We start from the raw sequence: 57540 nt of genomic DNA, 5'->3' as shown, positions 1-57540 counted from the left end.
AAGTTGCCGAACAGGAACGCCGAGGTGCTGCTGAGGAATCCGCCGTAGAGGTCGAGGAACACCGCGCCGAGCGCCAGCGAGAACGCCTGCACGACGGCGATCAGCGCGGACGAGTGCGCGCGCTCACCCACGCCGGTGCCGCCGCCTCGGGAGAGCAGCGCGATCACCAGCGCCGAACCGACGCAGAAGCCGAAGTAGCCGAGCGTCGCGCTCAGTCCCAGGTACACGGCCGCCGCCGCGCCCGGGAAGCCGGTCACCGCGATGGAGTGTCCGGCGAAGCTCTGCCGGCGCAGCACCATGAACCAGCCGATCACGCCGGCCAGCAGCGCGACGGCGAATCCGGCGCGGAAGCCGTTGACCATCGACGGCAGCGACCACATCCACCGCACATCGTTGATGATGTTCCACGTGAATCCAGGGTTCACCGGAGTGCCTCATGGTGCTCATGCCGATCGGTGTGCAGCGCGGGGGCCTCGGGGCCGCCGACCACGACGAGCCGTCCGTCCGCCGCGCGCAGCACCTCGACCGGCGTGCCGTACAGCCTGGTCAGCGTCTCGGTGGTGATCACCTCGGCGGCCGGTCCGGAAGCCGCGCCGCCGCTGACGATGTAGACGACCCGGTCCAGGTAGCTGAGGATCGGGTTCACGTCGTGCGCCACCATGACCACGGCCACGTTCTCCTGCCGGCAGATCCGGTGGATCAGCGCCGCGATCCCGGCCTGGTTCGGCAGGTCCAGCGAGTCCAGCGGCTCGTCGAGCAGCAGCAGCCGCGGCTTGCGCACGAGGGCCTGCGCGATCAGCAGGCGCTGCTGCTCGCCGCCCGAGCACTCGCCGATCGGCCGATGCGCGTACGCGGAGGCGCCGACGAGTTCGATCACCTCGCGCACCCGCTCGTCGGCCGCTCGACGCGCGGCGCTGAACCGGCGCGAGAACGGCAGCGGCACACCCCAGCGGTCGCCGTCCAGGCCGAGCCGCACCACGTCCACGCCGCGGATCCGCAGCGAGCCGTCGAAGTTCCGCCGCTGCGGCAGGTAGCCGATCTGCTCGCCCGCCGCGCCCGGCCGCTGCCCGAGCACGCTCACGCTGCCCGCGGCGGCCGGAAGCGTGCCCAGCAGGACCTTGATCATCGTCGATTTGCCGACGCCGTTCGGCCCGAGCACGGCCACGAACTCGCCCGGGCGCACGGTCAGCTCGACGCCGCTCCACAGCAGGCGTCCGCCCACCGACACGGCCGCGTCGTGCAGGGAGAGAACAGCGTCGTCAGTCATTTCAGTGCCCTGTCGCCTCGGCCAGCGCCTTCTGGAGGTTCTGCAGTTCGCCGACCATCCACTGCTGGAAGCTGTCGCCCGCCGGAGAAAGCGTCTCGGTCACCGTCGTCACCGGGATGCCCTCCTGCTGGGCGAGCTTGAGCTGCGCCTGGATGTCGGGCGTGGAGTTCTGCGAGTTGTAGACGTAGACCTTGATCTGCTTGCCCTGGATCTGCTGATCGATGGTCGCCTTGTCCGCCGACGTCGGGTCGGTGCCCTCGCTGATGTCCTTGAGGAAGGAGTACGGCGTCAGCATGTCAAGGCCGAGGCTGTCGGCGAGCGGCGAGACGATCGACTCGGAGGCGCCGATCGGGGTGCCGGCGTACTTCGACTTGATCGTGGTCTCCAGCTGGTTGTACTCGGCCAGCGTGCTGTCCTCGAAGGTCGTCTTCTGGCTCGCGAAGTACGACGCGTCGGCCGGGTCGATCTTCTGGTACGCGGCCGTGACCGCGTCGATGACCTTGTACACGCTGGCGTGCGAGTACCACTGGTGCGGATTGTCGCCGTCCTTGAGCCCGAGCACGTCGCCGACGGTCAGCACCGTGCGCGCGGAGTTCGGGTTCGCCGAGACCAGGCCGGGTGCCCAGGACGAGTCGTAGCCGATCCCGTTCTGCACGAACAACTGCGCGCCCGCGATCGTCCGGGCGTCTGACGCGGTCGCCTCGTAGGAGTGCGGGTCGGTGTCCGGGTTGGTGATGATCGCGCTCTCGGTCACCTTCGATCCCCCGAGCTGCGCGGCGATCGAACCCCAGAAGTTCTCGGCGGCGACCACGACGATCTTGCCGCCGCCGGACGCGGAGACCGACGCGCCGCCGGGAGCGGTCGTCGTGCAGGCCGAGGCGGCCAGCGCGGTCACCGCGCCGAGGGCGGTGAGGCCGGCCACGATGCGTCTGCGCGGCCGCGACGCGGTGGGGTTGGACACGGAAGGCCCCCAAAGGCTGAGAATGAACATCATTTTAACCGGTGGACGGCGTTAAGGCTAGTGAAAATCGTTTTCATGTGCAAGGGGCGGATAACCTGAGGCGGCGCGCCCCGCGCGCCGCCTATGCTGGATCCGTCATGTGCGCTCATGGACCCACCAACACCCTGGACGACCTGCGTTCCCGGCTGCCGGAACTGGCCCCGCGCGACGCGGCCCGGCTGCGCCGGCGGATCGACGGGGCGCGCCGGGTGCGCAAGCCGGAGGCCGCCGCGGCGATCGCGACCGAGATCGCCGGGCAGATCGACGCCGCCATAGCCCGGCTCGAGGCCCGGCGGGCGGCCGTGCCCGCGCTCGAGTATCCGGAGAACCTGCCGGTCAGCGCCAAGCGCGCGGAGATCCTCGCGGCGATCCGGGACAACCAGGTCGTGATCGTCGCGGGTGAGACGGGCTCCGGGAAGACGACGCAGATCCCGAAGATCTGCCTGGAACTCGGCCGCGGGCTCCGCGGCGTCATCGGGCACACGCAGCCGCGCCGGCTCGCCGCGCGCACGGTGGCCGAACGCATCGCGCACGAGCTGAAGACCGAGATCGGCGCCGTCGTCGGCTACAAGGTCCGGTTCACCGACAAGGGCGGCTCGGACACCCTGGTCAAGCTGATGACCGACGGCATTCTGCTCGCCGAGCTCCAGCACGACCGCGACCTGCTGCAGTACGACACGCTCATCATCGACGAGGCGCACGAGCGCAGCCTCAACATCGACTTCATCCTCGGCTATCTCAGGCAACTGCTTCCGCGCCGACCCGACCTCAAGGTCATCATCACCTCGGCGACGATCGACCCCGAGCGCTTCGCCGCGCATTTCGCCTCCCCGAGCGGAGAGCCCGCGCCGATCGTCGAGGTCTCCGGCCGCACGTATCCCGTCGAGGTGCGCTACCGGCCCATCATCGACCTCGACGATCCGGACGGCGACCCGGACCGCGACCAGGTGCAGGCGATCAGCGACGCGGTCGGCGAGCTCCAGGCCGAGGGCGACGGCGACATCCTCGTGTTCCTGAGCGGCGAGCGGGAGATCCGCGACACGGCCGACGCACTGAACAAGCTGCAGCTGCGACGCACCGAGGTCATCCCGCTCTACGCGCGACTGTCCAGCGCCGAGCAGCACCGCGTCTTCCAGCCGCACAGCGAGCGACGCGTCGTGCTGGCCACGAACGTCGCCGAGACCTCGCTGACCGTGCCCGGCATCAAGTACGTCATCGACCCGGGCACGGCGCGCATCTCCCGCTACAGCCATCGGCTCAAGGTGCAGCGGCTGCCGATCGAGCCCGTATCGCAGGCCTCGGCGAACCAGCGCAAGGGACGTTGCGGACGTACGTCGGACGGCGTGTGCATCCGGCTCTACGCCGAGGCCGATTTCACCTCCCGGCCCGAGTTCACCGAGCCGGAGATCCTGCGCACGAACCTGGCCTCGGTCATCCTGCAGATGACGAACATCGGGCTCGGCGACATCGCCGGATTCCCGTTCCTCGAGCCGCCGGACCGGCGCAACATCAAGGACGGCCTCGACCTGCTGCACGAGCTCGGCGCGGTCGAGCCCACGTCCCCCGACGCGAGGCCCAATCTCACTCCCGTCGGCCGCAAGCTCGCCCGCCTCCCGGTCGATCCGCGGCTCGCGCGCATGGTCATCGAGGCCGATCGCGGCGGCTGCCTCAACGAAGTCCTGGTCATCGCGTCCGCGCTGTCCATCCAGGACCCGCGCGAGCGTCCTGTGGACAAGCAGACACAGGCCTCGCAGAGCCATGCCCGCTTCATCGACAAGGAAGCGCAGTCGGACTTCCTGACGTACCTCAAGCTCTGGGACTACATCAAGGAGAAGCAGCACGAGCTGTCCTCGAACCAGTTCCGCAAGCTGTGCAAGAACGAGTTCCTGCACTACCTGCGCATCCGCGAGTGGCAGGACCTGCATGCGCAACTGCGGCAGTCGATCCGCGACCTCGACGTCGTCCCCAACTCTGTTGTAGCGCATCCACAGGCTGTGCACAGAGCTCTGCTATCAGGGCTGCTCTCGCACCTCGGCATGTACGACTCGGAGAAGCGCGAATACCTCGGCGCCCGCAACGCGCGGTTCGCCATCTTCCCCGGCTCATCGCTGTTCAAGAAGTCACCGCGCTGGGTCATGGCCGCCGAGCTGGTGGAGACGTCGCGGCTGTGGGGGCGCGTCGCGGCACGCATCGAGCCGGAGTGGATCGAGGAGCTCGCCGAGCACCTCGTGAAGCGCAGCTACAGCGAACCGCACTGGTCAAAGGCTGAAGAATCCGTGCTGGCCTACGAAAAGGTCACGCTGTACGGCATCCCGATCGTCTCGCAACGCAAGATCCACTACGGCAAGATCGATCTCGAGCTCAGCCGCGAACTGTTCATCCGGCACGCGCTGGTCTACGGCGAGTGGACGACGCGGCACCAGTTCTTCCACGACAACCGCAAGCTGCTCAAGGAGGTCGAGGAGCTCGAGAACCGCGCCCGGCGGCGCGGCATCGTCGTGGACGACGAGACGCTGTTCGACTTCTACGATCAGCGCGTCGGAGCCGAATGCACCTCGGCGCGGCACTTCGATACGTGGTGGAAGAAGGCTCGGCAGGAGGCGCCGGACCTGCTCTCCTTCGAGCGTTCCATGCTCGTGAACGAGAACGCGGCGGCCGTCACCGAGGAGCAGTACCCGAACGTCTGGCGGCAGGGCAAGCTGCGCTTCAAGCTGACGTACCAGTTCGAGCCGGGAGCCGACGCGGACGGCGTGACCGTGCACATCCCGTTGGCCGTGCTCAACCAGGTCGAGCCGGAGGGCTTCGACTGGCAGATCCCCGGCCTGCGCGAGGAACTCGTCACCGAGCTGATCCGCTCACTCCCCAAGCCGATCCGCCGCAGCTTCGTCCCCGCGCCGAACTACGCGAAGGCACTGCTCGAGAAACTCCCGGCCCGCGAGGGATCGTTGCTGGACGGCCTGGAACGCGAGATGCGCCGCATGGGCGCGCGCGATCTCGACCGTTCCGACTGGGACCTCGACCGGCTGCCCGAGCACCTGACGATGACCTTCCGCATCATCGACGAGCGCAATCGAGCGGTCGCCGAGGGCAAGGACCTCGTCGCGCTCAAGGAGCGCCTCAAGCCTCAGCTGCGCGAATCCCTGTCCTCCGCCGCGGACGACCTCGAACGCACCGGCCTGAAGACCTGGGACTTCGGCCCCGTCGCGCATGTGTACGAGCAGCACCAGCGCGGCGTCGCGATGAAGGCGTATCCGGCGTTGGTCGACGAGGGCCAGTCCGTGGCGCTCAAGCTGTTGGACACGCCGGAGGAGCAGTCGGACGCGATGCGTCTCGGCGTACGCCGCCTGCTGCTGCTCAACATCCCCTCGCCAGTGAAGGCGATGCTGGCCGCGCTCGACAACAAGCAGAAGCTGGCTCTCGGCACGAACCCCTACGGTCCGGTTCCGCTGCTGTTCGAGGACTGCGTCGCCTGCGCCGCCGACTACCTGATGGACGAGAACGGCGGCCCGGTCTGGGACCAGGCCGACTTCGCCGTGCTGCGTGAGAAGGTGCGCAACGACCTCGCCGAGACCGCGGAAAACGCTCTCGTCATCGTCGCCGACATCCTCGCCGCCGCCCACGAACTCGACCGCCGGCTCAAGGGCAGGGCCAGCCTCGCGCTGCTCCCCTCGCTCACCGACGTGAAGACGCAGCTCGCGAACCTGCTGCCCAAGGGCTTCATCTCCGCGACCGGCTACGAGCAGCTACGCCACCTGCCGCGCTACCTGCGCGCGATCGCGTACCGCCTCGACAAGATGAACGACGACCCCTACCGCGACCAGACGAACCTGGCCAAGGTCGCCCAGCTGCAGCGCGAATACGAGGACGCCCTCGCCCGCGTCCCCCGGGGCCGTCGCCCCGGCGCCGAACTGCGCCAGGCGCGCTGGCTGATCGAGGAGTTCCGCGTCAGCCTCTTCGCCCAGCAGATCGGCACCGCCACGACGGTCTCCGAGAAGCGCATCAGGAAACTGCTGGCCTGATTCCGCTGGTTCCCTAGTCCACTCGGTAGCCGGCCACCGCATCCTCGTCGAGCTCGATACCGAGGCCCGGCGTCTGGGGCACGGTCAGAAACCCATCGGGGTCGATATCCAGCGGCTCGGCGAGCATGAAGTCGCGGCGCCGCGGGGTCCAGGTCGGCGGGTCGTAGGGGAACTCGAAGTAGGGGCCGCCGCCGATTCCCGCGGCGACGTGCAGGTTCGCCAGCAGGGCGATGCCGTCGGACCAGGTGTGCGGGGTGTAGTGACGGTGCTTGAGCAGCGCGAGTTCGGCGAGGGTGCGAGCACGCAGCATGCCGACGGCCTGCACCACGTCCATCTGGTAGACGTCGAGGGCGTCCAGCTCCAGCGAGCGCAGCAGCTCCGGGACGGAGCGGTGCAGCCCGCCCGCCGCGATGCGCACGTGCGGGATGTCGGCGCGCAGTCGCTTGTAGCCGGGGAGATCCGGATAGGGCAACGGATTCTCGACCCAGAACACGCCCAGCTCGCCGAGCTCCGCGACGAGCTTTCTGGTGCGCACGAGGTCCGTCGTGCGCTCTCCGCCGCCGGAGCCGGCGACCGAGCCGGCGACCTGCCAGGACTGGTCGAGGTCCACCATGATCTCGAACTCGTCGCCCACCGCCTCGCGCGTGCGCCGCACTGCTTCGATGCCCTCGCGCAGCCGCGTCCGGTCCATCCGGATCTTCATCGCGCGGAAGCCGCGTTCCTTCAGCGCCGACGCGGATTCGGCGCGGTCCGCCGGGGATCGCAGCTCGCCGGTCGACGCATACGCGGGCAGCCGCTTGGCCGCGTTGCCGAAGAGCACCGAGACCGGCTGGCCGGTCACCTGGCCGATGATGTCCCAGCACGCCGCCTCGAGCGACCAGTACGCGGCGCCGCGCAGGCCGATCGCCTCGATCGTGCGGACCTGGGCGACGATGTCGAGGGGGTCGGTGCCGAGGAACAGCTGCCGGTGGGTGTCGAAGCCGTCCAGCGTGTCACCGGCCGTGGCCACGCCGGTGATGCCCTCGTCCGTGTGCACGCGCACCAGCGTGGTCTCGAATCCCTGCCACGGCTCCGGCTCCCAGGCGGCCTGGAACGGCGGGTCCAGGGGCAGCCGCAGCCGCTCCAGCGCTATGTGGGTGATCTTCATCTGCCGTCGGGATCCTTCCGGCCGCGGGCGTGCTGCTCGAGATCGGTCTTCGAGGCCTCATTCGCCCCTCACCTCGATGTTAGCCGCGATTCGCCCGTTTCGCCCGGGTGCTGCGCGACAGGCCCGGAAAGCACGTGACGGCCCGCCCCCGGCGAGGGGCGGGCCGTGCTTGGGTCCAGATGGCGTCGGTGCGGCGACGCGTCGCGGCCGCCGGGTCCGAACCGGTGACCGTCGTGGGTAGTGCGGTTTTCCGATACTTCCGGGTACTGCCTGGTCCTGCGGGTACTGCTGGTCTCGCTGCCGTGTCCGTCCGGGTGCGCCGGAGCGGATCAGGCCTCCCGCTGCGCCGGGATGCCGGCGAGCAGGGCCCGCACCTCGGCCTCCCGGTACCGGCGGTGCCCGCCCAGAGTGCGGATAGACGTGAGCTTGCCGGCCTTGGCCCACCGGGTGACCGTCTTCGGGTCCACTCGGAACATCGTGGCCACCTCGGCCGGGGTCAGCAGCGGCTCAGCGTCGGGCGTGCGCGCGGTCATGAGCGGCTTCCTCCATCTCCATGGTGCCCGGCCCGGCTGCGGGCCGGATCGACTGGATCCTCCCCGATGGTCCGTCATGCCGTCAGGTACAAGGTCGGGCGTGCCGGTAATCGGACGAACGGCTTGTCGTTCAAGAACTAGAAGTACACCATCCGGAGCCGCTTGGCCGCGAACTCTATGAAATCGATACATAGAAGAGGCAAATCGCTGGAAGCGGACGATCCGCGCGAGCCGCCCATTTGCGGACAGTGGCGGCATGGTGACTTTTCGTCATGCGCCCGGTCCTAACCGGGCGCGGCGGGCGGTGCGGCGCTAAGCAGACAGGTCCACTGTACCCACGTGAAACCGAACCATATTGGATCTTGGCGGAGAACGGAAGACCTGTGAATGAACCCGCCGCGGCCGCGGCCGCTCCGAGGATCTACCCTTTACCCAGGGACGATCGGGAGACCCCCGACCCCCTGAATCCGAAGCAACGAGCATCGGCACGTCTCGATGAGGAGACCCCTTCAGACATGAGCACCGACTCCCACTTCGCGCCCGGCGGACCCGAGCAGATCGTCTACTGCCACGACGAGCCCAGCGGCCTGCGCGCGATCATCGCCATCCACTCCACCGCACTCGGCCCCTCCCTCGGCGGCACCCGCTTCTACCCCTACGCGTCCGAGGCCGCGGCCCTCGAGGACGTGCTGAACCTGGCCCGCGGGATGGCCTACAAGAACGCGCTCGCCGGCCTCGACCTCGGCGGTGGCAAGGCCGTGATCATCGGCGATCCGGCGAAGGACAAGAGCGAGGCGCTGCTGCGCGCCTACGGCCGCTTCGTCCAGTCGCTGCACGGGCGCTATCTGACCGCGTGCGACGTCGGCACCTACGTCGCCGACATGGACGTGGTGGCCCGCGAGTGCGCGTACGTGACCGGGCGCTCCCCGGAGAACGGCGGCGCCGGCGACTCCTCGATCCTCACCGCGTTCGGCGTCTACCAGGCGATGCGTGCCTGCGCCCGCGACCGCTGGGGCGCGGACGAGCTGACCGGGCGCCGGGTGGGCATCGCCGGGATCGGCAAGGTCGGCCGGCACCTGATCGGGCACCTGACCGAGGAACGGGCCGAGATCGTGGTGACGGACGTCAACGCCGGCGCGCTCGACTGGGTGCGCGCGCATCACCCCGAGGTGCGCGTCGTCGGCTCCACCGAGGAACTGCTCGCCGTCGACCTGGACGTCTACGCGCCGTGCGCGCTCGGCGGCGCGCTGGACGACGCGGTCGTCGAGACGCTCCGCGCGGCCGTGGTCTGCGGCGCGGCCAACAACCAGTTGGCACATCCCGGCCTGGACAAGATCCTGGCCGAGCGCGGCGTGCTCTACGCCCCGGACTACCTGGTGAACGCGGGCGGCGTGATCCAGGTGGGCGACGAGGCCGCGCACCTGGGCGACGGCGGATTCAGCTTCGAGCGGGCCAAGGCGCGCGCCGCCCGGATCTACGACACCACGCTCGAGATCCTGCGCCGCTCGAAGTCCGACGGCGTGCCCCCGGCGGCCACCGCCGACCGACTCGCCGAGGAGCGGATGCGCGACGTCTCCCGGCTGCGCGGCATCCTGCTTCCTGGCTAGCCCCCGGCGGCCTGAACGCGCAGATTGCGCGCCGAAGCGGGCGGCACGCGGGCGTCGGAATCGACCATCCGCGCGATGGGGATGTATCCTCAACCGAGGTATCGAGTCCCCGCGGTGGAGAGGTTTTCGGCCCCCTGCCGTACCGCTTCGGCGCGGAACCAGGTACCTTTAGCTGTGTGACCGGTCCAGCGATCCCCACGTGAGGCATCGGTCACGTCAGTGACTGTGTCGTTGATCGTTGTCGAGACCCGGGGTTGTGCGAACGCCCCGTCGTTGAGGGGGTCGAGCCATGGGGCGCGGCCGGGCCAAGGCCAAGCAGACCAAGGTCGCTCGCCAGCTGAAGTACCAGCCGGCCGGTGATCTTGACCGTCTGCGGTCGGAGCTGGGCGTCAGTGATCCGCCATCGAGGAGCAATGGTTCCAGCGACCATGACCTCGATGACCGCTATGCGGACTACGCGGATTATGCCGAGGACGCCGAAGAGGATGAGGACGAAGAGGATGACGAGGACGACTCGTTTCCTCATCGTTGACCCAAGCTGAGTAAGGGCAGGTAGGAGGGCTGACAGCCGCTCCGCCTGCCCTTCCTTGGCTTGCGTACGGGCGTGCCCGGACCCGCCTGGATCGGTCGTCGGGCTTCCGCGGGCCGTTGTCCGGCACAAGCCGCGATGGCCGCGGGGCTCTCCGGCGGCGTCGGCGCTCAGCCGGCGTAGTCGCCGACCAGGGCCGCCGAGCCGGGTGCCTTCGGGTCGGTCGCCGCTGCCACACTGCCCAGCGACCAGGCCCGCAGGCCGAGCTCGTCCAGCGCGCGCAGTGCCGACTCCGCCTGCTCCGCCGGGAGCACGGCGACCATGCCGACACCCATGTTCAGCGTGCGCTCCAGTTCGCCGCGCTCGATCGAACCGACCTCGCCGACGGTCTGGAACACGGCGGGCGGCGTCCAGGTCGAGCGCTCGAGCCGTGCGTGCAGACCGGCCGGGATCACCCGCGCCAGGTTCGCCGCCAGGCCGCCACCCGTGACGTGCGCGTACGTGTGGATCTCGACTCGGCGCGCGAGCTCCAGGCAGGCCTTCGCGTAGACCTTCGTCGGCTCCAGCAACTCCTCGCCGAGCGTCCGGCCGAACTCCGGCACCTGCCGGCCGAGTTCCCAGCCGGCCTGCTTCAGCAGCACGTGCCGGACGAGCGAGTATCCGTTCGAGTGCAGGCCCGAGGAGGCGATGGCCAGCACCGCGTCACCGGCCCGGACCCGGTCAGGACCGAGCAGTTCGTCCGCCTCGACGACGCCGGTGGCCGCGCCGGCCACGTCGTACTCGCCCGGCGCGAGCAGCCCCGGGTGCTCGGCCGTCTCGCCGCCGATCAGCGCGCAGCCCGCCTCGGCGCACGCCTCCGCGATGCCCCGGACGATCGCCGCGACCGTCTCCGGCACGACCTTGCCGATGCACACGTAGTCCGTCATGAACAGCGGCTCGGCCCCGCAGACCACGAGGTCGTCGACGACCATGCCGACGAGGTCGAAGCCGATGGTGTGATGTACGTCCAGCTTCTGCGCCAGCGCGACCTTCGTGCCGACGCCGTCGGTCGAGGTGGCCAGCAGCGGCCTGCGGTAGCGGGTCAGCGCACTTGCGTCGAACAGCCCGGCGAAGCCGCCGAGCCCGCCGAGCACCTCGGGCCGGGAGGCCTTCGCCACCCACTGCTTCATGAGCTCGACCGCGCGGTCACCGGCTTCGATATCAACGCCAGCGGCAGCGTACGTGTTCACAGACAAGCCTTTCAGGGGTGGCTGAGCGACGCGGCCACGTCGGTCGGGATCTCCAGCAGATGCTTGCCCAGCCGCTCCGGGTCGGGCAGCTCGACCGGGTAGACCCCGTCAAAGCACGCCCGGCACAGCCGGTCCGCCGGAATCGTGGTCGCCTCGATCATGCCGTCGATCGAGATGTAGCCGAGCGAGTCGGCGCCGAGCGAGTGCGCGATCTCCTCGACCGAGAGGCCGTTGGCGATCAGCTCGGCCCGGGTGGCGAAGTCGATGCCGTAGAAGCACGGCCACTTCACCGGCGGCGAGGAGATCCGCACGTGCACCTCGCGCGCTCCGGCCTCGCGCAGCATCCGGACCAGCGCCCGCTGCGTGTTGCCGCGCACGATGGAGTCGTCGACCACGATCAGCCGCTTGCCCTCGATGACCTCGCGCAGCGGGTTCAGCTTGAGCCGGATGCCGAGCTGCCGGATCGTCTGGCTGGGCTGGATGAAGGTGCGGCCGACGTACGCGTTCTTGACCAGGCCGTGCCCGAACGCTATGCCGGACTGCTCCGCGTAGCCGATCGCCGCGGGGGTGCCGGACTCCGGCGTCGGGATGACGAGGTCGGCCTCGACCGGGTGCTCGATCGCCAGGCGGCGGCCCATCGCCAGCCGCGAGGCGTTGACCGAGCGTCCGGCGATGCTGGTGTCCGGGCGGGCCAGGTAGACGTACTCGAAGATGCAGCCCTTGGGCTCGGCCGGGGCCCAGCGCTGCGAGCGCAGGCCGTCCTCGTCGATGACGACGAGCTCGCCCGGCTCGATCTCCCGGATGAACGAGGCGCCGACGATGTCCAGCGCGGCGCTCTCGCTCGCGACGACCCAGCCGCGGTCCAGGCGGCCGAGCACGAGCGGCCGGATGCCCTGCGGATCGCGCGCGGCGTAGAGCGTGGTCTCGTCCATGAACACGAGCGAGAAGGCGCCGCGCAGTCGGGGCAGCACCTGCAGCGCCGCGTCCTCGAGGCTGAGCTCGGAGCGGCTGGCCAGCAGGTCGGTCATCATGTCGCTGTCGGAGCTGGCGCCGCGGTCCTTGCCCAGCACCTCGCCGTTCGCCCGGGCGGCGCCGACCAGCTCGACCAGCTCGGCCGTGTTGGTCAGGTTTCCGTTGTGCCCCAGCGCTATCGCCCCGTGCGACGTGGCCCGGAAGGTGGGCTGCGCGTTCTCCCAGACGGAGGACCCGGTGGTCGAGTAGCGGGTGTGCCCGACGGCCAGATGCCCGCGCAGCGTGCCGAGCGTCTCCTCGTCGAAGACCTGCGAGACCAGACCCATGTCCTTGTACACCAGGATCTGCGAGCCGTTCGAGGCCGCGATCCCCGCCGACTCCTGCCCCCGGTGCTGCAGCGCGTAGAGCCCGAAGTAGGCCAGCTTGGCGACCTCTTCCCCGGGAGCCCAAACGCCGAACACTCCACAGGCGTCCTGCGGGTGCTTTTCTTCGTCGGGGAGTATGTCGTCGGTCAGTCGTCCGTCTGGGCGCTTCACGCGTCCAGTCTACGTCATGGCCGACGGCCCCCGATCAGCCGTTGAGACAGATCGGGGGCCGTAGCCTTCACCTGACCGAGATGAACTCGGATCTCGGCTCAGTAGCTCGTGTAGTACCCGAAGATGTCCGCGATCATCTGGACGGTGCCGGCGGACTCCTGGTTGTAGAGGGTGAAATCGCCGGAACCATCGGCGGGGACCTGGGACAGGCCGGCGATGGTCTGGCCCTTGGAGTAGTTGAGGTTGGACGTGGCCGGCCTCGTCGAGCCGGTCGGGTAGGCGATGATCAGACCGCTGCCGGTCGGGGCGGTGATGGTCAGGTTCGCCGCGTACGCGCTGGCCGTCGACGGAATGGCGCCGTTGCCCGCGATCTTCAGCGAGACGGGCACGCCGGATCTGAGCGGGCCGACAGCGCCGAGCCCCTTGCGCGTGTCGAGGATGCGAGTCGGTCCGTAGGCGGTGTAGTCGGATCCGGCGGTGGAGAAATAAACCGTCCTGGTGGCGCTGCTGCCCTCGCTGTCGATGGCCGTCGTGGTGATCGTGTACAACGTTCCGGGCTTCAGGTACGTGTGCGGCACCGGGACGCCCGCGGCGGCGGAGGCCACCGGGCTCCCGTCACCGAAGTTGTCCTTCACGGTGAGAGCATGACCCCTCTCAGGAGAGGCAATACTCGACTATAGAGGCAGATACGCACTTAGGTCGCTGCGCGGCCCCGAGGCGGAGATCCGGCCGTCGGCGATGGCGTCGGCCCACGCCAACGAACCGTCGGCGAGGGCGAGCCAGGTGGCGGCGTCGGTCTCGACGATGTTGGGCGGGGTGCCGCGGGTGTGGCGGGGGCCCTCGACGCACTGCACGGCGACGAAGGGCGGGACGCGGAGCTCGACGCTGCGGCCGGGAACCTTCTGCGCGAATGCGCGTACTGATTCCTTGACCGCGGCGGCGAGCTCCTTGCGATCCATCCGGCTTCCGCTTCCGGTCAGCCGAACAGCTTCGGGAAGGTGCCGGTCCACGCCTCGCGCAGCTCGCCGAGCGGGATGGCGAACTGGTCCTGCACGTCGAGCTCGTCGCCGTCCACGACGCCGATGCGCACCACCGGGACGTTCCGGAAGTTGCACATGTCGGTGAACCGCTTCTCCTCGCTGCGCGGCACCGCGACGACGGCGCGCCCGGCCGACTCGGAGAACAGCGCGACGAAGGGGTCGAGCTCGCTCGGCAGCACGACGCGGGCGCCGTGCCCGCCGCGCAGGCAGGACTCCGCGATCGCCTGGATCAGGCCGCCGTCGGACAGGTCGTGCGCGGCCGAGAGCATGCCGTCCCGGGAGCCCGCGATCAGGATCTCGGCCAGCTGCCGCTCGCGCTCCAGGTCCAGCTTCGGCGGGAGGCCGCCGAGGTGGCCGTGCACCACGTGCGCCCACTCGCTGCCGCCGAACTCGTCGCGCGTCTCGCCGACCAGCAGCAGGATCTCGCCCTCGGTCTCGAAGGCGCTCCTGGTGCGCCGGGCCACGTCGTCGATCACGCCGAGCACGCCCACGATCGGGGTCGGGTGGATCGCCTCCGCGCCGGTCTGGTTGTAGAAGGAGACGTTGCCTCCGGTCACCGGAGTGCCCAGCTCCAGGCACGCGTCCGCGAGACCACGGCAGGCCTCGGCGAACTGCCACATCACCTCGGGGTCCTCGGGGGAGCCGAAGTTCAGGCAGTCGGTGACCGCGAGCGGATTCGCGCCGGTCGCGGCGACGTTCCGGTACGCCTCGGCGAGCGCGAGCTGCGCGCCGGTGTACGGGTCGAGCTTGGTGTAGCGGCCGTTTCCGTCCGTGGACAGCGCGATGCCGAGACCACCGGTCTCCGAGTCGCCGCCCTCGGACAGCCGCAGCATCCCGGAGTCCTCGCCGTGCGCCAGGATCGTGTTGCCGCGCACGCGGTGGTCGTACTGTTCAAGCACCCAGGTCTTGTCCGCGAGGTTGGGGCTGGCGATCATCCGCAGCACCGTCTCGCGAAGCTGCTCGCCGCTCTTCGGACGCTCGAGCCGCGCCGAGTCCGGCACGTCGGCCTGCAGCGAGTCCTGCCAGGACGGCCGGTGGTACGGACGCTCGTAGACAGGGCCCTGATGAGCGAGCGTGCGCGGGTCGACATCGACGATCGTCTCGCCGTGCCAGGTCATCCGGAGCCGGCCGGTGTCGGTGACCGTGCCGATGACCGTCGCGATCACGTCCCACTTCTCGCAGATCGCGAAGAACCGCGGCAGCTTCTCCGGCGTCACCACCGCCATCATGCGTTCCTGCGACTCGCTCATGAGGATCTCCTCGGGAACGAGCGTCGCGTCACGCAGCGGGGCCAGGTCCAGCTGCACGTCCATGCCGCCGGTGCCCGCGGCCGCGAGCTCGGTGGTCGCGCAGGACAGGCCGGCCGCGCCGAGGTCCTGGATGCCGGTGACCAGGTCCTCGGCGTAGATCTCCAGGCAGCACTCGATGAGCACCTTCTCCATGAACGGGTCGCCCACCTGGACGCTCGGCCGCTTGGAGGGCTTGTCCTCGTCGAAGGTCGCGCTCGCCAGCACCGAGGCGCCGCCGATGCCGTCGCCGCCGGTGCGCGCGCCGAACAGCACGACCCGGTTGCCCGGGCCGTCGGCCTTCGCCAGCTTGATCTCGCTCTTCTTGAGCACGCCCACGGACAGCGCGTTCACCAGCGGGTTGCCGGAGTAGCAGGCATCGAAGACGACCTCGCCACCGATGTTCGGCAGGCCGAGCGAGTTGCCGTACCCGCCGATGCCGCGCACCACGCCGGGCAGCACCCGGTGCGTGTCGGCGGCGTCCGCCGGGCCGAAGCGCAGCGGGTCGAGCACGGCCACCGGCCGGGCGCCCATCGTGAGGATGTCGCGCACGATGCCGCCGACCCCGGTCGCGGCACCCTGATAGGGCTCGACGTAGGACGGGTGGTTGTGCGACTCGATCTTGAAGGTGACGGCCAGGTCCCCGCCGACGTCCACCACGCCCGCGTTCTCGCCCGGGCCGACGAGCAGGAAGTCGACCTCCGGGGCCTTGTCGCCGAACTGCTTGAGGTGCACCTTCGAGGACTTGTAGGAGCAGTGCTCCGACCACATCACCGAGTACATGGCCAGCTCGGGCGCGGTCGGGCGGCGGCCCAGGATCTCCCGGATGCGCGCGTACTCGTCGTCCTTCACGCCGAGCGCGGCGTACGGCTGCTCGACCTCAGGGGTCTGCGTCGCGCGCTCGACGGTGTCCACCTGGTACTTGTTCTCGGTCATCAGGCGTTCACCAACTGCTTCAGGAGAGACGTGAAGAAGGGCAGGCCGTCGGTGGCCGGGCCGGGGTACGGGCCCGTCAGCTCCTCGATGGCGTGCTCCGGGTGCGGCATCAGGCCGACGACGTTGCCCGCCGCGTTCGCGATCCCCGCGATATCGCGCGCCGACCCGTTGGGGTTGTCCAGGTACCGGGCGATCACGCGGCCCTCGGCCTCGAGCTCGTCCAGCGTCTTCTCGTCCGCGGCGAACTTGCCCTCGCCGTTCTTGATCGGGATCACGATCTGCTGGCCGACCGAGTAGTCCGAGGTCCACGCCGTCGAGGTCGACTCGACGCGCAGCTTCACGTCCCGGTTGACGAAGAGCGTGCCCGCGTTGCGGATCAGCGCGCCGGGCAGCAGGTGCGATTCGCACAGGATCTGGAAGCCGTTGCAGATGCCGAGCACCGGCAGGCCCTCGCGCGCGGCCGCGATCACGGCCTCCATCACCGGAGAGAAGCGGGCGATGGCGCCGGCGCGCAGGTAGTCGCCGTACGAGAAGCCGCCCGGCAGGATCACCGCGTCCACCCCGTGCAGCGAGGGGTCGCGATGCCAGAGCGCGACCGGCTCGGCGCCGACGACGCGGGCGGCGCGCAGCGCGTCCGTATCGTCCTGGGTGCCCGGGAAGGTGACGACGCCGATGCGCACCGACATCAGTTCTCCACCCGCACTCGGTATTCCTCGATCACGGTGTTGGCCAGCAGCTTCTCGGCCATCTCGCGGACCTGGGCGAGCGCGGCCTCGTCGGCCGGCCCCTCCAGTTCCACCTCGAAGCGCTTGCCCTGGCGGACGTCGACGACCCCGTCGAAGCCCAGGCGCGGCAACGCGCGATTGACTGCCTGACCTTGCGGGTCGAGGATCTCCGGCTTCAGCATGACGTCTACCACGACGCGTGCCATGAACGCTCCCGGTGTCGTGACCACACACGTCCGCGTGTGATCGCTGTTGGCGGTACCTCCAAGGGTACCCGGGCGGGAGCAGTGCCCCCGCCCGTACCGCGCTGAGCTGCGGTTATTCGAACTTGCTGCCGGTCAGCTTCTCGTACGCCTCGACGTACCGCGCCCGCGTCCGCTCGACCACGTCCTCGGGCAGCGGCGGCGGGAACTCGCCGGACTTCCGGTCCCAGCCCGACTCGGGCCCGGTGAGCCAGTCGCGCACGTACTGCTTGTCGTACGAGGGCTGCGGGTGGCCCGGCTCCCACAGGTCGGCGGGCCAGAAGCGCGAGGAGTCCGGGGTGAGCACCTCGTCGGCGAGCACCACCGTGCCGTCGGCGCGCTGTCCGAACTCGAATTTGGTGTCGGCGAGGATGATGCCGCGCCCGGCCGCGATCTCGTGCGCCCTGCGGTAGATCGCGATCGTCAGCTCGCGGATCTCGTTCGCGAGATCGGACCCGACCCGGCGCACGGTCTCGGCGAAGTCGATGTTCTCGTCGTGCTCGCCGACCGCCGCCTTGGCCGCCGGTGTGAAAATCGGTTCGGCGAGCCGTGATCCGTCCACCAGCCCGGGCGGCAGGGCGATGCCGCAGGCGGTCCCGCGCTCGTCGTACTCGCTGAGCCCGGAGCCGGTCAGGTAGCCGCGCGCGACGCATTCGATCTCGATCATCGAGAGGCGCTCGCACAGCATGGAACGGCCGGATAGCAAGTCCTTGTGATCGCGAAGTTCCACGGGGAACATCGCCGGATCGGTCGTGACCAGGTGGTTCGGCACCAGGTCGGTCAGCTGCCCGAACCACCAGAGGCTCAACTGGGTGAGGATCTTGCCCTTGTCCGGGATCGGCGACTCGAGCACGTAGTCGTACGCGGAGATCCGATCCGAGGCGACGAGCAGCAGCTTCCCGTCCACCTCGTACAGCTCGCGCACCTTGCCCGAGCCGAGGTGGCGCACGCCGGGGATGTCGGCGATGGCCGCGGTCGCGGCGCTCACCTCAGCTCCGCCAGCTTCGCGAACATCCCGTCGAGCCGCTCGACGAAGCGCTCCGGGCGGCAGACCTCGTCCAGCCGCTTCTCGTCGATCTCCAGGCCGGCCGCAGCGGCCTCCTCGCGCAGCGTCTCGCGGAAGGGCCGGCCGGTCTCCCAGGTCCGCATCGCCGCGCGCTGGGTCAGCGGGTAGGCCTGGGTGTCCCGCTCCAGGCCCATCTCCACCAGTTCGAGCAGCACCGTGGACGTGTAGATCAGCCCGCCGGTGGACTCCAGGTTGGCGAGCATCCGGTCCTCGTGCACGACCAGGCCGTCGACCAGCCGGATCGTCAGGTTCAGCAGATAGTCCAGCGCGATCGAGGCGTCCGGCAGCGCGATCCGCTCGGTCGAGGAGTGCGAGATGTCCCGCTCGTGCCACAGCGGGATGCCCTCCATCACCGGCACGATCTCCGCGCGCACGATCCGCGCCATGCCCGCGATCCGCTCCGAGATGATCGGGTTCTTCTTGTGCGGCATCGCGGAGGAGCCCTTCTGGCCCTTCCCGAAGGGCTCGGACAGCTCCCTGACCTCGGTCCGCTGTCCGTGCCGCACCTCGAGCGAGATCGCCTCGAGCACCGTCGCCATGATCGCCAGCGAGCCGACCCACTCGGAGATCCCGTCGCGCAGCACGACCTGAGTGGAGACGTCCGCCGCCTTCAGGTTCAGCTTCTGCGCGACGTACTGCTCGACCGCGGGGTCGATGTTCGAGTACGTGCCCACCGAGCCGGAGATCGCCATCACGCCGACGGCCTCGCGGGCGCGCCGGATCCGGTCCCGGGAGCGCGCGACGCCGTAGGCGAAGTCGGCCACCCGGTGGCCCCACACGTCCGGCTCCCCGTGGATGCCGTGGGTACGCCCCACGCGCAGGGTGTTCCGGTGCGCGAGGGCGTGGTCCCGGAGTACGGCGACGAGCCGGTCGGCCTTGGTCAGCAGCAGGTCCGTGGCCTCGACCAGTTGCAGCGCGAGGGCCGTGTCGAGCAGGTCGGAGGAGGTCATGCCGAAGTGCACGAACGCGGCCGCCTCGCGCGGCTCGGTGTTGTCCGCCCAGGCGCTGAGGAACGCGATGACGTCGTGCTGGGTGACGGCCTCGATCTCGGCGACCGCCTCAGGGGTGGGCGCGGGCGCCTTGCGCACCGCTTCGAGGGCGTCGGCGGGGACGACTCCGGCCGCCGCGTGCGCCTCCATCACCAGGGTTTCGACCTGGCACCACAGTTCGTACTTGTGGGCCTCGGACCAGACTCGGCCCATGTCCGGAAGTGTGTACCGTCCGATCACGGCGGATCGCTCCTTCGGAAAAGACTCAGCGGGACAGACCTGGCCCGCCACCCACGATCCTATCGGCGGTCACAGCCGGGCCGCGTAGGACAGCCAGTCCCGCAGCGGGGTGAAGTCGGAGTAGTCCACCAGGGCGTGCACGATCTCGTCGACCGGCACCGTCAGCCCGGCCCGGTCGTGCAGCACGACGCCGTCCAGCCAGTCCACCGCGAACGTCGCGCAGCCCAGGTCCACCAGCCCGCACTGCAGCACGGCGCGCAGCCCGGCCGGGAGTTCGGCGTCACCGGGCTCGTGGATCGGTGCGATCGTCGTACTGGGGGCGGGGGCGAGCAGCAGGGCCCTGGTCTTGGCGACCAGCGGATGGTCCGGCGCCGCGGCCGCCGCCCCGCGCAGGATCGGCTCCGCGACCAGCCGCGTGTAGTCGCTCCAATCGAGCAACTCGTCGACCGGCTGGCTCTGGTAGACGATCGGGACGATCGCCGACACGGCCCGGTCCATCTCCCCCGGCTCGTCCAGCAGATCGCAGCCGGGCCGCTCGCTCAGCCGGTCCGCGAGACCGACGCCCACCCGGTCCCGCTCGCCGAGCTCGACCAGCGCGGCCACGAGCGCGGCGTTCAGCGCGCTCGGCGTGTAGCCCGCGTCCCACGCCGGGTACGCCAGCCGGGTCAGCAGCCGGTCCCAGGCCGCCGCGACCAGCCCCACCTGCTCGTGCGCGTACACCCGGCCGGCCGGTTCCACGATCCGGGCGCGCTGCGAGGCGTTCGCCGCGATCACCCGCTCCATGCCCTCGGCCTTGTTCCGACAGAACTCCGCCACCCACGCCACCACGCCGCGCGGCCACGGCCCGCAGCCCTGCCGCTGGGCGCAGTCCAGGCGCCGTACGACGCGACGGGCCCGGACGACGGCCGGGTCGTGCGCCGCCTCCAGGCCCGCGATCACCGGCGCCAGCAGCCCGCGCAGCTCGCTCACCCGCAGCCACCACAGGAAGGGCGTCCCGATCACCAGCACCGGACCGCCGACCCGGGGCTCGAGCCAGGCGTCGCAGTCCGGGGAGAGTTCTATCGCCGCGGGCGTCGGCACGCCGAGGGCGGCCGAGATCTGCCGGACGATCAGCGCGAGCTCGCTGCGGTCCGAGCTCTCCAGCGCAACCGTCTCCGAGACGGGCGGGGCTATCCGATGGAAGCGCCAGACCGGCACCGCGGCGAAGCCGAGCAGCACGACCACCCCGGCGACCGCGGCGTAGCCCGGCAGCAGCCACGCGGCGAGTACCGCGCACCCGGCCGCCGACAGCAGCCAGAAGGCGACGGCCAGGGCCCCGATCCGCAGGATCGCCCTGGCCAGCCGCGCCGGCTGGTCTGTGACGCCGCCCACCGGCGTTCACCCGCTCCCGAAACGCTCCACGACGGGACCGAAGGAGTCCCCTCAATTCCGGACTGTAGCGCCGGTCAGCGCGCCGTGGCACCCGGGAAGGCCCGGGATGCGCTCATATGAGTGACTGAAGAGCCTACGCGTCGGCCGCGCGCACGCCCCCGGCGAGTGCGGCGGCGGCGATGTCGGTGCGGTGCTGGGCACCGTCGAAGGCGATCTCGGTGACGCCCGCGTAGGCCAGCTTGCGCGCCCTGGCCAGGTCCCGGGCGTGCCCGGTCACCGCGAGCACCCGGCCGCCGGCCGTGACGAGCTCGTCCTCGGCATTGTGCGCGGTCCCGGCCTGGTACACCGTCACCGAACCGCCGGTCGGCGCGGAGAGCATCTCGGCCGCGCGTACGCCGCGGATGACGTCGCCGCTGCGCGACTTCGCCGGATAGCCGTCGGAGGCGAGCACGACGGTGACCGCGGCTCCCTCGCTCCAGCTCAGCGGCTCCTGGTCGGCGAGCGTGCCGGTGGCCGCGCGGAGCAGCACGCCGGCCAGCGGGGTCTTCAGCAGCGGCAGCACGACCTGCGCCTCCGGATCGCCGAAGCGCGCGTTGAACTCGATGACGCGGGTGCCGCGGCCGGTCAGCGCGAGTCCGGCGTAGAGCAGCCCGGCGAACGGGGTGCCGCGGCGGCGCAGCTCGTCCACGGTCGGCTGCAGCACCCGCTCCATCACCTCGTCGACCAGCCCGGCCGGAGCCCAGTCCAGCGGCGAGTAGGCGCCCATGCCGCCGGTGTTCGGACCGGAGTCGCCGTCGCCGATCCGCTTGAAGTCCTGCGCGGGCTGCAGCGGCAGCACGGTCCGGCCGTCGGTGATCGCGAACAGCGAGACCTCGGGACCGTCCAGGAAGGCCTCGATCACGACGCGTCCGCCGCCGGGCCGGGAGACGCACTCGCGCACGTGGGCCAGCGCGGCATCGCGGTCATCGGTGACGACGACGCCCTTGCCCGCGGCCAGCGCGTCGTCCTTCACGACGTACGTCGGGCCGAAGGCGTCCAGCGCGTGCTCGGCTTCGTCGAGGGTCGTGCAGACGAAGGATTCGGCGGTCGGCACCCCGGCCGCGGCCATCACGTCCTTCGAGAAGGCCTTCGAGCCCTCGAGCTGCGCGGCCGCCTTCGACGGGCCGAAGCAGGCGATCCCGGCCGCGCGCACCGCGTCCGCCACCCCGGCCACCAGCGGCGCCTCGGGTCCGACCACGACCAGGTCCACGCCCAGTTCCACGGCCAGCGCGGTCACCGCGCCCGGGTCGAGCGCGTCCACCTGATGCGGCTGTGCGACCTGGGCGGTGCCCGGGTTGCCCGGCGCGCAGTGCAGGGCGGTGACGGACTCGTCCTTGCTGAGGGCGACGCAGATGGCGTGCTCGCGGCCGCCGCCGCCGATGACCAGAATCTTCACGGTCGTTGAGCCTATACGCTGTCGCTATGGCCTCCGAAGCCGACGGACACCCGTTCGCCGCTCGCCCGCGCCGGCGCCGGCAGGACCCGCGGGTGCTCGCCGCGATCGCGCTCGGCGGCTTCCTCGGCGGGGAGGCGCGCTACCTCCTCGGCCTCGCGTTCCCCACGGGCCGCGCCGCCTTTCCGGCGACGACCTTCGCGATCAACATCTCCGGATCCTTCATCCTCGCGCTGCTGCTGATGCTGATCCTCGAGGTCTGGCCGCCGACGAAGTACATCAGGCCACTGTTCTGCACGGGGTTCTGCGGCGCGTACACGACGTTCTCGACCTGGATGGTCGACACCGACAGGCTCATCTCGGCCGGACGCTACGGGATCGCGGCGGCCGACGTCTTCGGCTCCCTGTTCGCCGGACTCGCGGCCACGGCCCTGGGCCTGGTCGTCGGCCGCGCGGTGATCGCGTACCGCAACCGTCGCCGGGCGGCCATGTCCGTCCCGGAACAGCACTCGGAGCCGAGCGAATCGGAGGCGCTGAGATGAGGCTCACCGGACCCGCGCGTCGGCTGACGATCTTCGTCGGCGAGAGCGACCAGTTCCACCACCACCCGCTGTACACGGAGATCGTGCATCGCGCGCACCACGCCGGGCTGGCGGGCGCGACCGTGATGCGCGGCATCGAGGGCTTCGGCGCGAGCAGTCACATTCACACGACGCGTTTCCTCAGCCTGTCCCAGGACCTGCCGGTCGCGATCATCGTCGTGGACGAGCGCGAGCGCATCGACGCCTTCCTGCCGCAGCTCGACGAGCTGGTCACGGAAGGGCTGGTCATCATCGACGACGTCGAGGTCATCCGGTACGTGGGGCGGAGTTCCTGATGCTGTTGGCAGCCCTCGTCGGCCTCGCGGCGGCCCTCGGCGCCCTCGCGCGCTATCTGGTCGACCAGGCCGTGGCGCAGAAGTTCGAGTCCGCGTTCCCCTGGGGCACGTGGGTGATCAACGTATCCGGCTCCTTCATCCTCGGCCTGGTCACCGGACTCGCACTGCACCACGGCCTGTCCGCGCACGTCGTCAGCGTCCTCGGCACCGGCATCTGCGGCGGATACACGACGTTCTCCACGTTCAACGTCGAGACGATCCGGTTGGCGGAGGAGGGCTCGCTGGTCGGCGCCGTGGGCAATATCGCGGGAAGCATCGCGGCGGGCCTGCTCGCCGCCGGCGCCGGCCTCGGGCTGGCCCTGATCTGACCGACCTGACTGAGCCCGTGAACCTCTTCGCCCGCGCCATCGCCCACGTCGATCCGCTCGCGTCCGGCCCCGCGCTCGATCCCGCGCTGCGTGTCACACTCAACTTCCACCCGGATCGTGTGTCGAGCGCTTCCGGCGGAGCGCCGGTCCTCGCGTCGCTGGCCCGCGAACGCGTCTACAGCTCGCAATTCGTCACCGGCACGAGCAACGGCGGACTGACCGCGTACCCCGGCGGCGACCGCTGGAACTGGGAAAGCCGCATCTTCGGCGGCGCGTACGACGAGGCCGAGCCGAGATTCCGTCCCGTCTACGGCGGCCTGAACTTCCGCGGGCGGCCGTCCGGCGCCGCGCCGCGGTTCGGCTCCGCACACTTCCGGCTGACCGCCGGGGCCGCGGCCCGCGCGACGTACTGCTACCCGGACAGCGCCGCCGAACCGCGCGACTTCGGCACCGCGCGTCGCATGGGCCTGATCGCGATCGCGTCGGCCGACGTGCCGCGCCACAACCTCGACGACTACATCGAGGCGCACGTCCACGGCCCCGTGCGGATAGACGGCGACGTGGAGGGCCTCGTCCTCGACCCCTGCTACCGAGGTACGGACGTCGAGGTCGCCGCGGAGTTGCTGCCGTGCCCGGTCGAGTGGCACCGGGGATTCCTGCTGCGCGTCGAGGCGATGGCCACGCACCCGGACTTCCGCGGCCCGGAGATCGTCGAACTCGGCCAGCGCATCGCCGTCGACGGCTGGCTCGACCCGCGAGTCATCGGCGAAGCCGCCGCGGCAGGCATACACGACCCGCAGGCACTCAAGTACGTCTGGCATTACGTCGCGAAATTCGGTGCGCCGCGCTGAGCGATCGGGGTGATCGCTCAGCGCGGACGGCTCGCGAGCAGGTTGGTGAAAAGCCTCAGTGGTGCTGGAAGTCCTTGTAGACGGTGACCGTGGGGCCGTTGAGCGTTGACGCCGTCAGTGGACGGCGAACCGGGCTCTCGGGTGACGTCGCCGCGGCGTTCTTCAGGATCGCCGCGACCTTCATGGCCAGCGCGTCCGCCTGCGACTGGACCTGGTCGGCCGACAGCGTGGAATTGCTCAGGGCATTGAGTTCGTGGTGGATCGCGTTGAGCTGCGCTCTGGCCGACGCGTTCAGCGTGAACGCGGCGGGAGTGTCGACGACGAACTGGTAGGCGCCGGCGACCGTCTGGCATCCCGCGCAGTGCACGTTCTCGGCATTGCTGAGATTGACCGCGTTGAGGTGGATGTCCGTGCCCGCCATGGTGACGATCTGGAAGGACAGCGAGACCGCGCGGCACGGCGCGTCGGGCGAGCAGGCGACCGATTCGGCGGTCGCGTCGTTGCGCAGGTAGGCGCCGTGCACCTCGCCGTACTGGTGGATCGTGAACGAGTCCTTGAACGACGTCTGATCCTGCGCGTCGCTGAGCGCGAACGTCGTGTTGTTCGCGATCGCGACTCCGCCGTTCTCCGTCGAGTAGCCGTCCCCGACCGTGACCGCCTGCGCGATCCCGGCGACCGTCCCGACTGTGCCGAGCGCGGCCGTCGTCAGTACGCCGATGCGGATCATCCGGCGCGCGCCCGATATCCGACGGCTGCCTCTGCGATGCGAATGGGGACGGGACTGGTCGTATTCGTGCTGGTACGGGGATGCCATGGTTCTCCTTCAGGTAGCGGATCCGCTGGGCGCGGCGGACGTGGTCGAAGTTGTCGCCGAATTCGTCGGAGTGGCTGTCGCGGACGACGAGGGCGTTGGCGACGTGCCGCCGGACGAAGGCGTCGCGGACGGCGACGGGCTTCCCGCCGCGGTACTCGAAGCCGACGCGGCCGGTGCGTTCTTGTTGGCGGTAGTCGACGCGGCCGGGCTGGTGGCGGCGGCACCGCCGGCTCCCGCGCCGCCGCTGCTCTTCGCGGTCGCCGTCGGGCTGTGATGCGGGTTGGGCAGAGCGCTCGGAGACGCCTTGCCGGCCGTCGCCGCGCCCGACGTCGGTGCCGCCGTCGCCCCGACTTCGGTGGGGACGCCGGGCTGCAGGATCGGCACGATCGGCGCCGTCTGCGGCAGCGGCTTGGGCGTCAGCCCGACGACCCAGGCGAAGCAGAGCCCGCCGACCAGCACGGCACCCGCCGCGCCGATCCCGACCTGCAGCTTCGTGTTGCCCTCGCTGATCCGTCCCAGCGTGCGCATCAGTCGGCCGCACAGCCGCACCGAGAGGTACGCCATGCCCGCGAGCGGACAGACGAGCATCAGGCTGCCGATCACGCCCACCAGGCCGGCCGCGATCTGGCCGTGCACGAACGCCGAACCGGTACCGGCCAGTTGCTCGGTCAGCGACCTCGCGCCGGTCGTGAGGATCCGCGGCAGGTTCCACAGGGCGTAGCCCAGGTCGCCGAGAATCAGCGGCACCATCGCCAGCACCCAGACGGTGACGATGACGCGTGCCGAGCGCTTCAGATCCCTGACTTCCGGCGGCGTCGGACGACCGGGGATCACGCTGCGCAGAATCGGCCTGATCTTGCCGAACAGGTCGGGGACGCCCGCGAGGTCGCCGAGGATGTAGTACCCGTCGAGCCGTACCGCCGGCATGAGCTGCTCGAGCACCTCGAAATGGCCGAGGTAGACCGCGCTCAGCAGGAACGTCTGACCGGTCAGCAGATAGCAGCCGGTCAGCAGCAGCATGAACACGACGTTGAAGTAGACCCCGCCGAGATCCGTGCGGATCCGGCCGCCGCGGCTGATCCGGTAGACGTCCGTGACCTCGGTGTACATCGACGGCCAGATCAGGTAGAGCCCGCACCCGATGCACCCGGGTCTGGCCCCGCCGTATCGGCACGCCGACGCGTGGCCGAGTTCGTGGAACACCAGCGACGCGACCGTCAGGCCGAAGACCGCGAGCATCAGCACGGGTTGGTTGAGCACCCCGAGGACCGGGGCGATCGCGCCGTGGAAGCCGAACAGCCACACGTCCATCGCCACCGCCGCGAGCAGCATGAGCGCGACGATCGGCGGCCGGTGCAGCCAGGCGAGCGCGCCGCCGATCCGGTTGACCCGCCGCTCGCCGAGCAGCACGCGGTGGCCCTTGAGCGCGAGCAGCAGGTCGGAGGCGGGCGCCTCGACCTCGTCGTGCTGCTGGTTCCAGGGCACGATGACGCCCAGTGGGATCAGCTTCTGGTCGATCAGGAAGTGGACGTTCTCCTCGCTCACCTCGCGGCCGAAGCGCGCGCTGACCCGGTGTGAGATGCCCTCGGTGTCCCGCTGCCCGTCGACCGCGCCGGCGACCAGGTGCAGCAGCCGGGAAAGCTGCACCACCTGGCCGTCGCCGCGCCGGGCTATGTACTTGGGCTCGGTGAACCCCGAGCCCTGATACTCGCCGTGCATGCGCAGACCCGCGCTCGGCCGGGGGACGGGGAAGTTCCGGCCGAGCGGGGCCGCGGGCCGGGCCAGCGGCACGGACGTGGCGAATCCGCCTGGTCCAGGCACGAACGCCTGTGTCTTCGTCTTCGCAGCGACTGTCATTTTCCTCGACTGTTTTCGTGAAGACGGCCGGGCGTCGCGGATGGCGGCCCGCGACGCCCCGTGCCCTCGGCCCGGTCGTCCACTGGTGCGCCGCGGCGCTACTGGCTGATCGAGATGCTCTGCGCGGCCTCGCCCTGGGCCGCCGCGCCCCAGGAGCCGAAGTTGCCGACGTTGGAGGTGTTGCCGGCGTTCACCGTGGCCTGGTGGACGGTCACGTTCTTCGTCACGTCCACGGTCTTGGTGAAGCTGAAGGACAGCTTGCCCAGGGCCTCGCGGCCGGGCAGCAGTTCGGCGGTCTCGGCCTCGAGCTCGTGCATGTCCATGCTCATGGTGATGCCCTTTCGGATTCGTTCGCGGTTTTCGGTGGGTACTGCTGACTGCTGACTGTTAGCTGCGTGCCGTCAGTGCGAGCGCGCTACCGGCCGACTACTGGCTGATCGAGATGCTCTGCACCGCGTCGCCCTCGGCGAGCGCGCCCGGCGAGCACCAGTTGCCGACGTTCGAGGTGTTCTGTGCGTTCACGACCGCCTTGTGCACGTTGACGGTCTTGGTGAAGCTGAACGAGAGCTTGCCCAGGGCCTCGCGGCCGGGCAGCAGTTCGGCGGTCTCGGCCTCGAGCTCGTGCATTTCCATGCTCATGTCAATCTCCTGTTTCGGTGGTGGCGCGGCGACCTTCGTCCAATCGCGTCGGACGTTCTGTCCAACGAGATTGGACAGTAGTGCGTCGCGGGAAGCCCGCGCAAGCGATTCCGTGAAACTGCGTGCAACGGACCGGTAACGCTGCGAAATCGGCAGGTGGGGCCACGCCGAGACGCCCCGCGATGGCGACACGTTGACTCGCGTGCCGCGCATTCCGCATAGAATCGACGCCGCGGCTTACCCACGTGTCCCAGCTAGCGCAGATGCAGGTGTCCACAGTGACGAACGCGGCGTTGAACGCCTTGCAGGACCTGGTGCGCGGGCGGCTGGAGCGCCAGGGCTGGTCCTATGGCGACGTCGCGCGGCGCGGCGGCATCCCGCGTTCCACCGTGCACCACCTCGCCACCACCGATCGCCTGGTCCGCATGCCCCAGCCGACGACCCTCGAGGGCCTCGCGCGCGGCCTCGAGCTGCCCCTCGACGTCGTACGCCGCGCGGCCGCCGAGGCCTGCGGGATCCACGTCTACGAGGCGGCCCCCGACCCCGAGGTCGATGTGCTCATCGCCAGCCTCCAGCAACTCTCCACCCAGGACCGCCGACACGTCGCGGCCCTCGTCGAATCGCTGCTGGAACGCGGCCGCCAGCCCGAACCCGCCGACTCCGCCGCTGAAGCCGCCGGTGCCGCCGCCGGTGCCGCCGAGAGTGCTGAGGACGCGAGCGAAGCCTGACCAAGCCAGTCGGCTCCCCGTGCGCGGCGAACGAATGAGCGAATCCCCCGCGGGGTGGCGCTGCGGTGGCGCCACATATTCAAGCCCTGAATTCGACCAACGACCCGCAGAGCAGGTCGGCGCGCGTTACCGTCGCAGAAACCGAAGCGCGGGCTCAGCCCGCGTCCGCGGTTCCGGCGCAACGCATCGAGGAGACGCGTGCTGGTCGTGCAAGGGGGGCCCACCACAGCCGTGGTCCGGGGCAAGAAGGGGGAATCGGTCGTCCTCCTCTCGGGTGAGCTGCCGGCCGAACTGACCGACGAGAACCTGGCCTCCGTCCTGGATCTCGCCGCCGCCGTCCTCGACGCCGCCGAGATGCGCCTGTTCCGCCGCTGCCTCGACCGCCTCCGCGCCGGCGACACCACCCGCACCCGCCGCGTCGAGATCGACGGCGCCGTCCTCACCGTCCACTCCCACCCCTCGGATCCGCAGTAGAGCGGCGGCGGCGCCGACTCAGCCGCGACCACTGACAGAGGCCCCGCTCGGCGAGCGTGTGAACGCGCTCGCCGAGCGGGGCCGGTCGCCGTCCAGCGATCGTCAGTTCGTTGAGACCTCGATGAGCTGTGCGGCGCCGTCCAGGAGGCCGGCGATGCTGGGGCTGGTGAATGCGGTTGCCAGGTTGGTCTGGACGGGCTTGCCCCAGCCGCCGGTCTGCCAGCTGGTCGCGTACCGGATGTCGTGCTCCAGGACGCCGCTGGTGGTGACGGCGACGAGCTGGGACGAGCCGTCGGGCATGGCGGTGATGGCGGCCTGGGTGATGTTGGTGGATCCGGCGGGGCTGCCCCAGCCGCTCGCCTGCCAGGTGCCGTTGGCGTTGCGGATGTTGTGCTTGAGGACGCCGCTGGAGGTGACCTCGATGAGCTGCGACGAGCCGTTGGGCATGCCCGCGATGCTCGCGTCGGTGACCGTCACGCCCGGCTGGCTGAGTGCGCGCCATCCCTGCCAGGTGCCGTTGACGTTGCGGATGTTGTGTACCAGGACGCCGCTGGTGGTGACGGCGACGAGCTGCGTCGAGCCGTCGGGCATGGCGGTGATGGCGGCCTGGGTGATGTTGGTGGATCCGGCGGGGCTGCCCCAGCCGGATGCCTGCCAGGAACCGTTCGCGTAGCGGATCGTGTGCTCAAGCGTGCCCGTCGAGGTGAGCTCGATGAGCTGCGACGAGCCGTCAGGCATGCCGGCGATGCTCGCCGAGACGGCGGTCGCGTTGTTCTTGGGCACGCCCCAGTTCTGCCAGGCGCCGGTGCTGCCGCTGTTGATGGTGTGCTCAAGGGTGCCGCTCGTGGTCACGGCGACGACCTGCGTATCGCCGTCGGGCATGGCGGTCACGGCGGCCTGCGCGATATTCGTCGAGTTGGCCGGGCCCTGCTGCCAGACATTCGACCACGTGTTGTTGGCGTTCCGTTCAGTGTCGAACAGACCGCCGCTCGCGGTCTCACCGTTCCCGGTCATGTTGATGTACATCGCGCCCTGGCCTGTGTCAGTGCTCACCTCGTAGGCCGCCGTGTAGCTCTGCACCGCGGTCGGCGCGAAGGTCATCGAGACCGTGTAGCTCTCACCCGGTGCCAGTTGCTGGCCCTCCGGGAGCGGGTTGGTGGCGGCGAACGGCGCCGTAGGTGGTGCCGCCTTGGTCACCGTCAGGGTGATGTTTCCGGTGTTCGAGACGGTGAAGGTCTGCGTGGCCGTCTTGCCCACCGCGACGTTGCCGAAGGACAGGCTCATCGGACTGATCGTCACCTTCGGAGAGGCCGCGATCGCGGTGCCGGTGAGCGGGATCGTCAACGAACCCTGATCACTCGTCAGCACGATCGAGGAACTGTCGCTCGCCGACACCGCGGTCGGCGCGTATGTGGCGCTGATGGTGGTGGATGCGCCCGGAGCCAGCGTGTCGCCGACGCTGGGCAGTCCGCTCGCGGTGAACGGCGCGCTCGGCCCGGTCACGCCGGTGAAGGTCTCGCTGCTCGTGCCCGTGTTCGTCACGCCCACGGTCAGTGTCTCACTGCCGCCCACGGCCATGGTCCCCCAGGCCAGTGAGGTCGGCGTCGCGCCCAGGCCGGGTTGGGTGCCGGTTCCGTTCAGCCCGAATTCGAAGGTGCCCAGGTTCGAGGTCACTGTCAGGTCGGCGGTCACGGCGCCCCAGGTCGTCGGCGCGAACGTCACCGGCACGCTCAGTGTCTGACCAGCCGTCAGAGTCACCGGCAGGGACGGAGTGGGCGTGCCCGCCGCGAAGGGTGCCGCGGCGCTGACCGCGGAGACCGTCACCGTCCTCGTCGCCGTGATCGTGGCCGTGGCGGTGCCGGTGGAACCGACCGCCACGTCGCCGACGTTGACGGCCGAGCCCTGCAGCGTCGCGGTCGTCGGCGCGCCGAACGCGAGCAGGTGACCGTCGCGGGTGCCGACGTAGACGCGGCCGTTGTTCGTCGCCGGTACCTCGAACTTGCTGACGGTGCCGAGCGGCCATGAGCGCAGCAGCGTCAGCACCCCGCTCGAAGGCACGGCGTTGTAGACCATCAGTTGGCCGTTCGTGCCGGTGGACCCGGAGGACTGCACGACCCAGACGAGCGCGGAGCCCGAGGTCGTTCCACTCGAGGTGACCACGGGCGAGCCCGAGCTGAAGGCGAAGGTCTGCTGGCTGGTTCCGGCCACCCGGAATGAGGGCTGCCCGGTTCCGGTCAGGCCGTACGCGAGGGCCACGACGTGGCTGTTGGACTCGTTGACGTACACGTAGCCGCCGTCGCCACCCCAGACCGCGGGATGGCCCCACACCCCGGACAGCTGCGTCTCACCGACGATCTGATCGGTGCCGCCCGCGCCCTGCCCGCGGCCGCCGAGATTGTCGCGGTTGAGCAGGAACAGCCGTCCGTCCTTGCCGATCACCGTCAGCAGATGCGGATCGGCCGCGGTGCCGAACTCGGCGTCGGGCAACGCGGTCGGGCCGCCGGAAGCCAGGTCCTGGTCGTTCACGTCAAGGGTCCCCGCGTTGGCCGGCGCGAAGAAGTCGGAGGCCGAGATGGTGCCGTCGGAGGCCACGGCCAGGTGGACCAGGGACTCGGACAGGTCGCTGGGCGGCGAGGTGCCCGTGCCGATCGGCGGGGTGAGGCCGTTGCCCGTCGCGATGAACATGCCGCCCGAGCCGTCCGAGACGATGCCGCCACCGGACTGCCAGATGCCCGCGCCAGAACCGTTGCTCGCCGCCTCGGCGGTCCACATGTGCAGCGACTTCGTGCTCGCGTTCACCCCGACCACGTAGCCGCGGTACGGCCCGTAGTCGCAATGGCCGCCGAAGGCCATGTAGACGCTGCCGTTCTGGAACAGCAGGCCGGGCCGCTGCAACTCGTGCTCGGGGTTGAACGAGTTGCCCGGGTCGTTCGAGGGAGACCCGGCGATCGACACCGGCCAGCCGGTGCGGACGGCCCCGGTGGCGGGGTTCATCGCGTAGAGGTAGTAGTGCGGCACCGTCGCGTTGGCCCCGTTGTTCACCTTCGCCGTCAGATAGACGTAGCCGGACGACGGGTCGTAGACCGGAGTCGAGGTGATCCCGATGTCCGGCACGAGGTCGCCGCAGCCGATCGTCGAGGCCGGCCAGGACGGCCCGAGGTAGACCTGCCAGATGATGGCCCCGGTCTCGCTGTTGATGCCGTAGACGTGGTTCTCCTCGGTCCCGACGATCACCGTCGAGCCCACCACGAGCGGCTGGGCGTAGACCTGGCCGGTCAGCGCGGTGGAGAACAGCTGCCCGAAGTCGCTGCCGGTCACCGCTCCCGGCGAGAGCGCGGCTTCGTTCGGATCCCACCCCGTGCGCTGGTTGTCGCCGGAAACCGTGACGACATCCGCGCGCGCGGACGCCGCCAGCGGAACGATCGCCGCCGACACGGCGACGAGCAACGCAAGTACCAGCACCCATATTCGGGCGATACCGAAGCGCGGCAACGCGGACATGGACCAGTCCTCCCTCAGCCCGGCAGGCCGGGCACCGGCCGATCATCTGGAACCGCCCGCCGGTAGCTCAGCGGGCATGGGGCTTTACCCCGTCTTGACTACTGGCCGACGATAAGGGGGCTTCCATGATCAAGGTGATTCGGAGGCCGAAGTGTTACAGGCCTGGTTCATCCGGCCCTTGAGGTCGCCATCGCCGCCCCCGCCGCGCCTCCGCCCGAGATCGGCAACCAGCGAACGGCGGCGGGAGATCAGCGACAGCGGGAGATCCGCGATCGCAGGCGGCAACCGAGTTGTACGCACCCTCACCGGGAGGCGAATCTACAACTTCTGCGACATATGCGGATGAGCAGACCCGATCCCATCCCAACCCAACCCAACCCCGACGTGCCACCGACACAACTCGCTGAATCGGCGGAGAACAGCGCCCGTCCCTCCGGGCGACGTACGCCAAGTGCATCTCCGGGCAGGAGCCGCCCGACCGTCAACGCGTCGAGCAGATCCTGGCGATGACGATTGTCGACGGGCCCGGATCTGGGCGGGTCTCCATCGCCGAGCGGAACTCGGACCGCTAGGCAGGCGCTGACGGTCTCGACCTCGGCGGAGTGCTCAGAGAGCCGCGCAAGCAACCGCTCTTCGTCAGCGCTTCTTGCCGCCGCCCTTGCCGGAAGCCTTCCTGCGCCGTGCGGATGTACTATCCCGCGCCTGCTGCTGATATAGCTGATATAGCTGCCTGGCTTCGTGGGCCGCACTCTCTCCGGGGAACTGAAGACGCAGGGTTGCTGTGCCCATGGCGAGGACGAGCCCTCCGAGCATCGGAAAGAACGGGACCGCGAGCAGGATCGTGAATCGGCCGGTGAGAAATCCAATGTGTGGCGAGCCCTGGAGCCGGTTTCTCTGGTACCCGTAGAGCGTGAGTCGCCGGTACATGGCAAGGTACGCGGGGATCGCGGGCAGGTTCCAGAGGATCAGAATGAGGACTCTCGCGACGAGTGGGAGTTGGGCGTGGATGGCGTATCGGTTGCTGAAGAGCACGTAGGGCGCGAAACCGAGGGTGGCGAAACCAAGTACCAGCCCGATCAGCAGGTAGAGGAGGGTGACGCTGATCCGCCGTGCCCAGTATCCGGGGCCGCGATCGACCCAGCTACGCGCGATGAAGCCCAGCGTCGGCTCGCCTTGGGCTACGCCGTGGACGTAGGACAGGACAAGAACTTCCCGGCGCGATGCCCGGTCGTGCCCGGCGACCTCTTGCCATAGGCCGCGGAACCAGTCGGCAAGAGACTCCATCGTGGTGACCGCTCCGCTTCCTTAGAAGACCGAATTCCACAAGCTCTTAACCGTGCTCAGCGGATGTTCGACCGAGCTGACTACCTGCTTGCCCACGCCGTCGGGTAGCCGGGGCACGGCAATGTGCTCCGGCTACCCGACAAGATAACTCGGGCCGCCGCCTGGCTCGAAGCGAACGGATACCGAGCGGTCGGCTGCCCGGACGCATATTGATCCGATTGTGGTCCACGCGGCCGGAACGACCGAAGCCTCTCGGAACTTCTCCGGTCTGCTCGATCTGATCGCGGCCGGGGAGACCATCCGGATCGCCCGCGGCAACGAGCCGATCGCCGAGGTCGCCCCGGCGCGGCGGCGCACGGGAGCGGACCTGGAAGCCGCGCTGCTCGCGGCCGGCCTGCCCCCGCTGGATGAGGACTTCGAGCAGGACGTTGCCGAGGCCGTGGCCCTGGTGGCCGACGAGGGGGCGGACCCGTGGGCCGACGTCTGATCCTCGACACCAACGTCCTGATCGCCTATGGGCGCGGCGCCATCGACCGGGCCGCGCTGCGCGAGGATGAGTTGTCGATCGCGGCCGTCACTCTCGCCGAGTACCGGGTCGGGATCGAAATGGCCGAAAGCGTCGAACGGGCCGCGACCCGATCGCGGTGGTTGGACGTCGTCCTCGCTGAAGTCGAGGTCCTCGAGTACACGCGCAGGACCGCCGACCACCATGCCCGCCTGCTCGCCCACATCCGACGCACCGACCAGCCCCGCGGCGCCCATGACCTGATAATCGCCGCCCACGCCGCGGAGACCGGCCGCACCATCGTCTCTCGCGACGCTAAGGCCCGCTTCGAGAACCTGCCCGGGGTGGCCAGCGCCCCCGCCGCATAAACCGGCGCCCGACGCACCGGATCGGCGATCCGCGTCGGAGGCGAAGTCGTCGATCTTCGGGAAACCGTGCATCTGCGCTTCGACGGTGCGGAACAATATGACGTTGTGAGTACCGCACCTGCGCCTTCATCGGTCGTGCCGAGCCAGCCGCAGCCCTTCGCATACCTCAGCACGCCGAACGCGGGGCTGTACGGCCGGATACTGGGTGTGTTCGCACAGGCCAGGGCGCGGTTCACGGTGCATCTGCGGCCGGAGGACGTGTTGGCCGAACTGCGCCGGGAGGCCGATGCGCCGCCGGTGACGATCGAGACGGTCTCGGCCGCGCTCGAGCAGTTGATGTCGTGGGGGAATCTGCACGCCGACGCGGATACCGGGCGGGTGACGACGGTGGAGGACTTCCACCGTGCGCGCTATCTCTACCAGCTCACCCGGCATGGCCAGGCCGCGGTGGCGGCGATCGCGGCGTACGAGCAGGCGCTGGGTCACCGCGGTCAGTTGCAGGCGGTGGCGTTGGAGGATATCGCCGAGCAGTTGGCGTCGCTGCTCATGCTGGCGCGGGAGGCGGACCCGGACCCGGCGAAGGCCCACCTCGCGCTGCTCGGGCTCGTGGACCGGTTCACCTCGCTCGCGGACAACGCCGAGGCGTTCATGGCTTCGTTGCGGCGCACGATCGATTTCCAGGACGGCGATGAAGAGGCTTTCATCGCCTACAAGGACCGGCTGATCGGCTATATCGAGCGGTTCATCGCGGACCTGGCGAACCGGGGTGCGCAGATCGCCGATCTGCTCGGCGGGGTGGACGAGGCAGGCGTGGCGCGGCTGCTCACGCTCGCGGCACGGCGTGAGGCGGCGGACGCGGTGCCCGACGGCGAGGGCGCGGCGGATGAGAGCGGGCCGCAACAGCAGAGCGGCTCGCTCACGGCGGCGACCGCCTCGGCGCTCGCCGGGTGGGAGAACCGCTGGCGGGGTCTGACGGACTGGTTCATCTCCCAGGGCGCGCACCATCCCTCGCAGGCGAAGCTGCTGCGCGCGAGCGCGGTGAGCGCGATCACGAATCTGGTGAACACGCTCTCCGCGCTCAATGAGCGGCGCGGCGGAAGAGTGGACCGGTCCGCGGATTTCCGTGCTCTGGCACGGTTCTTCGCCGAGGCGCCCTCCGATGAGGATGCGCACCGGCTGTGGCGTGCCGCGTTCGCGCTCGGCCCGGCGCGGCATCTGAGCGTGGATGCGGAGACCGAGGAGCTGTGGGCGCGGGAGGCGCCGGCGCCGAGCACGTCATGGGAGCAGGCGCCGCCGTTGCGGATCAGCCCCCGTTTGCGGGAGACCGGTTCGTACGAGCGGCGCGGCTCGCCGAACCGGGTGGCGGACCGGTCCGCGGCCCGGGCATTGCTCTCCGAGCAGGCCGAGCGGGAGGCGGCGCAGACGGCGGCGGCCCGGTCCCGGCTGGCCACGGGCGGGCCGACGCTGCTGTCGGAGCTCGGCGGGCCGGACGGTCTGGATCGGCAGGCGTTCCGGTTGTTTCTGGCGGTGCTCGGCGATGCGCTGGCGGCGCGGACGCCGGGTGAGGCGGAGTGCTCGGCCACCACCGGAGACGGATCGATGCAGGTGCGCTTGAAGCTGGTGGACGCCTCGAAGATCGTCGAGGTTCCGACGCGGGACGGGGTGTTGTCCGGGCCTGAGCATGTCATCGAGATCCTGGACCTCACTGCCTTAGGGGGTGGCGCGTGACGCGTGCGGACCTGACGGCCACTGCCGGGGACGAGATGACGCAGGTCGATCCGCGGGCCGCGGCACTGCTCGCGGACGCTCAGGCCGAGCGCGCCAAGGCGGCCCGGGCGTTGCTGGCCCGGCCGCTCGTGCACGTCGGCTGCGAGGAGTTCCGGCTGGTGCGCAAGCACGCGGCGGAACTGACGGGGTGGTTCGCCGCGGAGACCGGTTGGCGGCTCACTGTCGATGCGCAGACGGCGCGTCTGCTCAAGACCCCGGCGCGGCTGGATGACGCGACCCGGCCGGCGGTGGCCCCGAAGACGAAGGCCGCGTTCACCCGGCGCCGCTATGTGCTGCTGTGCCTGGCACTCGCCGTACTCGAACGCTCGGACAGCCAGATCACGCTGGGCCGACTGGCCGACGGGGTGCTCACGGGCATGGCCGGCCCGGCGTTCGTCGAGGCCGGAATCGAGTTCCGGCTCGAGCGCCGCGAGGAGCGCTCCGATCTGGTGGCGGTCGTGCGGCTGCTGCTGGATCTCGGGGTGCTCGAGCGGGTGCAGGGCGACGAGGAGGCGTTCGTCGCCCAAGCGGAGAACGACGTGCTCTACGACGTGAAACGCAGGGTGCTGTCCGGTCTGCTGGCGACGACGCGCGCGCCGTCCGGCGTGCGGGCGGGCGGCTTCGAGCAGCGCCTGGCAGAGCTGACGGCCGAGCCGCGACCGGACACCGACGAGTCGAGGCTGCGCGCCCTGCGGCACCGGCTCACCCGCCGGCTGCTGGATGATCCGGTGGTCTACTACGCGGAGCTCGACGAGGACGAGCGCGACTACCTGGTCCGGCAACGCCAGGCCATCACCGCACGTATCAATGCTTTTACCGGACTGGTGCCCGAACTGCGTGCCGAGGGCGTGGCGATGGTCGATCCGCAGGACGAGCTGACCGACGTGCGCATGCCGGAGCAGGGCACCGAGGGGCATGTCACGCTGCTGATCGCGGCGCACCTGGCCGAGCGCGGCGGCGGCGCCTCGCGCTTCGAACTTGTGCGGCTGGTGCGTGCGCTGGCCGCCGAGCACGGCAGGTACTGGCGCAAGTCCGCCACCGACCCGGCCGCCGCCGGAGACCTGGTCGACGCGGCGCTGCGCCGCCTCGCCGCGCTCAACCTCATCGAGGTCTCCGGCGAACAGGACGACGAGTTGTTCGCCGCCAAGCCCGCGATCCACCGCTATGCCCTGGCCGCGCCGCGTGTGACGGTTCCGGGTGCCAAGACCGCTCGCAAGGAACGTTCTCGATGACCGAACCGATCGCCGATCTGCCGCTTCCCGTCCGCGCCCGCTGGCAGCCGCTGCGCGCCGGTCTTGTGGACATCTTCTACTACGACGACGAGGAGTTCCGCTTCCACGACGGGCGGCTGCTACTGCGCGGCAACAACGGCACCGGCAAGTCCAAGGTGCTGGCCCTGACCCTGCCGTTCCTGCTCGACGGCGAACTCGCCGCGAACCGGGTGGAGCCGGACGGAGACCGCGCGAAGCGGATGGAGTGGAACCTGCTGCTCGGCGGCAAGCACCCGAACGACGAGCGCACGGGATACACCTGGCTGGAGTTCGGCCGACTGGACGAGGATGGCCACGCGCACTACCGCACCGTCGGGTGCGGGTTGAAGGCGGTGAAGGGCAGGGGTATCGCGCGGCACTGGTTCTTCGTCACCGACCGGCGTGTCGGCGAGGAACTCGCACTGCTCTCGGCCACGCGCGTCCCGGCGACCCGCGACCGGCTCAAGGACGCGCTCGGCGATCGCGGACTGGTGTACGACACCGCGACCGAGTACCGGCGCGCGGTGGACGAGGCGCTGTTCGGGCTCGGTCGGGAACGGTATGAGGCGCTGGTCGGCCTGCTGATTCAGCTGCGTCAGCCGCAATTGTCGAAGAAGCCTGATGAGAAGCTGCTGTCAAAGGCGCTGACCGAGGCACTGCCGCCGCTCGATCCTGCGCTGATCGGCGAGGTCGCCGAGGCCTTCCGCGGTCTCGACGAGGAGCGCGAGGCGCTGCTCGCGCTGCAGGAGACCGCTCGCGCAGCCGAGCTGTTCCTCGGCCACTACCGCCGCTACGCGCGCGTGGCCGCCAAGCGGCAGGCGGCCGTGCTGCGTCTGGCACACAGCAAGTACGAGCACCTGGGACGGGACCTGGGCGAGGAGGATGCCGCGTACGAGGACGCGGCCGAACGGCTCGCATCCGCGCTGGACCGGCTCGGCGAGCTGGAGTCCGAGCGCGAACGGCTCTCCGCGGCCCGCGACGCGCTCAACCGGAGCCCGGAGATGGACGCGGCGCGAGGCCTGCAGGAGGCGGGCAAAGCCGCCCGGACCCTCGCCGGTCTCGCCGCAGACCGTGCCACCACCCGGGATCAGGCGCGCACGCAGGCCGAGAACTGGGCCCGCCGGGTCGCCGCTGCGCAGACCAGATCCGACAACGACGCATCAGCCCTCGACGACGCGCGTACCCGTGCGGCCGAAGCCGCGGCGCGCTCGGGCATCGAGCACGCGACGGTATGGTCCGACGCTGAGCGCGAGGCTGCGCCGTACCCGCAGGCGCGACGCACCGGCGAGCGGGCCGTCGAGCAGCGATTCCAGGCGATCACTGGCCTGGAATCGCTGCTCGCCGCGCTCGACCGGGCGCACGAGCGCGCCAAGGCGGCCCGGGCCGAGGCTTCACGTGCGGCCGAGGACCGCACGGCGGGCCAGGACAGAGCCTTCGCGGCACAAGCCCGGATCATCGAGCTCGCCGCGGAGTTGGTCGACGCGTATCGCGGTTGGTTCCACGCGCACCCGGGGGCGTGTCCAGAAGACCCGGATGCCGTGCTGGCGGACCTGGAGTCGTGGGCCGAGACTCTGGACGGCACCAATCCGGCCGCCGACGCCGCCCGAGCCGCCCACCAGCGCACCAGCGGCGGCCTGACGCGCCGGGAGACCGGACTGGAGGCGCAGCGCACGGACGCACGGACGCGGCTGGCCGAGATCACGGCCGAGATCGAACGGATGCAGGCCGGCGGGCACCAGGCGCCCGCGCCGGCGCACACCCGCGACGTGCAGACCCGCACGGACCGGCCGGGGTCGGCGTTCTGGCGCGCCGTGGACTTCGCCGAGCACCTCTCCGAGGCCGACCGGGCCGGCCTGGAGGCCGCGCTCGAGGCCGCCGGCATCCTCGACGCCTGGCTCAGCCCCGACGGCGTGCTGCACGCGGCGGGTTCCGGCGACGCACTCGTCCTGCCGACCGCGACGCCCGCCCCGGACGGCGGGCTCACCGCGCTGCTGCGCCCCGCCGTGGACCGCGATGATCCACAGGCGGCCGAGCTGGCGGATCATGCCGTATCGGCCGTGCTCGCATCCATCGGTGCCCGCGAGTGCGACCATTCCGCCTGGGTCGGCACGGACGGCCACTACCGGCTCGGCGTACTGCGCGGGCGATGGAGCAAGGAATCAGCGCGCTTCATCGGCGAGGGCGCCCGTGAGGCCGCACGGCGTGCCCGCCTGGCTGAACTGGCCGCGCACAGCGCGCAGATCCAGGCCGAGCTCGACGGGATCGAGCAGGAGTTGGACGAGGTGCGTCGGCTTGCCGAAGTGCTCACCGAGCACCTGCGCGCTGAGCCCTCCGATGCCGCGCTGCGTGACGCGCACTCGCGGCTCTCGGCGCAGAACGACATGCTGCGCGCCCTGATCGAGCGCGCGCAGCAGGCCCAGCGCACTGCCGTCGAACGGCAGCAGGCTGTGGAGCATGCCGAGGACGAGGCGGACCAGTATGCGCGGGATACCATACTGCCGACTGATCGGGAAGCGATCACCGGGATCCGTGAGGCGGTCAACGACTATCGCGCGGCGCTCGCCGCGCTCTGGCCGGCCGCGAAGGCCGCCGCCGAGGCCTTTGCGACACTGGGCGACGCGCGGGCGGAAGCCGCCGCCGCCGCCGAGATGCTCGCCGCCGCCGCAGCACAGGCCGAGCGAGCCGAACGTGAAGCCGTCGGCGCCGAGGAACGCCGCCGCGTGCTCCAGGAGACGATCGGCGCGAGCGTGGAAGAACTCTTCCGCCGACTGCACGAGGTCGAGGCCGCGCAACACGAGCGCGAACAAACGGAGCGCGCGACGCGGGCCGAGCACGACCAGGCGATGCGCGATCGCGAGCGAGCGGACGGGCGCCGCGACCTGATCCGCCGGGAGATCGAGGCGGCAACCGCCGAGCGGGACGCGGCCGTGCTCGCACTGCGCGAGTTCGCCCGCACCGGGCTGCTCGCCACCGCCCTGCCCGGCGGCGAACACCCGCCGTTGGAGGCGGAATGGTCACCCACCCCGGCCGTAGCCCTGGCCCGCGCGATCAACCAGGACCTCGACGCGGTCGACGACGCGGACCGGGCCTGGGACCTGATCCAGCAGCGCGTCGCCCAGGAAATCAAAGCCCTGACCGACGCGCTCGGCCGGCACGGGCACAGCGTCGGGATGACCCCGCACGCCGGACTCATGCTCGTCGACGTGGTCTACCTCGGCCGATCCCAGGACGTACCCGCACTCGCCGCCGCCCTGGCCGAGGACGCCGAGCAGCGCGGCCGCCTGCTGTCGGCCAAGGAGCGCGAACTGCTCGAGAACCACCTCGTCGGCGAGGTCGCAGGCGCCCTGCAGGAGCTGATCGCGGCCGCCGAGGAGCAGGTGCTGGAGATGAACACCGACCTCGAACAGCGCCCGACCTCCACCGGCATGCTGCTGCGCTTCCAATGGAACCCCGCCAAGACCGCGCCCGAGGGCCTCGAGGCGGTGCGCGGCAGGCTGCTGCGCAAGTCCGCCGACGTGTGGAGCCCGGCCGACCGCGCCCTGGTCGGGCAGTTCCTGCAGGCTCGCATCGCCGCCGAACGCGAGCAGCACCCCGGCGACTCCTGGGCGGACCAGCTCGCCCGGGCACTGGACTACCGGGCCTGGCACGAATTCGCCATCCAACGCCGCCAGGACGGCCAATGGCGACCGGCGACCGGCCCGGCCTCCGGCGGCGAAAGAGTGCTCGCCGCCTCGATCCCGCTGTTCGCCGCCGCCTCCTCGCACTACTCCTCCGGACGCGCCACCGCCCCGCGGCTGATCGCCCTCGACGAGGCCTTCGCCGGAGTCGACGACGACTCGCGGGCCAAATGCCTCGGCCTGCTCGCCTCCTTCGACCTCGACGTCGTGATGACCAGCGAACGCGAATGGGCCTGCTACCCGACCGTGCCCGGCGTCGCCATCGCCCAGCTCTCCCGCCGCGAGGGCGTCGACGCCGTGCTGGTCACCCCCTGGGTCTGGGACGGACGCGAACGCCGACGCGCACCGCGCAGCACGCCGTTCGCCTCGGCCGCGCCCGAACAGCCGGATGCCGAGACCGCGCAGGAAGCTCTCTTCGCGTGAACACGCACGGCCCGGACCTGGATCGGCTCGCCCGCATCCTCGGCGCGCCCGAGGTGTCGTGGCTCGTCGAACGTGTCCGAAAACGCGCCGCCGAGGCACGGCCGCTGACCGGCACCCTCACCCTGAGCGCTGCCACGCCCGCGCAACGCCGGGCCGTCGACACCCTGCTCGGACGCGCACCGAGCCGAGGCAACTCGCTCACCGTGCGGCTGGAGGAGATCGAGGCGATCCTGCGCACCTCCGGTATCCACCCCGGCGGCCTGCGCGCCGCCGTCGAGGAGCTCACCGGCCCCATCCCGGACAACAAGGCGAACGCACACGCCGAGGCCCAGGCGTGGCGGCACGCACACGAACCATTGGACGAAGCAGTTGAGGGCAACGCCTTCCTCGAAGACTGGTGGACGCGGCCCCACACCCGTGGCGCATTCAAGCGCCTGGCCGGTGGCGACGCGGCCGCCGCACGAACGCTCGCCTCCCAGACCGCCGCCGTCCTCGCGGCTCTCCCGGCCGACGGCATCTCGCTGCCCGTCCTCGCCGCCCGCGCCACCGGAGACGCCCACGCCCTGGACGCCGACCGGCCGGTGGGCCGGCTCGTTCTCGCGGCCACCGAACAGTGGGCCTACTCGCTCTCGCCGAACCCCGAGGGCCTGATCGTCATGCCGAAGTCCGAGCAGCGCCGCGCCCAGTGGGCCGAACTGGGTGTCAGCCTCGACGAACTCTCCTCCCGAGTGCTCGTCCTCGCCCTGCCCGGCAACGCGGCCGGGCCCGGCAGCCTCGGCCGTCTGCTCGCCGTCGCCCGCGAGCACGGCGAACCACTCGCCCTCACGCTGCGCCAGATCAACCAGGGGACGGCGACCAGTGAGCAGGCGTCGAACAGTGAGCGGGAAGCGGCGAACACCGAGCCCGATCCGTTCGGCGTCGGCCGAGGCGAGGTGTTCGTCTGCGAGAACCCCGCCGTCCTCGAAGCCGCCGCCCGGCAACTCGGCCCGGCCTGCCCGCCGCTGCTCTGCGTGGAAGGCCACCTGTCCGCCGCCGCCCGCGCCCTGCTGCGCGCCCTGCGCGAACGCGGCGCCCGCTTCCGCTACCACGGAGACTTCGACTGGGGAGGCGTGCGCATCGCCAACTCCGTCTTCACACTCATCGACGCCGCTCCCTGGCGCTACACCTTCCGCGACTACCTCGAGGCCGTCGACCGCGAGCAAGGCGCCCCGCTGAACACCGGCGAGCCCTGCGACGCCTCCTGGGACCCGCATCTGCGCGCGGCGATCTCCGCGCGCGCCGTCCGCGTCGAGGAGGAGCACGTCCTTACGGAACTGCTCGCAGACCTCGGCGGTCACCGATACACGTAACCGCCGCTGATGCAGCGCGGCGCTGCCGACCTGCCGCGGTCGCGTCACCGCCGTGCCGCGCGCCGTGTTCATACGAGGCGCACGATGTCGGCCAGGGCGGCCTTGGCCATGACGCGCTGTTCGCTGTTCGGTACTGACCGAACAGCGAACAGCTTGCTGTACGGGACGACCGACGAACGGGCAGCGCCCGTCCTCCAGATGGTCGTCACGGCTCGACCTGCCCCTCAATCTGGGCCAGAACCAGCACAACAGCTTCCACCCACGCTTAACCGAGCTTCGCGCCCAGGCACGTCAGCGAGCGAAAGAGCTCCCGGTCACCTCGTGATCACGAGCCAGAGCCACGGCAACGAGGCGCGCGAGAGAATGCGCAGCGACCTCGCGATGTTCCTTATGACACCAACGGCAGGCGCCAACCGCGACGAAATACCCGCACGTCGGCCCTGCTGCCTGATCGTGCCAGGCGCGGCGTGAATGCAGGTCGGTGGCTTCTCATAGGCAGCTGGCAGATGCACCCGACGCCCGCGGCCGTTCTGCGCCGACTAACGTAAGACCACTTATGACTGTGCCCCGCGATACGCTCGGAAGGGGCTGGGAACCGGCCCCGGCGGCGGGATCTGGCACCGCGTCGGATCACCGGATCATCGGCCGATCGGAGGGGCGGGATGAGCGAGAACGGGTTTCCGGTGCTGCCGGACCAGGAGGCGATCGAGGAGCGGCTCCTCGCAAACCGGATCGTCAGGACGGACGCTGAGCTCGCGCGCGCGACAAGGGCCGGGGCGGTTCCGGGCACGTCGTCCAATGGAGGGCCGACCGGCCGAACTGAGCGCACTATCCGCAGTATCAAAGGCTGAAGTTCCCCCCTGACGGACGAACAGATCAATCCGCACGAGTGGAACCGGCCCGGCGCTTACCGCGACGGGCGCGACGCCCTGCGCCTGCTCGCTCGCCTGCGCGGCGCACCCCGGCCGCGGCCCACAGGCCCGCATCACCAGCCGATCACCGCCGAAACCCCCAGCGTACCGCGCCCCGCCCGCACCGTTACACCAAGCCATCGGCGCACTCGCCTGGCAGGTCGACATCAAGGCCGGCTGGTCCTACGGACTCGCACCCGGCACAGCCACGGCCAATGGCGTCTACCGGCACTGCGATGGCGACCCCGCACGCCCCGGAACCTTGCCCGACTGGCTCGCCCAGGAGATCCGACGAGTCGCTGGACCGGCGCCACCGCGCCCCGGGACCACATCGCTGATGGCTGGCCCACCGGCGCACGGCAGTTCGGTCAACCGGCCCGCCTCATACCTCCTGACCGTGCTGCACAACGGCGCCCAGGAACGCGCCGCTCTCACCGACGGGCGAAAGCAAGCTCTCTCCTCTCTGGCCTATAAGGTCGGCGGCTACCTCGCCGCCTCAGGCCTCTCCGAAACCGAAGTCCTCGACAGGCTCGTGGCAGCGGCGACCGCCAGCGGGCTAGCGCATGCGACCGCCGAGCGCCTTGCTCGCCGATCCCTGGCCAACGGCCAGGCCAGGCAACTGACTCCGTCGACGCGGCGGTTCACGGCCAGTTAAGGCGAGTTTCAACAACTTAATACCGTGCAGCCTCGCGCTGCGTGTTCAACCCGCCGATGCCCAGCATCGGCGGGTTTCTTCGTTTCTAGGTACTGAGAAGGAGATTTCCTCATGGCCCGCGACGAACTGCTGACCTTGGCCACTGTGCTCGCCGAACTCGGAGAGGAGGGCAAGCCGCTGCCCAAGTCCACGTTCTATGAGTGGCGAGCGAAGCGTAGGGCCCCGCGCTGCATCAAGCTGCCCAACGGCTCGCTGCGCATCTGGCGCAGCGACTTCACGTGGTGGCCGGAAGAGCGCACGGAGGCTGCCCGGTGAACACCAGCTACGACGTGCGAATCTGGAAGAAGATCAACGAATACACCGGCAAGAAGACGAAGAAGACCACATACACGGTCCGCTGGCTGGTCGCTGGCAAGGAGAATCGCTCCCCGCACGAGTCCTATGCTCTGGCGGACGCGTTCCGTTCAGAGCTAATCGCAGCCTCTCGAAAGGGCGAGGCCTTCGACGTCGCGACCGGCCTTCCCGTCTCCAAGCTGAAGAAGATGGCGTCCGAGACGGGCTGGTACCAGTTCGCCGTCGAACACGCGGACAGGAAGTGGGCGCGGGCCGCCGGAACGTACAGGCGCGATATCGCCCGTACGCTGACAACCGCCACCGTCGCGATGATCCCCCCGGTCCCGAGCGGTTTCACCGCCAAGCAGCTTCGCAAGGCGCTGCGCGACTGGGCGTTCAACAAAGAGCGAGAAACGCGCCGCAGAACGTCGCGGACATCCTGGCGTGGGCCAAGCGCAACAGCAAACCGATGGCGGCAATCGAAGACGGCGAACAGTTCGACCGGCTGATGACCGCCTTGTCGGTCAACCTCGACGGCAAGAGCGCCGCCAATTCGACCATCCAGCGCAATCGAGCAATCATGCACAACGCGCTCAAATTCGCCGTGCAGAAGAACCTGCTCACAGAGAACCCGATCAAGCTGGGTGAAGTCGAGAAAATCCGGACGGTACGTGCGATCGACAAGCGGCGCGTGCTCAACTCCACCCAGGCCCGCGCCACACTGGCCGCGCTCAAGAAGCAGAAGCCCAGCGGCTCGCGCGTGCACGCGTTCTTGGCGGTGATGTACTTTGCCGCACTGCGCCCGGAGGAAGTCGTCTCGCTCTATGTGCGCGACGTCGTGCTCCCGGCTACGGGTGGCTGGGGAGAGATCACGGTGTCCGAGCCTCAGCCGGAGATCGGCAAGCGCTGGACCGACGGTGGCGACGTGCGCGACCAACGACGCCAGCCGAAGGGCCGTGCGGTCGGCGAAGTGCGGCATGTGCCCTGCTACCCGGAGCTGACCGCGATCCTGCTGGCGTACATCGCGGCCCGGAAGCTCAAGCCGAACGACAAGCTGTTCGCCGGAGTGCGCGGCGGCGACCTTTCCGCGATCGTGGTCCGCAAGGGTTGGTCGACCGCCCGCATGGAGGTACTCGGCGAGGACATCGCGGGGCCCGACGGCAAGGCGACCCGGGTCGTCCGGGTCATCACCGGCAAGAAGGTCTACGACCTCCGGCACGCGTGCCTGACCGGCTGGCTCAACAGCGGCGTGCCGCCAGCGCAAGTCGCCGAGTGGGCGGGCAACAGCGTCCCGGTCCTCCTGGCCACCTACGCCAAGTGCATCTCCGGCCAGGAAGAGGATTACAAGCGCCGCATCGAAGAAGGGCTCAAGCCACCGGGCACGCAGTCGGAGCCGCCAGAGGCGCGAGCGCCAGCCAACAGCGGCGGCGCGCCCATGAACGGCCACGAGGAACCCGTCGAAGCCGGAGATTAGCCTAGGTAGATCGAGAAAAACGTCACCGCGTATTCACCGCAGCCACCTGGAGGTACCTGGTGGAGCCCGTAGCCAACCGGATCCGTATGGAGAGTGCCCAGGGTAGCGGGCTCATGTCAGGTATTGGATGCTATCAGCAAAAAGCAAGGCCGTGACCAGTGGAAACGCTCGGCTGGTCACGGCCGATCGTGTGCTTCCGGTGGGTGGGGCGCGTGGGACTCGAACCCACAACCCAAGGATTAAAAGTCCTCTACTCTGCCAATTGAGCTAGCGCCCCGGCACAACCGCGGGCGGCGATTGGTCCGGGGCCAGCGTAGCCAACTTCGGGCCCGCGTCTCAACGAAGCTTTCGGGGCGGTTCGGCGCGCGCCGGGATGAGGGCGCTGAGCTGGGTGGATGAAATGGTTTTGGCGCTGCGCCGCCCGGTCCCGTATGCTTCATGCGTCCCCGACGGACAGACGTCCGGGGGAGACCGGGACCCGGTTCGGCCGGGTGCTCGGCCCCTTCGTCTAGCGGCCTAGGACACCGCCCTTTCAAGGCGGCGGCGCGGGTTCGAATCCCGTAGGGGCTACGGCAGGGAGATTGTGCGGTACGGTGACGTGCTACGATCTCCTGGTCGGAAACCCGGCGGGAACGTCGGATAAGCAGTACAGCAGTACCCTCAAGGTCCTGTAGAGCAGTTGGAGTGCTCGCCACCCTGTCAAGGTGGAGGTCGCGGGTTCAAGTCCCGTCAGGACCGCTCGGTACGAACCGGGCGTTGTGTTGAATTGAACGTCAACGCGGCGCCCATTCTCGTTCCGGGGCCAGGTAGCTCAGTTGGTACGAGCGACCGCCTGAAAAGCGGTAGGTCGGCGGTTCGACCCCGCCCCTGGCCACAGAGACCAAGCCCTCGTCCAGATGGACGGGGGCTCTTTTCGTGCAGGTCAGAGCGCTGGTGGTGGGCGCCTCGTGTTCACGTGGTCCGATGCTGTTCGGTACGGTCCGGCGCTCCACGGGTGGCTGCCTCGAAAACGCCCCGAAGTTCGGGCAGCTCTCGGGACGTCTCGACTCGCTTCCAGCCCACCACTGTCGTGGCCAGCGCACAGCTGCGAGCGTCTGGCGGCGCCTGCACGAACTGCTGCTGGCTGAACTGCGGGTAGCCGGCATGGTGGATTTCTACCGCGCCGCCGTCGAGTCCAGCCACTTGCGGGCGGTGAAGGGCGGACCAGCCACAGGACCGTCACCGGTGGACCGGGGCACGACCGGTAGCAAGCAACATGTGATTTGTCGTGGCCTACGGCATCTCGCTGGCCACGACCCTGACCGGCGGCGATCTCATGCCTGGCAACGTGCTGGTGGCAGACGGCAGGCTTACTGCGGTCATCGACTTCGCAACCGCGCGCGCCGCCGACCCCGCTGGCGACCTGCTCGCCGCCTGGTATCTGTTCGACTGCGCGTACGACAAGCCTTCCGCGACGCGCTAGAGGTCGACAAGCACGCCTGGGCACGCGGCCGCGGTTGGGCACTCTCCTTGGAGGTGATCACGCTCCCGTACGACTGGACCCGCAATCCCGGTCTCGTGCGCAACTTTCCACGCCCTATCGCCGAGATCCTCGCTGACTTCGCCGCAGAGCAGTAGCTCACTCTGATTTTGTTACGAGTCGCTAGCTTCAGCCTGAGCGCGTGCCTAGGCGCAAGGCCCCGACTAGGACGATACGAGAGCGAGCCGGATCCGCTGCTTCAGTCTGAGGCACACCAACATGATCATCGGGCGGCCTGCCGCGTTCACCACGCCCCCGTGGCCGGTCGCTCAAGAAACCTTGCAGCTCACGGCATCTGGCGATGCATCAGGTCACGACCGGCAGTTGGAGTACTAAGGCGGTGCGGAAGATCACCCGCGATGAGGATGTGCTGCGGGCGTTCTACGACCTCCCCGCGGGGCGCTGGATCGACTAACTGCGGATCACGAAGCCTATTGAGTCCACTGAGTCCACGCCTGCCACGGGGAGACTCAATGCCCGGTGACCTAAGGCGTCGGCAGCAACGCTGGAAGGCTGGCGACGACGTTCAAGCTTCCCTCCGATCGCGGTAGGTTCGGGGCATGGGATTGGGGTTGCAAAGGGGGCGGGATGCGGTGCGGCGCATCGCATACGACCGGGTCTGGCGGTGGCCGATCTGGGCTCGGGTCATGCTGGGGCCGGTCGCGGCCGTCTACACGGCCACGGCCTGGGCCAAGCGGGGCGCCGCTGTCGGCGTCCTGACTCTCGCGGTCATTGCGACGATGACGGTGGCGGCGTTCGCGGGAGAGCGTTGGGCACTCTGGGTGCGGCGCCATCGTCGGGCAGGCCGGCTTCTCGGCGTTGGGTACTTCGGTGTGCTGACATTCCTGGCGGCAGCGGTCATCACGAACTGGTCTCTGACTCGCTGCGCGCTCCAATCGGTGGGCGGGGCTTGCGTGCTCGCATGCTGGTGCGCGTGGCGGCGCTACTGGCACGGACAGTGCAGCTAGAGACTGTCCGGTCGATCAAGTGCGCCACCAGACGTTCGGTCCGGGGGTGAGCGATGACACGGGATGAGGCTGTTGCACCTGCGGTCCGCAGTCGCGGTCCGCAGTCCGCGCCGCGGTCCTCCGCCTTACTCTCGTCGTGTACGAACATTGAGATCCCGTCGGACAGCCCTGCGCTTCGATCGCGAACCGCCCCGCGGCCACCAAACGCTTGAGTCCGCCACTGGCATCGCTCGCGCCGTCATTGCGGTGAACACCTGCTGCCAGGTCTTGTGAAGAACGGGTCCGGCGGTGGGGGAACTTCGTATCGGGCTCCGTCCACGCTGTGACGGCGCTGTGACGGTTAATCCATAGTCGGGGCTTTACTTACCCGCTATGATCCAGACGGCCATAGCGTCGTCACAGTATCGCGCGGACGCTGTCGGCCTTCGCGTTCTTCTTTCGAGGTGGGGGCTCCATTTGCACAAGCGCCATCGGGCTGCCGTGATTGCGATCGCGGTTTCGGCGACTGGTCTGATGCCGGTCGTAGCTCATGCAGACTCCTCGACGACGATCTACGTCGACGGCACCAGCAGCGCGTGTTTCGACGGCGGCACGGGCACGGCCGCACAGCCGTTCTGCACGCTGCAGCCGGCCGTCGACGCGATGGTTCCCGGAGACACCGTCCTCGTCAACGGTTCCGGCTATCTGCCGGTGACGATCACCATGTCGGGCACCGCCGCACAGCCGATCACCATCGAGGGCACGGTCGGATCGACCGACATGATCTCCGATTCCAGCCCGCTGAGCGGAGTTCCGGCGTTCGCCTTCAACGGCGTCAGCTACGTGACGGTCACGAACATCAGTAGCGAGAACGTCAGCCAGGACGCGACCTTCACCGGTTCGAGTCACATAACCCTGGACAACTTCCGCGCCGCGACGACCTTCAGCCAGAGCTCATCCTCCGGCTCCAACAAGCCCGGGGTTGAAATATCGGGCGACTCCTCTGCCATTACCGTGAGCCGAGGCGCGTTTCTCGACACCGGACGCACGGCGCCTTCGCTCCAGATCGACGCGGGAAGTACCGGGGATGTCGTCTCCACGAACTTCCTCCAGGGTGGCGACCCGTCCATCGTCGTGAACGGCGCGAGCGGAACGGTGATCACCAGCAACACCGCGGCCGCCTCGTCAGGTGCGCACTGTGGAAGTGGCATCGTGCTTACCGGCGCCTCGACCGGTTCTACCGTCGAGAACAACGTCATCGAGCCCGCCACCAGTTGCACGGCTTCGGGCACTTCCGCGGCTACCGGACTTCTGGACGTCGCGCGCACCGCGACCCCGGGCACGACAGTTGACTACAACATTCTCGGCCCCGGGAACAAGTCCAACGAGTACGCCTGGGGCGGACATTATTACCAGACCGCAGCCGCCTTCGACGCGGCCACCGGTCAGGGCGCGCATGACATCACCGCCGATCCGCAACTGCAGACGGACGGCATGACGTACTTCATCACGTCCCAGAGCCCTGTAATCAACTCGGCGAACTCGGGGGCACCTGGGGAACTCTCCACCGATATCAACGGAAGCCCGCGGATCAACGACCCGCTGATCGCGGACACCGGAGCCGGCACCTATAGGTACTACGACCGTGGCGCGGAGCAGTTTCAAGTGCCGAACAACACCGACCTGAATGGGGAAGGGAACGGTGCGCTCGGAGTCACGGTGACCGCGACCGAGTGGTCCTCGACCGGCTACACGTTCAGCTTCGGTGACGGCACAGGTACGGTGCCCGGGTCCTACGGTGTCGCGCAGCACACGTACAAGACTCAGGGCACGTACACCATCACGGTGACGGGGACCGATTCGGGAACCGGTAAGCCGTTCAGCGATTCGACCAAGTTCTCCACGCCGATCAACGCCACGATGTGGCACGACGTCCGCAATGCCAACGGCTCCTGGCAGTCCGGAGGCTGGGGCATCCCAGGCGGCTCCACCGGATTCCAGCGCGCGGCCCTTACCGCGATGCCCGACGGCTCCACGCAGTTCGTCGCCGTCTCCAGCAGCGGCCAACTCGAGCACAACATCCGCTACGCCAACGGGTCCTGGCAGGGCTGGCGGACCTTGACCCAGCCAGGCGTCGTCGTGAGCTCTGCGGATATCGCGGGCATGCGGGACGGCTCCGCGCAGATCGTCGAGGACACCAGTACCGGCTCCGTGCTGCACGACATCCGCTACGCCAGCGGCGCCTGGCAGCCGCAAGGCTGGGCAGCCATCGGTGGCAGCGGCAGCGGCAGCATCGTGCGCGTGGCCATCACCGCGATGCCCGATGGTTCGACGCAGTTCGTCGGTGTCGATGTCGACGGCATGCTGGAGCACAACATCCGCCATGCCAACGGCTCGTGGCAGGGCTGGAACGTCGTGCACCAGCGAGAGGACTTCAGCATCTATGGCGCCGACATCGCGGGCATGCCCGACGGCTCCGCCCAGATTGTCGAGGAGACCGGTGGCGGGGTCCTGCACGACGTCCGCTACGCGAACGGCTCCTGGCAGTCCCAGGGCTGGGGAAACGTGGGAGCTCCGTCGGGTTCGGCGGCGACCTCCATCACCGCGATGCCTGACGGCTCCTCGCAGTTCGTCGGCGTCACCTCGAGCGGCAAGATCTACCACGACATCCGCCTCGCGAACGGCTCCTGGCAGCGGGAAGGCTGGGCCGCACTCGGCGAACCCGGCAGCGTCCCGGTCCTCTCGGCCGACATCGCCGGCTTCCCGAACGGCTCCTCGCAGCTCATCGCGCTGACGAAGAACTGACCCCGGCCGGAGCCGGCATCCTCCGATCCCGGCGTCGTGAGCAATATTCTGCAATGCATTCTGTGACGGCGCTGTGACCAAGAGCAGAACCTGGCCGAGGTCTACGTCTCGGCTGGGTTCTGCTCTTGGTCACAGCGCCGTCACCGCGTAGGGGCCTGTAGCCCGTCAGCAGTCGAAGACGGACCAGCAGATCTCGTTGCGGGCTTGCTGGTCGTCGAGGACTAGTTCGCGGATCGCGGCGGGGAGTTGGCCGCGCTGCCAGCGGCATTCGAGGGTGGCGGCGGTCTCGGCCTGCGGCTTGGGGACCGCGGCACGCGCGGCTTTGATCGCGTAGGCGGCGGCGCCGAGGTCGTGTGCGGCGACGTGCGCGACGACTGCGGCCTGGCCGGCGGCGTACGCGGCGTGGCGGGGGGCTCCGCTCAGGTCCCTTGCGGCGGCCATGGCGTGGCCGCCTGCTGCTCGGGATTGGGACATCCGGATCTCGCCGCGAGTCCAGGCGCGAATCTGCTCGATCGCCTCGCGGGGGCGCGGGTCTGAGGGCTGGGCCGACTCGAAGAAGTGCAGGACGTGTTCCGCGCACGCGGCGGCCCACAGGGCCAGCAGCCGATGGTCGGGGTCCGTGAGTGTCCCGCCACGGCGGATGGTGATGAGGCGGGGGTCGCGATCTTTGGGGAGGATCATGGTGTTGGAGTCCGGGGGCGTACGACGTGGACGGGGTCAGTCTGTCGTGACGTGGGGAGCTGCGCGAGCCTCGGCGCCCCGGCGACGGGGGCCGTTTGCATCGTGGAGGGCTCCATTCGGCGGATGGAGGGCGTCGGGGTGGATAGGGGGCGCGGCGCGGGGAACAGGCGGGGGGTGAGGGTACGGGCAGGTCAGCGGGCACGGCGACGGCCGAGGCGATGGCTCCGCCGGCAGCTGCCGACGCAGGGCAGCGGCAACGGCAGGGGCCGGGCGGCGATGGCCGGGCTGGCCGCACTCGTCGCGGTGGGGCTTGCCATCGGCGCGGGCGGGTGTGGGACGCGGCTGCCGGCCAGTGCGTTCACGGGGCAGGCTACGGCCGGGGGTGGCGGGCTCGGGCAGGGCGGCGGCGGGAACGGGGGCGGGAACGGCAGCGCGCTCGTCGACGGGGTGTCGGCGACGGAGATCAAGGTCGGGATGATCGACTCGATCAGCAGCCCGCTCGGGGCGAACGCCTTCTCGGGGCCGGGGTACGGGGCGCAGGCGTACTTCGACGCGCTCAATGCGGCGGGCGGGGTGGACGGGCGCAAGGTGGTCGTCGACCAGTGCGACGACGCGGGCAGCGGCATCGGGAACCTGCAGTGCGCGCACCAGCTCATCGACTCCGACCAGGTGTTCGCGTTCGCCGGTAACTCAATCTTCGACTACGCGGGCGCCTCGTACGTCAACTCCAAGGACGTGCCGGACATCGGCGGCGAGCCGATCGACCAGGCGTACGACCAGTACCAGCACCTTTACTCGATCTACGGGTCCGACGAGCCGCGCGACGGGACGGTCGGCTTCGACGGGACGCTCTACTCCTCGACCGAGATCTACGCCTACTTCAAGCAGAAGCTGGGCGCGCACATCGCGGCGGTCGTGGAGTTCAACCAACCCGACTCGATCCGCTACGGCCAGATGCAGGTCGCCGGGCTCCGTGCTGAGGGCTACGACGTCGTCACCGAGCAACTCGACTTCGCGCTGCCGAACTACGCCGCCGCGGCCGCGGACATGAAGGCGCACGGCGTGCAGATCGTGTTCGACGCGATCGACACCACGGGCAACGGCGCACTGTGCACGGCGCTCGACCAGGCGGGTGTGAACCTCATCGCCAAGGTCACCACGCCGCAGAGCTGGGATCAGACCGTCCCGAGCACGTATGCGAACGCGCCGAAGTGTCGCAATGTGCTGTATGCGACGTCGTCCGAGCGCAACTACGAGGACACGCAGTACCCGACGGTCGCCGCCTTCCGCGCCGCGATGGCGAAGTATTTCCCGTCCCGCGCGGCGAATCTGTCCATGTGGGAGCTCGACGGCTGGGCATCGGCGCAGTGGCTCACGGACGCGGTCAAGTCGTGCGGCGCCGACGTCACGCGGGGGTGCGTCGAGACGTATATGAACAGGTCGCAGCCGTACGACGGGCACGGACTGCTGATCCCGAGCTCGTTCACCGTCTCGCGCCCGGGGGCCACGACGCGCGCGTGCCTGAACGTGGCCCGCTGGCAGGATTCCGCGAACGGCGGGCATGGCGGCTGGGTGACTCAGACCCCGGACATGAACGCGAACTGCTTCACAGTGCCGGTGCTCGCCTCCAAGGCATAGGCGCCCTAATTCCTAGGCGCCGATCGCCGTAAGACGTGCGCCCCGATCGAGCGGCCACAGGAAATCGGCGTGATCGGCGATGCGTTCCTGTTGCGGCTCGGCGATGAGGACCGCGCGGCCGTCGTCACGAGCGGCGCTTGCCAGCTCCGCGAGGACGCGGTCGGCGAGCCCGGGGGCCAGGCCGTGCGTCGGCTCGTCGAGAAGCAGGATTCTGCCACGGCCGAACAGCGCGCCGGCCACGGCGAGCAACTGGCGTTCGCCGCCGGAGAGTACGCCCGCGGAGCGGGAAGAAAGCGCCTCGAGTTCGGGGAAGCGGGAGAACGCGGCTGTTGCGCCGCACGCACGGAGATTGTCGAGCACTGACAAGCCGGGGAAGACGTTGCGCTCGAAGGGCACATAGCGCAGGCCGGCCGACGCGCGGCGTGCGGCGGGCCATGCTGCTGCGGCACGACCGTCCAACCACAACCGCCCCTCCGTCGCCGACGCCTCGCCCGCCGCCCCCGCGCACCAGTCGAGCAACGTCGTCTTCCCTGCGCCGTTCGGCCCGACCAGCGCGGAGAACGTGCCGTACGCCAGGGACAGCCGGACGCCGTGCAACACCTCGATCCCGCCGTAACGCACGCGGACGCCGTCACACGCCAGGGCCAAACGCACGCCGCGTCACCTCCGTCCAACGCAGCCTCGGCAGCACCAACGTGGCCACGCCGACGAGGATCGCCGATCCCCCGGCGACGTAGCTGTCCGCGACGACGATCACGATGGCCGCCGCGATCAGCGCCGTGGAGTCCGCGAATCCGACCGCCGCGGCCGCCGCGAACCAGATCAGGCCCTGCGCGGGCTCGAAGGCCGTCGCGTCGAAGACCTGGTCGCCCGCCGCCCACAGCGCACCCCCGAGCGCGGCGACCGCTCCGGCTCCGGCGAAGACCGCGAGGCGCTCCCAGTCCACGGCGATTCCGGCCGTGCGCGCGGCGATCTCACTGTCCCGCAAGGCCGAAAGCCGCAGCGCGCCAGGGCCGCGGACCAGCGCGGTGAGGCAGACGAGCGCCAGCGCGACGAGGCAGAGTTCGAAGTAGAGGAAGCCTCGGTCGGACTGGGCGAAGGCGGGCCGGGCGACGGACGACGGCGTGAACAGCGGCTGGTCGAACAGGAAGCTGCTCAACGCGGTGGCGGCCGCGAGCGTGGCGACGGCGAGGTGCAGCCCGGCCTGCCGCAACACCGGTAGCGCGAGCACGATCGCGACGACGGCTCCGGCCACCGGCGCGCCGAGAATCCCCCAGCCCGAAGCCCATCCGGCCGCAAGCGCGCCGATTCCGGCGAGGCCCGCCTGCCCGAGCGAGAGCAGTCCGGCGCTGTGCAGCACCCGGAAGGACAGCAGCACGAGCGCCAGCGCGGGGATCGTCAGCGACGCGCGGAGATCCACGGCGCGCAGGTTCCAGCAGAAGACGCCGAGGGCGGCGAGCAGCAGGTAGGGCAGCGGAGAAACCGACCGGGGCAGGGGACGGCGTTGCGCGGTGACCGGCGCCGTGAACGCGGGCGTGAGCCAGGTCGCGAGCAACAGCAGCACCACGAACAGGTTCGAGCGCACGGCATCCACCACCGAACCGGCCGCCCCCGTCAGGTGAACACCCGTCAGTTCGGCTTGGCCGATGGCCGTGCCGAGCGCGAAGGCGATCGCGAGCGACGCGCTGCGCAGCCGGGCCGCGATCGCCACGCCGAGCGTCTCGAAGATCACGAGCGTCAGCGTCGACGGGTCGAAGCGCAGTTGCGGAGCGAGCAGCACGCCGGTCAGCGTCGCCAGCATCGTTCCGGCGACCCAGCCGATGCGCGCCAGCCTGCGTGCCGGCAGCCCGGCCAACTCGGCCAGCCGGCGATCGTCGATCACGGCGCGGATCCCCGGGCCGCTGCGCGAGAACCAGGCCAGGCCGATCGCGACGACCAGCACGAGCGCGAGTTCGATCGGCACGGCGGACGGGACGTGTACGCCGCCGATCCGCATCGTGCCGCCCGGCAGCAGCGCGGGCGCGTCGGTCCGCGCTCCCTGTCCCCACACCGCGGTGGCGATGCCCACGAGCAGCACGGTGACGCCGAAGCCCGCCGTGAGCAGCCGGCCCGCGTCGGCCGCGCGGGCCTGTAAGGGCCCGAAGACGGCCGCCTCGAGGCAGAGCCCGAGCACGGGGGCGAAGCAGCACACGACGATCAGGCCCGCGGCGTACGCGGGCAGGTGCGCGTCCCGGACGAGCGCGCGCACGAGGTACGCCCCGAACATGCCGACCGCGCCGAACGCCACGTTCAGCACGCCGGTCACCCGGTACGTGGCCAGCACACCGAGACCGGAGAGCGCCGCGACGGCCCCCGTCCCGAGCCCGGCCACGGCCAGGTCGGCGGCGCCACCGCTCATCAGCTGCCACCGCTCATCCGCCATCGCCCGAATGGCAGAGCGGGCACGGCCGCAGCGGCGGCTCGTCGTCCGCCTTCGAAGCCGCGAGCACGTCGGTCCGGCCGTCGAGCAGCGGGCAGTCCGCCGTGTGCAGATAGCGCCCGTCCGGCACCCGAACCAGGCCGGGCCCACCGGGCGGGGCAGAATAGCCGGAGATTTCGTCCGTGCGCCGCCGTACCCCGTGTGACCAGGGCGTACGCAGGGCCAGCCCGAGTCCCACGGCGAGCAGCGCGGCGCCCGGGATCGTCGCCGAGGCCAGGTACGGCAGCTGCTGCGCCACGGTCGGCTGCCCGGAGATCTGATACCAGCCGAGCACGCACAGCACCGCCCCGACACCGGCCAGCGCGGCGGCGAGGCGTCTCGGCGGATCAACCATGCGCAACACTCCCCAATCATTCCAAGCAGCGAGAAAATGGTATTTCAAATTCGTCTCACGCGGGAGAGACACCTCATGAACGGGACAACCCCTATCGAATCGCGCCCCACCCCAACGCGCACCACCCGCCACGGACGCGCCGCCTCGACCGTCGTCGCGCTGCTCGCCGCCGCCGCCCTCGCCGCGTGCGGCAGCAGCACCAACTCGGGCTCCGGCACGACCAGTCCGACGTCCGCGGGCGGCACCTTCAACACGGCCAGCGCGGCGAGCCTGGTCAAGCAGACCTGGACCACCTTCTTCGCCAAGTCCACGCCGATCTCGCAGAAGGCGGCACTGCTGCAGAACGGCCAGACGATGGCCGGCGCGATGCAGGCCTTCGCCTCGAACGCGATGGTCAGCGAGGTCACCGCCAACGTGACGGACGTGACCTTCCCCTCCTCGAGCAAGGCCGACGTCACGTACTCGATCTCGCTCAACGGCCAGGTGGTGGAGAACGCGATGCAGGGCCAGGCGGTCTACCAGAGCGGCAAGTGGCTGGTCGCGGACACCACGCTGTGCGGGCTGCTGCAGCTCGCGGCTAGCCAGAGTGGCAGCGCGGCGCCCATCCCGGGCTGCGGCTGATCCGGCTGATCCGGCTGAACGCCGACGGCGCGGGCGGCCGCGTCATCCGTTCGGCTCCGCGTCATCCGTTCAGGTCACCGTGCGCTCTCCGCCGTTCCCGCATCGGGCCAGCTCAAGCGGGGGGCGGCGGAGCCGTCTCCGAGTGTGATCGAATGCGTGCACGGTGTCACCAGCAGTGGGCTCCCGGCGATTCCGGCAGACTGGAAACTCCGAAAATTCGCGGCGTTCTGCTTTGGTACGCGGCG

Annotated in this window: 49 protein-coding genes, 4 tRNA genes and 1 pseudogene (1 of these 54 only partly in view); 27 read left to right on the top strand and 27 right to left on the bottom strand. The window is 69.9% G+C overall.

Annotated features, from left to right (window positions below; genetic code table 11):
* The 3 genes in view from VG296_RS01360 to VG296_RS01350 are tightly spaced (at most 1 nt apart) and all read right to left on the bottom strand, a layout consistent with a single transcriptional unit that may run on beyond the window.
* Positions 1–425, bottom strand: partial view of a metal ABC transporter permease gene (locus VG296_RS01360; RefSeq protein WP_325562135.1) — the beginning only. The gene continues 454 nt to the left of window position 1, outside the view; only the first 425 of its 879 coding nucleotides appear in the window; the start codon lies at positions 423–425; the stop codon falls past the left edge of the window.
* Positions 422–1267, bottom strand: coding sequence for a metal ABC transporter ATP-binding protein (locus VG296_RS01355; protein ID WP_325562133.1), 846 nt, complete (start codon positions 1265–1267; stop codon positions 422–424). Before VG296_RS01355 ends, VG296_RS01360 begins: the two co-directional genes overlap by 4 nt.
* Position 1268: 1 nt before the next feature.
* Positions 1269–2228, bottom strand: a complete 960-nt coding sequence (locus VG296_RS01350) for a metal ABC transporter solute-binding protein, Zn/Mn family (RefSeq protein WP_325562130.1) — start codon at positions 2226–2228, stop codon at positions 1269–1271.
* A 137-nt stretch (positions 2229–2365) separates the two neighbouring features.
* On the opposite strand from VG296_RS01350, the gene hrpA reads away from it, so the two are divergent.
* Positions 2366–6286 (top strand): ATP-dependent RNA helicase HrpA, encoded by a 3921-nt coding sequence (gene hrpA, locus VG296_RS01345; protein WP_325562128.1) that lies wholly within the window; start codon positions 2366–2368, stop codon positions 6284–6286.
* Between the two features lie 13 nt (positions 6287–6299).
* On the opposite strand, the gene VG296_RS01340 is transcribed toward hrpA, so the two are convergent.
* Positions 6300–7433 (bottom strand): mandelate racemase/muconate lactonizing enzyme family protein, encoded by a 1134-nt coding sequence (locus tag VG296_RS01340; RefSeq protein ID WP_325562126.1) that lies wholly within the window; start codon positions 7431–7433, stop codon positions 6300–6302.
* Positions 7434–7762: 329 nt separating this feature from the next.
* Positions 7763–7966 (bottom strand): developmental transcriptional regulator BldC, encoded by a 204-nt coding sequence (gene bldC / locus VG296_RS01335; protein ID WP_212515899.1) that lies wholly within the window; start codon positions 7964–7966, stop codon positions 7763–7765.
* Positions 7967–8481: 515 nt separating this feature from the next.
* On the opposite strand from bldC, the gene VG296_RS01330 reads away from it, so the two are divergent.
* Both VG296_RS01330 and VG296_RS01325 read left to right on the top strand, forming a co-directional pair.
* Positions 8482–9573 carry a Glu/Leu/Phe/Val dehydrogenase gene (locus VG296_RS01330; RefSeq protein WP_325562121.1) on the top strand — a complete coding sequence of 364 codons (1092 nt, stop codon included), beginning with the start codon at positions 8482–8484 and terminating at the stop codon, positions 9571–9573.
* A gap of 289 nt (positions 9574–9862) precedes the next feature.
* Positions 9863–10105: a DUF3073 domain-containing protein gene (locus VG296_RS01325; protein WP_325562119.1), complete on the top strand. Its 243-nt coding sequence runs from the start codon at positions 9863–9865 to the stop codon at positions 10103–10105.
* Between the two features lie 167 nt (positions 10106–10272).
* On the opposite strand, the gene purM is transcribed toward VG296_RS01325, so the two are convergent.
* From purM to purD, 11 genes are all read right to left on the bottom strand, one after another.
* A complete protein-coding gene (purM, locus tag VG296_RS01320) occupies positions 10273–11271 on the bottom strand; it encodes a phosphoribosylformylglycinamidine cyclo-ligase (RefSeq protein WP_414641040.1) in 999 nt (332 codons plus the stop codon).
* Positions 11272–11342: 71 nt separating this feature from the next.
* The gene (gene purF, locus VG296_RS01315; protein WP_325562115.1) at positions 11343–12839 is read right to left on the bottom strand and encodes an amidophosphoribosyltransferase; all 1497 of its coding nucleotides are present in this window, start codon (positions 12837–12839) and stop codon (positions 11343–11345) included.
* Positions 12840–12937: 98 nt separating this feature from the next.
* The gene (locus VG296_RS01310; protein WP_325562157.1) at positions 12938–13507 is read right to left on the bottom strand and encodes a PKD domain-containing protein; all 570 of its coding nucleotides are present in this window, start codon (positions 13505–13507) and stop codon (positions 12938–12940) included.
* A 6-nt stretch (positions 13508–13513) separates the two neighbouring features.
* Positions 13514–13819, bottom strand: coding sequence for a sterol carrier family protein (locus VG296_RS01305; protein ID WP_349259420.1), 306 nt, complete (start codon positions 13817–13819; stop codon positions 13514–13516).
* A complete protein-coding gene (purL, locus tag VG296_RS01300) occupies positions 13816–16101 on the bottom strand; it encodes a phosphoribosylformylglycinamidine synthase subunit PurL (protein WP_325562110.1) in 2286 nt (761 codons plus the stop codon). The genes VG296_RS01305 and purL overlap by 4 nt, the downstream gene beginning before the upstream one ends.
* Positions 16101–16787, bottom strand: coding sequence for a phosphoribosylformylglycinamidine synthase subunit PurQ (gene purQ / locus VG296_RS01295; protein WP_325562108.1), 687 nt, complete (start codon positions 16785–16787; stop codon positions 16101–16103). Before purQ ends, purL begins: the two co-directional genes overlap by 1 nt.
* The gene (gene purS / locus VG296_RS01290) at positions 16787–17032 is read right to left on the bottom strand and encodes a phosphoribosylformylglycinamidine synthase subunit PurS (protein ID WP_325562106.1); all 246 of its coding nucleotides are present in this window, start codon (positions 17030–17032) and stop codon (positions 16787–16789) included. The genes purQ and purS overlap by 1 nt, the downstream gene beginning before the upstream one ends.
* Positions 17033–17144: 112 nt before the next feature.
* Positions 17145–18056, bottom strand: coding sequence for a phosphoribosylaminoimidazolesuccinocarboxamide synthase (locus VG296_RS01285; protein WP_325562104.1), 912 nt, complete (start codon positions 18054–18056; stop codon positions 17145–17147).
* The gene (gene purB / locus VG296_RS01280) at positions 18053–19363 is read right to left on the bottom strand and encodes an adenylosuccinate lyase (protein WP_325562102.1); all 1311 of its coding nucleotides are present in this window, start codon (positions 19361–19363) and stop codon (positions 18053–18055) included. The genes VG296_RS01285 and purB overlap by 4 nt, the downstream gene beginning before the upstream one ends.
* Positions 19364–19432: 69 nt before the next feature.
* Positions 19433–20734 (bottom strand): hypothetical protein, encoded by a 1302-nt coding sequence (locus VG296_RS01275; protein ID WP_325562100.1) that lies wholly within the window; start codon positions 20732–20734, stop codon positions 19433–19435.
* A 133-nt stretch (positions 20735–20867) separates the two neighbouring features.
* Positions 20868–22169: a phosphoribosylamine--glycine ligase gene (gene purD, locus VG296_RS01270; RefSeq protein WP_325562098.1), complete on the bottom strand. Its 1302-nt coding sequence runs from the start codon at positions 22167–22169 to the stop codon at positions 20868–20870.
* 26 nt (positions 22170–22195) lie between these two features.
* Here purD and crcB (VG296_RS01265) point away from each other — a divergent pair, with 26 nt between their 5' ends.
* From crcB (VG296_RS01265) to VG296_RS01250, 4 genes are read left to right on the top strand one after another with little or no spacing between them, the layout of a single operon-like run.
* The gene (gene crcB / locus VG296_RS01265; RefSeq protein WP_325562096.1) at positions 22196–22708 is read left to right on the top strand and encodes a fluoride efflux transporter CrcB; all 513 of its coding nucleotides are present in this window, start codon (positions 22196–22198) and stop codon (positions 22706–22708) included.
* Entirely contained in the window at positions 22705–23043 is a 339-nt protein-coding gene (locus VG296_RS01260; protein ID WP_325562095.1) for a DUF190 domain-containing protein, read from the top strand. The genes crcB (VG296_RS01265) and VG296_RS01260 overlap by 4 nt, the downstream gene beginning before the upstream one ends.
* Complete coding sequence (gene crcB, locus VG296_RS01255) at positions 23043–23411, top strand: fluoride efflux transporter CrcB (RefSeq protein ID WP_325562094.1); 369 nt, start codon at positions 23043–23045, stop codon at positions 23409–23411. The genes VG296_RS01260 and crcB (VG296_RS01255) overlap by 1 nt, the downstream gene beginning before the upstream one ends.
* A 17-nt stretch (positions 23412–23428) precedes the next feature.
* Positions 23429–24262, top strand: a complete 834-nt coding sequence (locus VG296_RS01250; protein ID WP_325562092.1) for a DUF3626 domain-containing protein — start codon at positions 23429–23431, stop codon at positions 24260–24262.
* A gap of 55 nt (positions 24263–24317) precedes the next feature.
* Here VG296_RS01250 and VG296_RS01245 read toward each other — a convergent pair whose 3' ends face one another.
* The 4 genes from VG296_RS01245 to VG296_RS01230 form a co-directional block, all read right to left on the bottom strand.
* On the bottom strand, positions 24318–25076 hold the full coding sequence (locus tag VG296_RS01245; RefSeq protein ID WP_325562090.1) for a hypothetical protein: 759 nt from the start codon (positions 25074–25076) through the stop codon (positions 24318–24320).
* 9 nt (positions 25077–25085) lie between these two features.
* Entirely contained in the window at positions 25086–26933 is a 1848-nt protein-coding gene (locus tag VG296_RS01240; RefSeq protein ID WP_325562088.1) for a hypothetical protein, read from the bottom strand.
* Between the two features lie 98 nt (positions 26934–27031).
* A complete protein-coding gene (locus VG296_RS01235) occupies positions 27032–27262 on the bottom strand; it encodes a hypothetical protein (RefSeq protein WP_325562086.1) in 231 nt (76 codons plus the stop codon).
* Positions 27263–27359: 97 nt separating this feature from the next.
* Entirely contained in the window at positions 27360–27572 is a 213-nt protein-coding gene (locus VG296_RS01230) for a hypothetical protein (RefSeq protein WP_325562084.1), read from the bottom strand.
* Between the two features lie 245 nt (positions 27573–27817).
* Here VG296_RS01230 and VG296_RS01225 point away from each other — a divergent pair, with 245 nt between their 5' ends.
* Positions 27818–28300 (top strand): helix-turn-helix transcriptional regulator, encoded by a 483-nt coding sequence (locus VG296_RS01225; protein ID WP_325562082.1) that lies wholly within the window; start codon positions 27818–27820, stop codon positions 28298–28300.
* A 198-nt stretch (positions 28301–28498) separates the two neighbouring features.
* Positions 28499–28774: a hypothetical protein gene (locus VG296_RS01220; protein ID WP_325562080.1), complete on the top strand. Its 276-nt coding sequence runs from the start codon at positions 28499–28501 to the stop codon at positions 28772–28774.
* Between the two features lie 102 nt (positions 28775–28876).
* On the opposite strand, the gene VG296_RS01215 is transcribed toward VG296_RS01220, so the two are convergent.
* Both VG296_RS01215 and VG296_RS01210 read right to left on the bottom strand, forming a co-directional pair.
* Positions 28877–32275, bottom strand: coding sequence for a choice-of-anchor D domain-containing protein (locus tag VG296_RS01215; protein WP_325562078.1), 3399 nt, complete (start codon positions 32273–32275; stop codon positions 28877–28879).
* 636 nt (positions 32276–32911) lie between these two features.
* Positions 32912–33559, bottom strand: coding sequence for a hypothetical protein (locus tag VG296_RS01210; protein ID WP_325562076.1), 648 nt, complete (start codon positions 33557–33559; stop codon positions 32912–32914).
* Between the two features lie 220 nt (positions 33560–33779).
* On the opposite strand from VG296_RS01210, the gene VG296_RS01205 reads away from it, so the two are divergent.
* The 10 genes from VG296_RS01205 to VG296_RS01160 all read left to right on the top strand — a co-directional run bounded on the left by VG296_RS01205 (position 33780) and on the right by VG296_RS01160 (position 46271).
* Positions 33780–34046 (top strand): hypothetical protein, encoded by a 267-nt coding sequence (locus VG296_RS01205; RefSeq protein WP_325562074.1) that lies wholly within the window; start codon positions 33780–33782, stop codon positions 34044–34046.
* Positions 34031–34432, top strand: coding sequence for a type II toxin-antitoxin system VapC family toxin (locus VG296_RS01200; protein ID WP_325562072.1), 402 nt, complete (start codon positions 34031–34033; stop codon positions 34430–34432). Before VG296_RS01205 ends, VG296_RS01200 begins: the two co-directional genes overlap by 16 nt.
* Before the next feature lie 105 nt (positions 34433–34537).
* Complete coding sequence (locus VG296_RS01195; RefSeq protein WP_325562070.1) at positions 34538–36160, top strand: TIGR02677 family protein; 1623 nt, start codon at positions 34538–34540, stop codon at positions 36158–36160.
* Positions 36157–37431, top strand: a complete 1275-nt coding sequence (locus VG296_RS01190; RefSeq protein WP_325562068.1) for a TIGR02678 family protein — start codon at positions 36157–36159, stop codon at positions 37429–37431. The genes VG296_RS01195 and VG296_RS01190 overlap by 4 nt, the downstream gene beginning before the upstream one ends.
* Positions 37428–41549: a TIGR02680 family protein gene (locus VG296_RS01185; RefSeq protein WP_325562066.1), complete on the top strand. Its 4122-nt coding sequence runs from the start codon at positions 37428–37430 to the stop codon at positions 41547–41549. The genes VG296_RS01190 and VG296_RS01185 overlap by 4 nt, the downstream gene beginning before the upstream one ends.
* Entirely contained in the window at positions 41546–42898 is a 1353-nt protein-coding gene (locus VG296_RS01180; RefSeq protein ID WP_325562064.1) for a TIGR02679 family protein, read from the top strand. Before VG296_RS01185 ends, VG296_RS01180 begins: the two co-directional genes overlap by 4 nt.
* 1248 nt (positions 42899–44146) lie before the next feature.
* The gene (locus tag VG296_RS01175) at positions 44147–44464 is read left to right on the top strand and encodes a hypothetical protein (protein ID WP_325562062.1); all 318 of its coding nucleotides are present in this window, start codon (positions 44147–44149) and stop codon (positions 44462–44464) included.
* Between the two features lie 111 nt (positions 44465–44575).
* A complete protein-coding gene (locus VG296_RS01170) occupies positions 44576–44779 on the top strand; it encodes a hypothetical protein (RefSeq protein ID WP_325562060.1) in 204 nt (67 codons plus the stop codon).
* Positions 44776–45306: a hypothetical protein gene (locus VG296_RS01165; protein WP_325562058.1), complete on the top strand. Its 531-nt coding sequence runs from the start codon at positions 44776–44778 to the stop codon at positions 45304–45306. The genes VG296_RS01170 and VG296_RS01165 overlap by 4 nt, the downstream gene beginning before the upstream one ends.
* On the top strand, positions 45267–46271 hold the full coding sequence (locus VG296_RS01160) for a hypothetical protein (RefSeq protein WP_325562056.1): 1005 nt from the start codon (positions 45267–45269) through the stop codon (positions 46269–46271). Before VG296_RS01165 ends, VG296_RS01160 begins: the two co-directional genes overlap by 40 nt.
* 204 nt (positions 46272–46475) lie before the next feature.
* Here VG296_RS01160 and VG296_RS01155 read toward each other — a convergent pair.
* Positions 46476–46548 (bottom strand) — tRNA-Lys (locus VG296_RS01155).
* Between the two features lie 220 nt (positions 46549–46768).
* Here VG296_RS01155 and VG296_RS01150 point away from each other — a divergent pair.
* The 6 genes and pseudogenes from VG296_RS01150 (at position 46769) to VG296_RS01125 (ending at position 51542) form a co-directional block, all read left to right on the top strand.
* Positions 46769–46841: transfer RNA gene (locus VG296_RS01150), tRNA-Glu, on the top strand.
* Positions 46842–46935: 94 nt separating this feature from the next.
* A tRNA-Asp gene (locus tag VG296_RS01145) sits at positions 46936–47009 on the top strand.
* Positions 47010–47071: 62 nt separating this feature from the next.
* Positions 47072–47145: transfer RNA gene (locus tag VG296_RS01140), tRNA-Phe, on the top strand.
* A 206-nt stretch (positions 47146–47351) separates the two neighbouring features.
* A pseudogene (locus VG296_RS33150) lies at positions 47352–47583 on the top strand (IS5/IS1182 family transposase); the annotation flags it as partial.
* A gap of 3 nt (positions 47584–47586) precedes the next feature.
* Entirely contained in the window at positions 47587–47733 is a 147-nt protein-coding gene (locus VG296_RS33145; RefSeq protein ID WP_325562155.1) for a phosphotransferase, read from the top strand.
* 1538 nt (positions 47734–49271) lie between these two features.
* Positions 49272–51542 carry a PKD domain-containing protein gene (locus tag VG296_RS01125; protein ID WP_325562054.1) on the top strand — a complete coding sequence of 757 codons (2271 nt, stop codon included), beginning with the start codon at positions 49272–49274 and terminating at the stop codon, positions 51540–51542.
* Positions 51543–51707: 165 nt separating this feature from the next.
* On the opposite strand, the gene VG296_RS01120 is transcribed toward VG296_RS01125, so the two are convergent.
* A complete protein-coding gene (locus tag VG296_RS01120; protein WP_325562053.1) occupies positions 51708–52223 on the bottom strand; it encodes a putative immunity protein in 516 nt (171 codons plus the stop codon).
* A gap of 276 nt (positions 52224–52499) precedes the next feature.
* Between VG296_RS01120 and VG296_RS01115 the strand changes: the two genes are divergently transcribed.
* Positions 52500–53861, top strand: a complete 1362-nt coding sequence (locus VG296_RS01115; RefSeq protein ID WP_325562051.1) for an ABC transporter substrate-binding protein — start codon at positions 52500–52502, stop codon at positions 53859–53861.
* 12 nt (positions 53862–53873) lie between these two features.
* On the opposite strand, the gene VG296_RS01110 is transcribed toward VG296_RS01115, so the two are convergent.
* The 3 genes from VG296_RS01110 to VG296_RS01100 are packed head-to-tail and all read right to left on the bottom strand — an operon-like array spanning position 53874 to position 56674.
* A complete protein-coding gene (locus tag VG296_RS01110; protein WP_325562049.1) occupies positions 53874–54515 on the bottom strand; it encodes an ATP-binding cassette domain-containing protein in 642 nt (213 codons plus the stop codon).
* Positions 54493–56283, bottom strand: coding sequence for an ABC transporter permease subunit (locus VG296_RS01105; RefSeq protein WP_325562047.1), 1791 nt, complete (start codon positions 56281–56283; stop codon positions 54493–54495). The genes VG296_RS01110 and VG296_RS01105 overlap by 23 nt, the downstream gene beginning before the upstream one ends.
* Positions 56273–56674, bottom strand: coding sequence for a hypothetical protein (locus tag VG296_RS01100; RefSeq protein ID WP_325562045.1), 402 nt, complete (start codon positions 56672–56674; stop codon positions 56273–56275). The genes VG296_RS01105 and VG296_RS01100 overlap by 11 nt, the downstream gene beginning before the upstream one ends.
* 75 nt (positions 56675–56749) lie before the next feature.
* Between VG296_RS01100 and VG296_RS01095 the strand changes: the two genes are divergently transcribed.
* Positions 56750–57295, top strand: a complete 546-nt coding sequence (locus tag VG296_RS01095) for a hypothetical protein (RefSeq protein ID WP_325562043.1) — start codon at positions 56750–56752, stop codon at positions 57293–57295.
* The last annotated feature ends 245 nt before the right edge of the window (positions 57296–57540 follow it).

Source organism: Actinospica sp., from assembly GCF_035552695.1.
In the GTDB taxonomy this organism is placed as follows: domain Bacteria; phylum Actinomycetota; class Actinomycetes; order Streptomycetales; family Catenulisporaceae; genus Actinospica.
This window is presented reverse-complemented; position numbering and strand designations above follow the sequence as displayed.

Excerpts from the sequence above, each read along its gene's own strand:
- VG296_RS01095 (WP_325562043.1), top strand. The coding sequence starts at position 56,750 with ATGAACGGGACAACCCCTATCGAATCGCGCCCCACCCCAACGCGCACC.
- VG296_RS01230 (WP_325562084.1), bottom strand. The coding sequence starts at position 27,572 with ATGAGCATGGAAATGCACGAGCTCGAGGCCGAGACCGCCGAACTGCTG.
- VG296_RS01120 (WP_325562053.1), bottom strand. The coding sequence starts at position 52,223 with ATGATCCTCCCCAAAGATCGCGACCCCCGCCTCATCACCATCCGCCGT.
- purS (WP_325562106.1), bottom strand. The coding sequence starts at position 17,032 with ATGGCACGCGTCGTGGTAGACGTCATGCTGAAGCCGGAGATCCTCGAC.
- VG296_RS01325 (WP_325562119.1), top strand. The coding sequence starts at position 9,863 with ATGGGGCGCGGCCGGGCCAAGGCCAAGCAGACCAAGGTCGCTCGCCAG.
- VG296_RS01260 (WP_325562095.1), top strand. The coding sequence starts at position 22,705 with ATGAGGCTCACCGGACCCGCGCGTCGGCTGACGATCTTCGTCGGCGAG.
- VG296_RS01175 (WP_325562062.1), top strand. The coding sequence starts at position 44,147 with ATGGCTGGCCCACCGGCGCACGGCAGTTCGGTCAACCGGCCCGCCTCA.
- VG296_RS01245 (WP_325562090.1), bottom strand. The coding sequence starts at position 25,076 with ATGGCATCCCCGTACCAGCACGAATACGACCAGTCCCGTCCCCATTCG.
- crcB (WP_325562096.1), top strand. The coding sequence starts at position 22,196 with ATGGCCTCCGAAGCCGACGGACACCCGTTCGCCGCTCGCCCGCGCCGG.
- VG296_RS01160 (WP_325562056.1), top strand. The coding sequence starts at position 45,267 with ATGGCGGCAATCGAAGACGGCGAACAGTTCGACCGGCTGATGACCGCC.
- VG296_RS01240 (WP_325562088.1), bottom strand. The coding sequence starts at position 26,933 with ATGACAGTCGCTGCGAAGACGAAGACACAGGCGTTCGTGCCTGGACCA.
- purL (WP_325562110.1), bottom strand. The coding sequence starts at position 16,101 with ATGACCGAGAACAAGTACCAGGTGGACACCGTCGAGCGCGCGACGCAG.
- purM (WP_414641040.1), bottom strand. The coding sequence starts at position 11,271 with ATGAAGCAGTGGGTGGCGAAGGCCTCCCGGCCCGAGGTGCTCGGCGGG.
- VG296_RS01100 (WP_325562045.1), bottom strand. The coding sequence starts at position 56,674 with ATGGTTGATCCGCCGAGACGCCTCGCCGCCGCGCTGGCCGGTGTCGGG.
- VG296_RS33145 (WP_325562155.1), top strand. The coding sequence starts at position 47,587 with ATGCCTGGCAACGTGCTGGTGGCAGACGGCAGGCTTACTGCGGTCATC.
- VG296_RS01215 (WP_325562078.1), bottom strand. The coding sequence starts at position 32,275 with ATGTCCGCGTTGCCGCGCTTCGGTATCGCCCGAATATGGGTGCTGGTA.
- VG296_RS01235 (WP_325562086.1), bottom strand. The coding sequence starts at position 27,262 with ATGAGCATGGACATGCACGAGCTCGAGGCCGAGACCGCCGAACTGCTG.
- VG296_RS01125 (WP_325562054.1), top strand. The coding sequence starts at position 49,272 with ATGCCGGTCGTAGCTCATGCAGACTCCTCGACGACGATCTACGTCGAC.
- VG296_RS01170 (WP_325562060.1), top strand. The coding sequence starts at position 44,576 with ATGGCCCGCGACGAACTGCTGACCTTGGCCACTGTGCTCGCCGAACTC.
- VG296_RS01210 (WP_325562076.1), bottom strand. The coding sequence starts at position 33,559 with ATGGAGTCTCTTGCCGACTGGTTCCGCGGCCTATGGCAAGAGGTCGCC.
- VG296_RS01185 (WP_325562066.1), top strand. The coding sequence starts at position 37,428 with ATGACCGAACCGATCGCCGATCTGCCGCTTCCCGTCCGCGCCCGCTGG.
- VG296_RS01340 (WP_325562126.1), bottom strand. The coding sequence starts at position 7,433 with ATGAAGATCACCCACATAGCGCTGGAGCGGCTGCGGCTGCCCCTGGAC.
- purQ (WP_325562108.1), bottom strand. The coding sequence starts at position 16,787 with ATGTCGGTGCGCATCGGCGTCGTCACCTTCCCGGGCACCCAGGACGAT.
- VG296_RS01105 (WP_325562047.1), bottom strand. The coding sequence starts at position 56,283 with ATGGCGGATGAGCGGTGGCAGCTGATGAGCGGTGGCGCCGCCGACCTG.
- VG296_RS01115 (WP_325562051.1), top strand. The coding sequence starts at position 52,500 with ATGGCCGGGCTGGCCGCACTCGTCGCGGTGGGGCTTGCCATCGGCGCG.
- VG296_RS01355 (WP_325562133.1), bottom strand. The coding sequence starts at position 1,267 with ATGACTGACGACGCTGTTCTCTCCCTGCACGACGCGGCCGTGTCGGTG.
- crcB (WP_325562094.1), top strand. The coding sequence starts at position 23,043 with ATGCTGTTGGCAGCCCTCGTCGGCCTCGCGGCGGCCCTCGGCGCCCTC.
- bldC (WP_212515899.1), bottom strand. The coding sequence starts at position 7,966 with ATGACCGCGCGCACGCCCGACGCTGAGCCGCTGCTGACCCCGGCCGAG.
- VG296_RS01330 (WP_325562121.1), top strand. The coding sequence starts at position 8,482 with ATGAGCACCGACTCCCACTTCGCGCCCGGCGGACCCGAGCAGATCGTC.
- hrpA (WP_325562128.1), top strand. The coding sequence starts at position 2,366 with ATGTGCGCTCATGGACCCACCAACACCCTGGACGACCTGCGTTCCCGG.